We start from the raw sequence: 57,671 nt of genomic DNA, 5'->3' as shown, positions 1-57,671 counted from the left end.
AGATCCAGGAAATGAACAAAAACAGGCAGAGAATGACCAGAGCGACGGCGATAAAGAGATGGTCCCGTTTTTCCGAGAGCTGCTCGCTGCTCGTCTGGATCACGGAACGGTCGACCTGAAAAACCATAAAGCCTTTGTCCCGACTGTTTCCGATAAAGGCTACCGTCGTGAATGGATCGGCATCGTAGTGCTCCTTCATGAACTGAATCGTATAGGACGGTGTCCACTGATCGGGGATTCCCAAGTCCTTTGGAAGCGCAAGCCGCGTCTTTCCCTGCGCATCGACCCAGAACACGGAAGCCTGCTCGTATTTTTCCTTCAGCTCGGTCAGTCTCCGGCTGATCGCTTCGTCATCGGCACCGGCAAGCTGCCTGGCTTCCTGATGCCACATCTGCTCCAGCCAGACCCCGTTTCGATACATGTTCGGCTCGTCATCGCCCAAAAGCACCGTATTTAGCGCAATTGACAGCAGCGGAAACAGTATCGGCAGAAGCAGTATCGCCAGCAAAACAATCAGCAAGTATGTAAACAGCAGCGAATTGCGGAATTTCATAGCTTCACCCGGTAGCCGATGCCTCGAATCGTCTCGATCAGGACCGGAACGCTCGGATCGAGCTCGATTTTTTCGCGGAGGTGTCGGATGTGCACGTTCAGCGTTTTGTCTCCTTCGATGTACGGTTCGCCCCAGACCGCCTCATAGATTTGCTCCTTGGTCAAAATTCGGTTTGCATGCTTCAAAAGGTACATAAAAATCTGCAATTGCTTCCCGGTCAGTGCGATCTCCTCGCCCGAACGACTGTCAATGATGAGGTTCCCGCCGATATCGACCGTGATATGACCGAGCTGCAGAGCTTGCGAAGCCGCCGAACCGTAGCGCCGCAGCAGCACCTCGACTCGTGCTGCCAACTCGTCGGGGTGAAACGGCTTCGTCAAGTAATCGTCGGCGAACTGCAGCCCTTGCAGCTTGTCGTCTACCGCCGTACGAGCCGAAAGCATCAGGATCGGGAGGTGCGGCGCTGTCTTCTTCAGTCGCTGTCCGACGGTAAAGCCGTCCAGGCCGGGCAGCATCACGTCAAGAATAACCAGATCGGCAGCTTCGGCGTATTGCGCCGCACGGTCCCCCGACGTCAACCAGTTGACCGCATATCCCCTTCTGGACAAATCTTCTTTGACCCAGGCACCGATGTCGGCATCGTCTTCGATATATAAAATGCGTTTGTTCAGCATAGTAGCTTCCCCCGTCCTTTATCCGTTTGCGGTTTCTCATTTCATTTCCTTGAGGCATGTTATCTGACGACGTTAGGATCGCTCCTTTCGTTCGTCCTAAGATGCTGTTGCATTCTTTTAAAAAGTACCAAAAAAACAGACGGACGTCATATCTCTCGTACGCATGGTTGCGCCGTATACAAACCGTCCCTGCCTACCAGTCGGCGCTTCCTTCATGTACAGGCAGCGGGAGTTTTGCGAGATTGCCCAACTTCTATCATAGCAAGTACGGTTCAGCTAGTAGAAGGGGCAGGCCTGAAACACGGCAGCGATTTGCTTTCATACCGGAAAGCGGATTGTTTGACGCAAATTTGTTTCGGAATAGGGGGTGTAGCCTGTGAAAACGTCCAGGGGAGCGGATGAAATGCCGAGAACAAGGGGAAGGGCTTTGGAAGACAAAGAAGGCAGTTGCACAGCAAAGGACGAGTAGCAAGGAGAAGGCCGACGAGGATGGGTCCCGTCAGCCGTTTCCGTTTCTATCGGCAGTGCTGCCTCTAGATTTTCGTGAGCAGCAGTGCTAGCAGGGCGCTTCTTTGCGCAAGGTGGTCAATGACGACATGCTCGTACTCGGCGTGGGGGCCGTCACCGACCGCGCCCAATCCATCCAGTGTCGGAATGCCGAGAGCCGCAGTAAAATTGCCGTCGCTGCCTCCGCCTACGGAAGCTTCTGTCAGGGTGAAGCCAAGCTCATCTGCACATTGATTGGCAAGCGCGAACAAGCGGGCCGTTTGTACCGTCCGCTCCATCGGAGGACGGTTCAGTCCGCCGTCTGTTTCCAGCTTGATTCCCGGCAGTTTTGGCTTGGCCCCGTTGATGGCTGCCTGCACCCGCTCTGCCTCTGCCATGCTGGAAATGCGGACATCGATGTCCAGCCGCGCTTGTTCGGCGACGACGTTGGACCGGCTGCCCCCTGAGGCGATCCCGACATTGACGGTTGTGCCTTTGGCGTAGTCCGTAAGGGCGTGCAGGTTCAAAATCTGATGAGCCATTTCCTCAACCGCACTGATGCCGTCCTCGTGATGGTTTCCGGCGTGGGCGGCTTTGCCTGTAATCGTCATCGTAAACTGACCGACGCCTTTTCGCGCTGTCTTCAGTGCGCCCGAGACCGCGACGGCAGGCTCGGGCACAAGTGCCGCAGCGCTTCTTGCGGCTTCTTCCTCGATCAGCGAGCGGGAGGTGTCGCTGCCGGTCTCTTCGTCGCTGGTCAGCAGAAAGACGACCTTCTTGTTCAGGGCTATGCCCAGATCCTTGCAAGCCTTCAGGGCCCAGAGAGCTTGAATGATGCCGCCCTTCATGTCAAAGATGCCGGGGCCGTACGCCTTGTTGCCCTCCAGCCGGTACCTGAGCCTGCCGATGTCCCAGACCGTATCGATATGGCCCATGATGAGGATTTGCTCGCTCCCGTCGCCGTATTGATAACGTAAATGATTGCCGGTTTTCTCCATCGGGATGACCTCGGCGGACAGCCCCAGATGCTGGCGGAACAGCTCCTGGAAAACCTCGCCGCAGCGGTCTACCGCCGCTTTGTCGTGCGTGGGCGACTCTGCCCGGACGACTCGCTCCAGATCGGATAAAATCAAGTGTTCTCGCTCTTTCAGATAGGACTGGATGGATGGCATGACATTCTCCTCCTTTAGGTTTGTTTAGCTAGGCGCGATCAGCCGGTACACTTTTCGCGGCCGTCCGCGGCTGGCCGGCGCTTCTTCTCCGGTAAGCTCGGCGAGGCCGTTTTTCTCCAGATCGCTTAAAATGCGGCGGGCATTGCGCTGCGTCATCCCCAGCCATTCCGCCGCCTCAACGGCACTGATGCAATTCTGGCCCAAATTTTTTTGTACGGAGAGGAGCTTGTTGTAGGTCGTGATCGTGACGCCGGCCTTGCGCAGCAGCTGGTTCATTTCCTTGTTCTCCGTCCGGTATTGATAAGTGATGCTGTCCGGGGTGTAGAGGGGGCCTTCCATCACTCCCTCGTCATTGACGAGGATCGCGTTGGAGACACCTGTCTGTTTGGCGTGGAGCAGCGCGAGCTGGGCATTTTTTTCCGCGGCAAGAGCAGTGGCGCCGAAGCCGACACCGATGTGCGTAGGCAGATCGGCGATGAGCCAGATTCGCTCCATCAGGGCAGACGGGGGAAATGTCCGGTTGTCCTCAAACGAGCCCCGGGTAGAGAAGACCAGATGCTTTCCGTTCCCCAGAGGCACGACGGCACCCGCCTGCGCTTCGACGTAATTGAGAATGGTTTCCTGCAGCTTCAGCTCCAGGCGATGAACCTCGTAAATTCCTTTGTTCTCGCCGATCAGCTTGTCCAGGCCGTCGACCACCACCATTTGAACGGCGATTTGCGACTTTTTGAAGTGCAGCGCTTCTCCTTCCTGGCTGGCCATGTCCAGCATCGTGCGGATCGCCACCCGGTCGTGAGTGATCCGGTACACAGGGATTTCCCTTGCCTTTAATTCATCATAGACAGAGCTGATGCAGGTAGCGCAGGCGTCGACCTTTCCTTGGGAATAAAGTCCCGTATGAAAGGCGATCAGCTCCATGGAAGGCATGAAGCCGGAATAGGAGAGCAGATGCAACTGGTCACAGGGAAGGCCGAGATCGGCGCACATTTCCCGGAACGCCTCTGCTGAAATGGTATCAAAGCTGACGCGCTCCAGACGTCGATGGTCCCGGTACACCAGCTCAAGCAAGACTCTCGTCAGACTCGAGCCCTGGAGCTGGGGAAAGAACGCCTTTTGCTTGCGGATCTGCTCTTTGGCGATCGCGTAAGGGGCCTGGCCCGAAAACAGCCAAATATCGACCGAGTCAGCCGCAGCATGGACGATTCCGCTCGCTTCTGCGGCATTTTGATAGACATAAGGAATGAACTGCATGCGGTCCTTGTACTCTTCACCGACTTCGCAGATGAGTCGGACGGAATCCCGGGGGCCGACAACCCCGACTCGGCTCATCATGACTCATGGGCGCACAGGGCGCAAAGCGCAAGCGTTTTCACGGCGATGGGCAAAACCTTCTCGTCGATGTCGAAGCGCTCGTTGTGATGGCCGGCAGCCAGCGTCGTTCCGAATGCCAGATAGGAAGCGAGACCGCCTTTTGCCTGGACTCGTTCCATCATGTAGGTGGCGTCCTCCGAACCGGATGTCTGGAACTGATCTACTACAGATACAACCTCGGCTACTTTTTCGGCCTGGCTGCGGATAAACGGAAGCAGCTCCGGACTGGGGGCACATTGGTTTGCCTTCCCTACGATCCGGACATTCGACTCGACTCCGTACATCGCGGCGGCACCCTCGATGATCTCCATCGCGCGGGCGAGCGTATATTCATTCACCTCGCTCGTCTCTCCGCGCGTTTCCAGCTTGAAGAAGGCGTGATGGGGAATGATGTTGCGGCCGCTGCCGGCATGCAGGACGCCCACGTTGACACGTGAGTTGCCGCCGCTGTGCCTCGCGATCGAGTGAAGGTTCAGGACGGCAGAGGCGGCAGCGAGCAGGGCGTTTTTCCCGTCTTCGGGATGGCCTCCGGCATGCGATGCCACTCCGGTATAGGTGACATCAACCTTCGTCGTAGCCAGGTAGCCGCTGGTTCCGCAGGCTACCTCGCCGAGCGGCACACCGATGCCGATATGGCAGGCAAAAAAGCGGTCGACATCGTCGACAACGCCTGCATCCACCATCGATTTGGCTCCCCGGACGCCTTCTTCCGCCGGCTGGAAGATCAGCTTGATTTTGCCTCGAAGCTCATCCTTTAGCTGACTGAGAACATAGGCCAGCCCCAGCCCGATGGTCGTGTGGGCATCATGACCGCAGGCGTGCATCATGACAGGGTTGACCGAAGCGAAGCCTTCTGCCGCAGGAATGTGATCGGGCGCATCCGATTCCTGCAGGTCCAGCGCGTCCATATCGACGCGAAAAGCGACCGTGGGCCCGGGGCGGCCTGTGTCGAGAATGCCGACGACTCCGGTGAACCCCCCGGAAAAATGCGGAAGCCATTTGGCGATGGCTCCTTGCTCTCGGGCACGCTGCTCCTGCTGAGCCAGAAATGACTCGTCAGGCACGCCCATTCTTCCCTCTGGATGGATGACCTCCGGGCCGGCTTTTACTTCATAGCCCCAACCGGACAAGCGGTCGGCAACAATGCTGGCCGTGCGGAACTCCACCCAGCCCGATTCAGCGTACTTGTGAAAGTCGCGGCGCCAGCTCAAGAGTGTGGGAAATAACTCTTCTACCAGTCTGTTTACACCTTCAACCATATGCGTCTCCTTTTTGCGGCGTGCTATTTTAGGAATAATTTAGGAATTACTCCTTAATTCAAATGAATTTCTCTGCTGGAAATGAAAATCCTTCCAGTAAATTTTATTTTATTAGAACAATTTAGAATATTTTTAGTTGACACAAAGCTGAACCGACCCTATAGTTTTTAATTAAGGAATCTTAAAGGAATATTTCCAAAAAGAAGGAGGAGAGATAGGTGCAGGACGTCTTTTCCTACATCGAACAAAACCGGGAGACTTACATTGGCTGGCTGCAAGACATCTGCAAGCAACCGAGCGTGGCGGCGCAAAACCGCGGCATGAAGGAAACCGCTGATATGGTGGAACGTTTCGTCCGCGAGATCGGCGGAGAGGCGGAGCAATTGGAAACGTCCGGCTATCCGGTCGTCTTTGGACAATTCAAGGGCGAGAGCGAACGGATTTTGTCCTTTTACAACCATTACGATGTCCAGCCGGAAGATCCGCTCGATTTATGGCATTCACCGCCTTTTGGCGCGGAAATCCGGGATGGGTACATGTATGCGCGGGGAGTGGCGGACAACAAGGGCAATCTGATGGCCCGCCTGGCTGCCGTCCACGCTTGCCTCCAGGTACGGGGCAAGCTGCCTGTAGGAGTCAAGTTCATCGTCGAGGGCGAGGAAGAGATCGGCAGCGTGCATCTGGAGGAATTCGTGGAAAAGTACGCGGACCGGATCGGAGCCGACGGTTGCGTCTGGGAGTTTGGCTATAAAAACGCTGACGGACGGCCGCAGATCAGCCTCGGGGTAAAAGGGATGTGCTATGTGGAGCTGATTTGCCGGGGAGCCAACACCGACCTGCACTCCGCCAATGCGGCGATAATCGAAAACCCCGCCTGGCGCCTGCTCTGGGCCTTGAACACGCTGAAGGGACCGGATGAGCGTATCCGCATCGAAGGCTTTTATGACAAGGTTGCGAGTCTGAGCGATGACGACCAGCTCATGCTGGAGCAAATGATTTACAACGAGGAAGACACGCTGGAAAAGCTGGGGCTGAAGTCCTTCCTGCTGGACCTGAAAGGAATTCCGCTCAAGGAAAAGCTGATCTTCCAGCCTACTTGTACCGTTTGCGGCATCGTCTCCGGCTATATCGGCCAAGGCTCCAAGACGGTCCTGCCGGCAGAGGCGAGGGTAAAGCTCGATTTCCGGCTCGTACCCGATCAGGACCCGCACGAAATACTCGCACTTTTGCGCAAGCATTTGGATGAGCACGGATTTTCGGACATCGAGATCCAGTCGTTCACGCTGGAGCATCCGGCCCGTACGCCGCTGAACAATCCGCTGACCCGCGCTGTCGTGAATACCTCCAAGCAGATTTACGGAATGGAACCGACCATCATGCCGATGTCGCCGGGAACAGGCCCGATGTACATTCTCTGCCAGCATCTCGGCATTCCCGCCGTATCAGTCGGCGTCGGCCACTTCGCCTCCAACAACCACGCTCCAAACGAAAATATCAGCATCGATGACTACATACAGGGGATCAAGCATATCGCCGCGATTCTAGAAGAGTTTGCGAAGGAAGTGTAGCAAGGAACAAGGAACAAGGAGGTAGCGTGAAAGTAAATCGAAGTGCCGTATGTATCGGAAATACCGGAAATACCGGAAGTACCGGAAGTACCGGAAATACCACATATCCACAAGAGCAACAAGCGCAGCAGGAGGCGAAAACAACGCAGTAACGAAAAAGGAGGCGTTCGTCATATGGGCCAAACACCCGCTTTGTACCAAACCTCCGAGATTCTTGCCAAAGCAAGCGTCTTGAGAGAGCAAATCGTGGCGTGGCGGCGGGACTTTCATCAAAATCCCGAGCTCAGCTTTGAAGAGAAGCGCACCTCGGATATTGTCGCAAGCCACCTGGAGAAGCTGGGGCTGGAAGTAAAGCGAGGCCTTGGCAGGACAGGCGTTGTCGGAATTTTGCGAGGAAAGCAGCCGGGAGCGACGATTGGCCTGCGGGCTGATATGGACGCCTTGCCGATACACGATCAGAAAGACGTCGCGTACCGCTCCACGGTAGACGGCAAAATGCACGCCTGCGGCCATGACGCCCACACCAGCATGTTGATGGGAGCAGCGCAGTTCCTCAGTCAAGTGGAGCGGCCGGAAAAGGGAAATGTCGTCTTCGTGTTTCAGCCGGCCGAGGAGGGAGGCGGCGGCGCCCAGGTCATGATCGAGGACGGGTTGCTTCGGGAGACAGGCATTCAGGCGATGGCCGGACTGCACGTCTTTCCGGGGGTGCCTGTGGGCCGAGTGACGGCTGTCAGAGGCGTAGGCTGTGCCGCTGCAGACACGATTCACATCCGGGTCATCGGTCGTGGCGGCCACGCGGCGCATCCGCATCTGGCAGTCGACTCTGTCGCTGTCACTGCGGAGGTTATCTCGGCGCTGCAGCAGATTGCCAGCCGCCACGTGGATCCGCTCGATCCGATCGTGATTACAATCGGCAAAATTCAGGGAGGGACGGCGAGCAATGTGATCGCCCCGGAGGTAGAGCTTTTCGGAACAGTCCGTACGCTGAATCCGGCGCTTCGGGAACAGATGCCGGAGCGGATCGAGAAAGTGATCGCCGGCGTTACCCAAGCCTTCGGAGCGACCTATGCGTTTGATTACGAGTTCGGGTACCCGTCGATTTTAAATGACGACGGCATGGTGGATCTCTTGCTCAAAACGTCCGATGACGTTCTGGGACAGGGCAAGTATCAGCTCGTGAAGCCGTCCATGGGTGGAGAAGACTTTTCCTACTACACCCATCATGTGCCGGGCGTATTCTTCCGCCTGGGTGTGGGCAACGAAGACAAGCGCACTCAATATCCACTGCATCACCCGCTGTTCGACATCGATGAAGACGCGCTTCCGATCGGCGTCGCCATGCTGTCGGCGTTTGCCTTGAATTACTTGAGGCAATAGGCGGGAGCCACTTCAGAGTATCCATAAGGGGGAAACCAGACATGAAAAAACGGATTGCAGGCTTTGGTCTTGCAGCGATCCTTGCCCTGTCAGCGGCCCTGGTCGGCTGCAGCAGCCAATCTGGCGCGCCGGCTCAACCGTCCGGGAACAAGGAAACGGCACAGCCCGCTGGACAGAACGGAGAAAAAGTGCTGACGATTGCCAGCGGCAGCGACATCGTCACTTTTGATATTCACGATCACAACAACACGTCGACGGAAGCTGTGCACGTCAATATGTTCGATTATTTGGTGCGAAAGGACGCCCAGCAAAAGGTGCAGCCCGACCTTGCGACCGAGTGGGAGACGGTAAACGACACGACCTGGCGCTTCAAGCTGCGTCAAGGCGTAAAATTCCACAACGGCGACGAGTTCACCGCCGAGGACGTCAAGTTCACGCTGGAGCGTGTAGCCACGGACAACAAGCTGCTGGAGTACGGAAACTACAAGCAAATCAAAGAAGTGAAAGTAATCGACCCGCATACGATTGAAATCATCACCCACGCGCCGGAACCGGTCCTGCTGAACCGTCTGTCAAGGCTCGGCTCCGGCATCCTCCCATCCAAGTACATCAAGGAAAAGGGCTGGGACGAATTCCTGAAAAACCCGGTGGGAACAGGCCCGTACAAGCTGGAAAAATGGGTGCGTGACGATCGCCTGACGCTGGTGAAAAACGATGAGTACTTCGGCGAAAAGCCGAAATGGGACAAGGTCGTTTTCCGTTCCATCCCGGAAGATGCGACCCGTGTCGCGGAACTGCTGACAGGCGGCGTCGATATTGCCGTAAACATCCCGCCGAGCGATCTGCAGCGCATCAAGGACAACGACGGCACCGACACGAAGCAAGGACCGACCCAGCGCGTCATGCAGCTCACCCTGCGGCTGACGCCGGGAACGGTCACCGAGAATCCGAAGGTGCGTGAAGCTATTGATTTGGCTATCGACAAGCAGGCGATCGTCGACAACATCCTCGCCGGCGGAGGCGTGCCGACCCGCACCCGCGTGACTCCGGGCAACTTTGGCACCAATCTCGACCTGTACAACAAGACGCTCTACGATCCGGAAAAGGCGAAGCAGCTTTTGGCGGAAGCCGGCTATCCAAACGGTCTGGAGCTGACGCTGAATGCGACGAGCGGCCGTTACCTGAAAGACAAGGAAACGGCAGAGCTGATCCAGGCGATGCTGGCCGAGGTGGGAATCAACGCCAAGCTGGAGCTGCTGGAGTGGAGCAAGTTCAACGAAAAGTACAAAGCGAAAAAATTTGATGAAGTGTTCATGATCGCCTACGGAAACTCCATGTTTGACGCGTCTTTGGCGTTTGACCGTTTGACTACGGAGCGGTCCAAGGGCGAGTCGGATTACAGCAACCCGGAGCTGGACAAGCTTCTGGCGGACGGAGAGAAGAACATGAACATGGAAGAGCGTGAAAAGCAGTATAAACAAGCGCAGGAAATCATCGCGGAAGAACGCCCGCACATTTATTTGTACCAAATGAATGCCAACTACGGTGTGAGCGACCGCATCAACTTTGAACCGCGTTTGGACGAAATGCTGTTCGTCGATGAAATTACACTGAAATAAGAAAAAGGTGAAGCGAATGGGGTCTCCACTGGCGAGGCCCCTTCCTGTTCCATGACCGACAGCTTGATGAACCTGTTTAGCAACTCGCAAATGATTTCGGGAGGTGACACCGTGAGACAGTATTTGTTGAAGTCGATTCTGCAGATTGTTCCCGTGCTTTTTCTGATCTCGATCATCGTCTTCGTGCTGGTGTACGTTACCGGAGACCCGGTGTCTCTGATGCTGTCCGATACGGCGACGGACGAGGATCGGGAAATCCTGATCGCTGCGCTGGGGTTGGATCAGCCGATGCACATCCAGTATTTCCGCTTTCTCGGCAACATGCTGCAGGGGGACTTCGGCACATCTTTCCGCTATGACATGCCCGCCCTGCCGATTGTTTTGGAGCGTCTGCCGGCAACCTTTGAACTGGCGATTGCAGCCATGATCGTCGCCACGGTAATCTCGATTCCGCTGGGCATTCTGTCCGCGACCAAGCGAAATTCCTTTTTGGACATTTTCGTTTCAGGCGCTTCCGTATTGGGCAAGGCAATGCCGCATTTTTGGCTGGGAATCATGCTGATCCTGTTGTTCGCCGTCGAGTGGAAGACCTTGCCGGTATCGGGAAGGGGTTCATGGGACCATTTGATCCTGCCTGCCTTTACACTCGGGACGGGAATTGCTGCGGAGATGACCCGCCTGATTCGTTCCAGCATGCTGGAAATTTTGGGGCAGGACTACATTCGCACAGCGAGAAGCAAGGGGCTGATCGAAACCATTGTCGTGTACAAGCACGCCCTGCGAAATTCGCTTATCCCCGTAGTGACCATCATGGCTTTGCAAACCTCTACCCTGATCGGCGGCACGCTGATTACGGAGACGATCTTTTCCTGGCCGGGAATGGGACAGCTAATCATTCAGGCAGTGAATACCCGCGATATGGCCATCGTCCAGGCCGCTGTTTTTGTCGTCGCCTTTTTGGTCATCGTCAGCAACATCCTGGCAGACATTTTATACCGCGTGTTGGACCCGCGCATCAAGTACAACTAAACGGAGGTGAGCCGTATGTCTCTTCCCCTGGAATCGCAAACAGCACAAGCAGGCAGCGTCGGCCAGGCGGTCAAAAAGCCGGGGCAGCTCCGCCGTTTGGCCCGCATGCTGTTGAAAAGCAAAACAGGAACAATCGGACTTTTGATCGTCATCGTCGTCGTATTTATGGCCGTCTTCGCCAGTGCGATCGCTCCTCATGATCCGGCCAAAACCCAGGCAGCGCAGCGCCTCAAGCCTCCCATGTGGATGGAGGGAGGCTCGCCGGCAAATCCGCTCGGAACCGACAATCTGGGGCGCGATGTGCTCAGCCGCATCATCTACGGCTCGCAGGTTTCCCTGATGGTCGGGGTGTGTGCCGTCGCCGTAGCGGGCGCGATCGGGGTCGTACTGGGACTCGTCTCCGGCTACTTCGGCGGGATCGTGGATAATCTCATCATGCGGACGGTCGATTCGTTTCTCGCCATTCCGAATATTTTGTTCATGCTGGTGATTTTGACCGTCCTCGGGCCCAGTCTGACGACCCTGATCCTCGTCCTCGGCTTTACCAACTGGGTCAAGTACGCCCGCATCATCCGCGGTGAAGTGCTCAGCGTCAAGGAACGCGACTTCGTCAGAGCCGCCCGCACTGTCGGCGCAAGCGACGGGCGAATCATTTTTACACACATTTTGCCCAACGTTATCTCCTCCTTTATCGTCGTCTCTACGTTGAGCGTAGCCACGACGATCATCGCGGAGGCCTCGCTCAGCTTTCTCGGCTTGGGGATTCAGCCGCCGACTGTCTCCTGGGGCGGCATGCTGAGCGACGGCAGGCAGTACCTCGCTACGAGCTGGTGGGTGGCGACCTTCCCCGGTGTAGCGATTACGATCACGGTTTTGGGCATTATGTTTCTCGGAGACTGGCTGCGCGACATTCTGGACCCTCGCATGAAGGCTAGAGCGAAGTAAGGAGGGGAGACTCGATATGGAAGCAAACTTGCTGGAAGTGAAACATTTGCGGACGCATTTCAAAACTGAGGACGGCGTCGTTCCCTCCGTAAACGGCGTCTCGTTTTCCGTAGCCAAGGGCGAGACACTTGCCATCGTCGGCGAATCGGGCTGCGGCAAAAGCGTTACCTCCCTCTCGATCATGGGATTGGTCGCCCCGCCTGGCGAAGTGGTGGGCGGAGAAATCTGGCTGGAGGGCCAAAACCTGCTCGCTTTAAGCAAAAAAGAGCTTCGCAAGCTGCGCGGCAACAAGCTGTCGATGATCTTCCAGGAGCCGATGACCTCGCTCAATCCCGTGTTTACGATCGGGAACCAGCTCGGAGAGGTATTTCGCCAGCACAGACAGATGGACAAAAAGGAAGCCCGGGCACACAGCGTCGAAATGCTGGATCACGTCGGCATCCCCAATGCGGAAAAGATCGTCGATTCCTTTCCCCATCAGCTTTCAGGGGGTATGCGGCAGCGCGTCATGATCGCCATGGCGCTGGCCTGCAATCCGGCCCTGTTGATCGCGGACGAGCCGACGACCGCCTTGGACGTGACGATCCAGGCACAAATTCTCGAGCTGCTGAAAAAGCTGAACAAGGAGTTTCAAACCGGAGTCATTCTGATTACGCACGATCTCGGTGTCGTAGCCGAGATGGCGGATCGAGTCGTGGTGATGTACGCGGGAGAAGTGGTGGAGCAGGCTGACGTCTTTTCCCTTTTTGCGGAGCCGAAGCATCCGTATACAAAAGGGCTGCTCGGTTCGCTGCCGAAGCTGGACGAAAATCGGGAGGAGCTGGACTCGATCCCCGGCTCGGTACCGAATCCGCTCGACATGCCGGGCGGCTGTGCGTTTCACCCGCGCTGCCCTGCCGCCACAGAAGAGTGCAAGCAAAACAAGCCGCAGCTTCAAGAGGTGGCCCTGAACCATCTGGCACGCTGCTTCTACGCGTAAAGGAGGCACATAGCAATGGACCAGACGAAAGAACCGCTGTTGGTGGTTAAAGGGTTAAAAAAGCATTTTCCCTTCAAGAAAGGCATGTTTTCCAAAGAGACAGGCTACGTACGGGCCGTAGATGGCGTCGACTTTACCGTGTACCGCGGAGAAACGCTGGGAATCGTCGGAGAATCCGGCTGCGGCAAGTCGACCACCGGCCAGATGATTTTGCAGCTGCTGGAGCCGACCGAAGGGGAGATTTGGTTTGAGGGAAAAAATCTGTCCACTCTCGGCAAAGCCGAGGTCCGCACTTTGCGGCAGCACCTGCAAATGATTTTTCAGGACCCGTATTCCTCGCTCAATCCGCGGATGCGGGTGGAAGAAATCGTGGCCGAGCCGCTGCGCGTACACGGCACCCACAAAGGAAGCGAGCTGAAGGAAAAGGTTGTGGAGCTGCTGCGCCTTGTCGGGCTGGATGCCCACCATATGAGCCGCCACCCGCATGAATTCAGCGGCGGGCAGAGACAGCGGATCGGCATCGCGCGCGCCCTCGCCTTGAATCCGAGCCTGATCGTCTGCGACGAGCCGGTATCGGCGCTCGACGTGTCGATCCAGTCGCAGGTGCTGAACCTGCTCAAGAAGCTGCAAAAGGAGCTAAAGCTGACCTACATTTTCATCGCCCACGGCTTGCCTGCCGTCAAGCATATCAGCGACCGGATCGCGGTCATGTACCTGGGCAAAATCGTGGAGCTGGCAGAGCGCGACGAGCTGTTTGCAAACCCGCGCCACCCCTACACGGAAGCGCTTCTGTCGGCTGTCCCGATTCCTGATCCGACGCAGCGAAAGGAACGGATTGTCCTGCAGGGCGATCTGCCGAATCCGGCCAATCCTCCGTCCGGCTGCCATTTTCACACCAGATGTCCGTATGTGCAGGATGTGTGCAGACAGACTGCGCCGACACTGACAGAAGGTGCTGCAGGGCATTTTGTCTCCTGCCATTTCCCGCTTGCTCAAAGCCAGGAAGGCGTTATGGGATAAAACTGGCATTTGTTTCACGAAAAAAGGAGGTGCCCCGATGTCTTTGGCAGACAGAAGGGGCCTTTTTTCATCAAGTAGAGACTGAGTGGTCATCCGGAGATTTGACTTGATGATCGAGTTCATGCATAATAGCCATAAGCTTAATTTCCGATTTGCATAATCGGAAAGCGGGGGAACCACTTTTTCCGGGGCGAATCGGCAGCATATCTGCCGTAGGGAACCATCTTTCCCGAGTCCGTCAGCTAACCTCGTCAGCCTCAAGATGGGTCAAAACAAGCATTCCGTGTCAGATCATTCCGACGTGGAAAACAATTCGGTTTTTTGACCCTATGCTTTTGCAGGGTCTTTTTGTATTTTTACAGGTACAGACCCTGCATTGGGAGAGTCCTGCAAAATACCTCTGTTGAGGTTTGCGGATCGGGTAACGCACAGTATTTTTTTTTACAAAAAAGGACTTTAACGAAAAATGCAGTCCATTCTCCTTTAAGAGACGGGCTGCATTTTTTCTGCCAATTTTATCATCCGTTTTACATTTACGACGAAAGCCGTAAGTATTGCCTGTATTCGCATACGAAAGAGACCACGGTACTTGGCCTTGGTCATCCCATGATACCTTTTTAATTCAGCATTTTTGTGCTCAATAATCGGTCTGCGACGAATACGTTCTTTGAACGTATCGCTGTTTTCAAACTCGATTTGCGCCTTGTAGGGTTCCGCCACGATCCGGATGGAGTAGGTCTTGCTCTTTGCTCCTGGTTTGAAACAGCCTTCCCTAAGTGGGCATGTCTTACATTTCTCCGTATCGAAGTAAAAAACGAGAGAACGACTTTTGCCACTCTGCTTGCTGCCTTGGACAGCCTTTCGGATACTATGTTGTCCTGCCGGACAAATAACAAAGTCTGCATCCTTGTTGTACTCAAAGCCCTCTTGCTTCAGTCCCCCATTATGTACGACGGGGTTTAGCGGGACGACAGGTTTAATCCCCTTGGATTTCATCTCGGCCAAGTTATCTTTACCCGAATATGCGGTGTCAGCAATCACTTCTTGTACTTCTATTCCCACGTCAAGCGATTGGTTCAAAAGTTCTTTGAATTGTTTTCCGTCATCCGTACTTCCTCCGGTGACCTCCACAGCCGTAATGATTTCTTCATCCGTCATGGCAATATGCTCTTTGTAGCCAAAAAAGGATTTCGTATTGCTCTTCCATCCAAAGCGGGCATCTGGATCAATGGCCGACATAATGCCTTTATTGGCCAGCAGACGCTCATCTTCCACGATGGCCTTGGCGACCTTGATCTTCTCCGAGATGGAACCCTCATGATCGGGTAACAAAGTCTCGACTGTCTCTCCAAGTTCCGCCAAGTAGTGAAGCATGATCTTCTCGGCACCCTCTTGATCCTTCTTCAACTCCGGTAACCTCGGGAGTTTCTTTTCAAGTTTTGGATGCTTTTTCACCACAATACGGAATAAGCGCTTCGCCGCATCTCGCAGTACTTCAAGAGGCTTTTGTTTTGGCGAAGCTGCCAGTGTATAAGTGGAATCCACGATGATCGTCTTTGATTTCACAAGTCCTTTTTCGATGCACTGACGTACAACCGATTTGAGTACCTCGTCTACGGCTCCGGCTCCTAACCGATGATTACGAAAGCGGGATAACTGAGAGGGGTCAGGAAGGGTATCTTCTGGATTTAAACCTAAAAACCACTTATAAGCGAGGTTTACCTGCGTTTCCTGAATGATGCGTTCATCCGAAAGATTGTAGAGAACCTGTAAAAACAGCAAGCGAAACAGGAGCTCCGGCTCGTTAGCTGGTCTTCCGTAATGCTCACAATAAGAAGAACGAACCAATTCATGAATGAACGTGAAATCGACGATTTCATTGATTTTACATAATGGGTGATCCACGGGAATCAGTTTATATAATTCGGCATGGAAGGATGCCGTGATTTGTTTAGAGGGCTGTAGCAATGGTTCCAACTCTTTCGTTTTCTTTTTATTGTACATCAAAACCCGGTGTCGAAGCGGCACTGGGTTTCAGCCTGTTGAAAACCTACTGTTTCGGAGGAGAAGCATGTTTCCAGGCGGAGCGACTAGCGGAGTCCAGCCGAGCGGAACAGCGAAGCCCGGGGAGACAGAAGCGCAATCCATGAGTAACCTTCGGAGCTGCGCGCCGTTTTGCGCTTCCCCCGGGATCGCTGTGGAGCGGACAGTTTCACATCCTTGCAGGACGTAGACCGGAGCGCAGATCGGAAACATGCTTCTCCCCACTACAGCTACATTCTCGATAATTGAAACCCCAGTACCTAAGGGCACTAGGGTTACGGTTTACAGATATTAGGTGGACTTTTGCAGGGCTCTCCATTGGCGGGGTCTTTTTATTTTCAAAAATACAGCGAAAAGAGGGGATGCGAATGGCAAATGCGGTTGTCTTTGAACGCGTGCGCAAATCGTACGGCTCGACGACTGTGATCCCGAATCTCAATCTGGAGATTCCCGAGGGGAGCATCACAGTGCTGGTCGGGCCATCCGGCTGCGGCAAGACCACGACGATGAAGATGATCAACCGGTTGATTTCGCCAACATCGGGGACGATTACCGTCGGCGGAAGGAATTCGGCGGAGGTCGATCCGGTCGCGCTGAGGCGGAGCATCGGCTATGTGATTCAGCAGGTCGGCCTGTTTCCCCACCTGACAATCGCGGAAAATATTTCGCTGGTGCCACGGCTTCAGGGGGGAAAAGGGTCGATTGATCACAAAAAGGTCGATCGCCTGCTCCATATGGTCGGCCTGGCCCCCGACCGGTACCGGGACAGATACCCGTCCGAGCTCTCCGGAGGCCAGCAGCAGCGGGTAGGGGTAGCCCGGGCGCTGATGAGCGATCCGCCGATCATTCTGATGGATGAGCCTTTTTCGGCGCTCGATCCGGTTACCCGGGAGCAGCTGCAGGATGAGCTGATCCGGCTGAACCAGGAGCTGAACAAAACAGTCGTTTTTGTCACCCACGACATGGATGAAGCGTTGAAAATCGCCGACCAGATCGTGGTCATGCAAAACGGGAATGTGATCCAGCAGGGGACGCCCGATCACATTTTGCGCCATCCGGCCAATGATTTTGTCCGGGAGTTCATCGGGGAAAAACGGCTGCAGTCCCACCTCGGGCAGCTTGTCCAGGATGTCATGGTCACGCAGCCGGTTACCGTCTCCCCGGGCCGAGGGCTGGCGGAGGCCGTACAGATCATGCACCGCAAGCGGGTAACCGGGCTGATCGTTGTCGACAAGCATGGGAAGTACTTGGGCATGGCGGATACGGCGGATATTCACAAGCGGTACCCGGATGAATCGCTGGCCATCCGCGATGTGATGCGGACAGACACCATGACGCTTTCACCCGACACCCCGCTCGCGGATGCCATCGGCTTCGTGCAGGAAGCGCCGTACGGGTACGTGCCGGTCGTCCGCCAAGACGGGACGTTGGCAGGCTTGTTGACAAGGGCCAGTCTGGTCGATGTGCTTGCACGGCCATACTTGGATCAGGAGAGGAGCGTGGCGCAATGAGTGAAGTGATTTCCGTAATGGCAGACCGCTGGCCGGATATTGTGCAGGCGAGCTGGGAGCATATCGTTCTGTCTGTCGTCGCGTTGTTCTGGGCGATTGTAGTTGCGGTGCCGACAGGCATTCTGCTGACCCGGTACCGGAAGCTTGCCGGTCCGGTGCTGGCCGTGATCTCGGTCTTCCAGACGATTCCCAGTCTGGCGCTGCTCGGATTTATGATTCCGCTGTTTGGCATCGGACCGATCCCGGCTGTCATCGCGATGGTCATTTACGCGCTGCTGCCTATCGTCCGCAATACGTACACCGGCATTTTGGACGTCGATTCCTCGCTGCTGGAAGCAGGGCGCGGCATGGGGATGACCAAAGGCCAGATGCTGCGGATCGTAGAGCTTCCACTGGCCCGCCCCGTCATATTTGCCGGGATTCGCACGGCTACGGTCATGACGATCGGAGTGGCGACGCTCGCGGCGTTTATCGGGGCAGGCGGCTTGGGCGACCTGATCCTTCGCGGGATTGCCATGGTGGACACGGGCATCATCCTGGCAGGTGCGGTGCCGGCTGCGCTGCTGGCGGTCTTGTTTGACCTGATTCTGGCCTGGGTAGATTGGCGAGTGACGCCAAAAGGATTGCGCATTCGCCACTCGCGTTAGGCCGCTTTATCCAAATAGCTGATTTTTGAAGACTTGAACACATCAGGCTTTTTGGGGTTTTTCAAATAAACGGTTAATGATGAAAGGGGAGGATCTTGTGAGAGCAGGATGGCTGAGGAAAGTTGGAATGGGCGTGTTGGCATTGTCGATGATGGCTGTGACGGGCTGCTCGGTTCTGACCGGTACAAAAGCGTCTGATCAGGTGACTGTGGTGGGGAAAAATTTCACGGAACAAGATATATTGACGAATCTCGTAGGTATCATGCTGGAGAAAAATACGGACTTAAAAGTCGAGACAAAGCCGTTTTTAGGCGGGACCGATGTAGCTTTTAACGCCGTCAAAGGCGGCAGTGCAGACCTGTATGTAGAGTATACGGGAACGGGTCTGGTCAACATCATGGGACAGGAAGCGATGAAGGACCCTCAAGAGGTGTACGACAAGGTAAAGGCAGATTTTGCAGAGAAATACAAAATGGAATGGCTGGAGCCGATCGGGTTTAACAACACCTATGCCCTGGCGGTGACAAAAGAGACGGCCGATAAATATAAGCTGAAGACAATCTCTGATCTGATCCCGCATGCGCAACAGCTCACGTTCGGAACCGAACAGGAGTTTCTCGAGCGCTCGGACGGCTTGAAAGGCCTGGAAAAATCATACGGCCTGAAATTCAAAGGTACGAAATCAATGGACGCCGGTCTTAAATATAAAGCAATCAGCGAAGGGAACGTCGATATCATCGATGCCTTCTCGACAGACGGTCAGCTCGTGAAGCACGATTTGGTCATTTTGGAGGACGACAAGCATTTCTTCCCGCCGTACTTTGCCGCGCCGCTCGTCCGTCAGGAAACGCTGCAGAAGCATCCGCAGATCAAGGAAGTGCTGAGCAAGCTCGCCGGGAAGATTGACGACAAGCAAATGGCGGTGCTCAACGCGCAGGTGGATGTAGACAAGAAGAAGTCGCGGGATGTTGCGGAAGCTTGGCTGAAGGAGCAGGGGCTGATTCCTTAAAATGAGGAAGTCGGCATTGGCTAGATATAGTGTTGGTTAGAGATGGGTAGCCGGGAGCTGTTCTCCTGGCAGAATAAAATGAAGTAGACCCGGAGCAAAAAGGTTTTGAGTAAGCCGGTTTTCACCACATTGCGTGTGAAGCCGGCTATTTTTTTGTATGAGGCGAAAGCGCACTTCATTCGTAACCGTTTCAAAGGGGTTTTTCCAATAAACTGTATAGACTGTTATCGGGTTGAATAGACAGGATATTGCCCAAGCGATGGGATAAATGTCATTTTTTGTCCGCGATTATGGTATAATCAAAACCGGAACATACATTCTCAAAGAAGGAGGAATCGACTTGTTGATCTCTGTTGAATCGATCACTGTGATTCGAAGCGGCAAAGCTGCCATTTCTCGGCCATCCTCACACGGGCGAAGGCAGTTGTCATAGGAATACGCAGACGGCAGGGGCATTAGGCCGACATACGTCCAAACGCAAGGTTAGAGGAAGCTCATCTTTCGCTGGAGGGAGTGTTCATAGCTCTTTCGTAAATCGATTTTTTCGTTAGTCCGTAAATCCATATCGGGTGACTTGCAAGAAATCACACACGTCAGCTTCTGTTCAGCTCCGGAACGTTTCCATATACAATCCCCAACATAAACCCCACTCGATGTTTGCATAGGTAGAGTTGATCGTCTTCCCTGTTTCCTGATCGATGATAGGAACCTCTGATTTTGAAATAGTAGGGTACCAGCTTTACGGTATCAAAAGGAAAATGGATCGTTGCCCGGTTTCCCATATGCATAGGGAATGTATGTCTATGGCGGTGAAAGCCATTAGGCGTTTGGGTGCCAAAATACCTTGTTGAAATTTGGTGAATTGAAAAAAGTTATATTTTTGGTTAAATATGGTATACTGAAATGGTCTGATATGCTGATCTGCAATACACATTCTATCAATATTACTGTTTTTATTCTTCCAAAGAGTGATCTTCGTACGGCAGCACTATCAAAATTATGTAGGGAAAGGTTGGTTTATATGTGTGGAATTGTCGCAATGTTTTCGAAACAGGCTCCCATCACTGCGATTGCTGTCGAACGTGCTACTCGTCAACTCTCCCATCGCGGACCTGACCGGCAAAGTATCTGGCTGTCCGAAAGCAAGCGAGTCGGATTGGGTCACGCTCGCCTCAGCATTATTGACCTAGAGACTGGAGACCAGCCTATTGCGAATGAAGATGAACGGCTTCACGTTGTCGTAAACGGTGAATTCTACGATTACGAGCGAATTCAGAGAGAGTTAGTCAAACGGGGGCACCGGTTGCGAACACGCTCTGACAGTGAGATCGCGTTGCATCTGTACGAAGAGAATGGACTCGGATTTCTTGAATACCTGCGCGGTGAATTTGCCCTGGTGCTTTGGGATGAAACCGAGCAACGCCTGTTGGCTGTGCGAGACCGTTTTGGGATCAAGCCGCTTTTTTACACAGTACAAGATGGGGTTCTATACGTCGCGTCGGAGATGAAGGCGCTGTTTGCAGCAGGAGTACCCGCGAAGTGGGATCATGAATCCTACTACCAGCACTTGTTGTTTTACAAGCATCTGGACCGTACGTTATTCGAAGGTGTTAACCAGGTTCCACCCGGCCACTACCTGCTTGCTACGGCTGATGGAATACAAATCAAACAGTATTGGGATCATCACTATCCGCTGGCAGACGCGAATTCTCTGCCACGCAGCGAAGAAGAGTACATCAGTGAAGTAAGGCATGCACTGGACGAGAGCATCAAGACACGGATGCGGGCCGACGTACCCGTTGGATTTCATCTCAGCGGAGGCGTTGATTCTTCAACGGTACTTGGGATGGCTGCCAGGCATCGGACGGACCCGCTGCAAGCATTTACCGTTTCGTTTTCGGATCATGCCTATGATGAAAGTGAAGTAGCGCGTGAGACGGCGGCCCATGTAGGGGCGGATTTTCATCTGATTCCGCTTGATCATACCGATTTTGCCGATCACGTAATAAAGGCCGTTTGGCATGCGGAAACGATTGGGATCAACATGAACGGCGTTGCCCGCTATTTGAAAAGCAAGGTACTCCACGAGCGGGGGATTCGCGTCGTGTTGTCGGGGGACGGCGCTGATGAATTGTTTGCCGGATACATATTTTCCCGATTGGATTTGCTGCTCGCCGGACTGGAAGGCCTGAGCGAAGAGGAGAAGCTTCGCAAACTGGACGAATTTTTGCAACATAATCCCTCTTTTAACCACGTTTCGATTCGCAGCTATCTCAACCAGTCATTGGATTGTTTCAACCAGACACTTGGATACACACCCGCCTGGATCCAGGCTGTGCATGCAAGCCGCATGCCGTTAAAACAGCTGCTCTCGCCCGATTTCGGAGCGCGCTTTGCCGAGTACGATCCGTATCGTGAATTTGTGAAAAAGCTGGATGTAGAAGGACAGTTGGCAGGGCGAGATCGCGTCACTCAAGTTCTTTATACGTGGAACAAGTCGATTCTGCCTAACCAGATCCTGTTTGCCGACCGTCTGGATATGTCTCATGGAGTAGAAGTGCGAATGCCCCTGCTTGATCACAAATTGTTTGAAGTGGTACGAAACCTTCCTGTATCGATGCTGATAAATCGGTTCAAAGAAAAGTATGCTCTTCGTGAAGCGGCGAAGCCCTACCTCACCCAGACCGTCTACTCCCGCCCCAAACAGCCGTTTAATGCTCCTCCTTCCACATTGGAAACGGACAACAAGTTGTTTCAGTTGACTCAGGATATGTTGAGAAGCAAGGTCATGGACGATGTTCCTTTCTTTGAGAAAAAACTGATGATCAAGCTGCTCGACCAACTCCCGCACATGGATAAAAGCCAACGCGTAAATGCAGATACCGTTCTGCTTCTGGTGCTCACCACATGCATTCTCCAAGACCAATACGTAAATAGCAGCAGTGAATCTTTGTCAAGAAAATCATAGAAACAAGGAGACGCGAATGGGGAAACTACGAGAGTTTTACAAGTCTTTTCATCCAATTGTCCACACGTTGTTACTAGGGATCATCCTGGTATCTGTAGCAAGAGGCATGAGTATCCCCTTCCTAGCTATCTATCTCGCCAAAACGACTGATCTGGATCCGGCACAGATTGGATTGATCATAGGGGTCGGTGCGATCGCCGGTACCTTTGGCGGCTTTATCGGAGGCACACTTTCCGATTTTATCGGCCGTAAAAAAGTGTTGATCGGCACGCTCTATGTCTTTGCTCTGGTTTTCTTCGGGTTTGTTTTAACCACGAATGTCCTGTTGATTTTTGTTTTGAACATTTTGCTGAATCTATGCATTTCGTTTTTCGATCCTGTGTCCAAGGCATTGATGGGCGATGTCACTCCACCGGAAAAACGGCTGCGACTATTCTCGTTCCGTTATACTTCGGTGAACATCGGTTTTGCCATTGGTCCGCTTCTCGGTACCGCTTTGTCCACCATCGATGACCGGGTGCCGTTTTTTGTGGGGGCGATTCTTTACCTGCTATACGTCCTCATTCTGCAATTCAGCTTCAAATACTTTGCCTATGAAGATATTCAAACAAAAGCGGAAGAGAAGATAACCATTCGGAGTGCTGTTCATGTCATCCGCCACGATAAGGTGCTGGGATTTTTCATCCTGGGCAGCATCCTGACGATGGCGGTAATGGGCGAGATGTCTGTTACGCTCTCTCAATATTTGAAAAATAGCTTTATCGACGGGGTCCGGTTATTTGCGATCTTGATGAGTATCAATTCAGTAGTCGTTATTTTGTTCCAATATTCGCTGACAAAATGGGCGGAACGGTTTACGCCGTTGATCAACATCGTGATGGGAAGCATTCTTCTGGCCATTTCCGAGGCAGGCTTTGCGTATTCCGGCAGCTGGACGTTTTTTATCATATCCATGATCGTTTTCACGCTTGGAGAAATATTGATCGTCCCGTCTGAATACATTATCGTCGACCGCATTACGCCCGAAGGAATGCGTGGCACGTATTACGGAGCGCATACCTTTAACGGATTTGGCAACTTCATCGGCCCGTGGTTTGGCGGAATTCTGCTGGCAGAATACGGCGGCATTGCGATGTTCAACACGTTTGGACTGATTGCATTATTGAGTATTTTCTTCTTTTGGCGTGGACAAAAAATGTATGAAGTCAGAAGGGGCAATTCCGTCACTTCGATGTAAGGCCTGTTGAAAAGAAGCGCATTTCAAACGTCTTCAATAGGAGGTTGTTCCGCCATGCACGATCAAAATGTGGATGTGTCAGTCCACCTGCAATCGGTTGTCCGCCATGGTATTCCGAAAACATCCGGGGAGCTGAAAGTAGCAGCTTTGCACAAACCTGTTCACGTGTATCGGGACCACAGAGGCGTGCCTCATATTGAGGCCCGGACAGCAGCCGATCTGTATCTGGCACAAGGGTTTGTGACTGCTCAAGAACGCATGTGGCAGATGGATATGTCGCGCAGGCTAACAAGCGGGCGGTTGTCGGAAGTAATGGGCTCCTCGACGGTAAACTCGGATAAACTGTATCGCAAGCTTCAACTAAAAAGAGCCGCCGAGGATTCCCTGACCCAGTGTTCGCCAGCGACCAGAAAGATCCTGGACAGTTTTTCCCAGGGCGTGAACGCCTACCTGCGTCAAGCTGTTGAAGAAAACACGCTTCCGCTCGAATGCAATCTGCTGGGGTATCAGCCGGAGTTCTGGACGCCGATTGATACGCTGTTGATCGGCAAGCTGCTGGCAGCGAGCCTGAGCGAAAATATGAAAGCGGAAGTGTATCGCCATCTTTTGCGAAATCAAGTAGGCGATGAGTTGGCCAAACAACTTTGGCCTGTCTATCCAGCTGACGGCTTTATCACGATTTCCAGTCAACACACCGGGGGGAGCACTGTTTCCGAAAAGGAAGCTGATTTGCCCATAAACATTCAGATGGAATTGAGGAGTTTATTGCAATTTTTCACGGGATCAGGCGCCGTTGCCGGTTCGAACGGGTGGGTCGTTTCCGGAAAGCTGACGAAGAGCGGAAAGCCGCTCTTGGCGAACGATCCGCATCTCGGTATGGATACGCCGTCCATCTGGTTTCAAACTCATTTGCATCTGCTGGCTGAAGAAAAAACGTTGAATGTGATCGGGGTGACACTGCCCGGGGTACCCGGTGTCGTGTTGGGGCACAACGACTCCATCGCCTGGGGGGTAACGAATGCAATCGCGGATACACAGGATTTATACATAGAAAAGTTTAACAGCGACAATCCGCATCAAGTGTACCAGGAGGGCAAGTGGGAGGACGTTACCGTTGTTCGCGAAGTGATAGAGGTAAAAGGTGAGGCAAGCATACCCATGGAAGTGCGAATTACCCGTCACGGCCCTGTTTTGACAGACCACACTCCAGAAGTCTCAAAACGGGAAGAATACGGATTGTCTTTGCGATGGACGGCGTACTCTCCGGGCAGAGAGATCGAGGCGTTTTTGGAGATGAACAGAGCGGAGAACTGGGAGCAATTCAAACAAGGTCTGCAAAAAATCGTCTCTCCGGCACTAAATGTGTTGTTTGCCTCCAATGACGGCACGATCGCATTCAAAACCGTTGGAGCAATACCGATTCGTGCCAAAGGGGACGGACTGGTTCCCGTGCCCGGTTGGACGAATGAATTTGAGTGGAACGGGTTTATCCCTTTTGAGAAGTGTCCCGAAGTGGTAAATCCCGAGGAAGGATTTATCGTCGCGGCTAACAACAAAATCGTCAATGACTCCTATCCGTATCTGATCGCCCATTCATGGGATGCACCGTATCGGGCCAACCGGATTGCCAAGGTCCTTCGCGGCAGCAAAGAGTTTTCATCAGAAGATATGCGTCGTCTTCAAGCGGACCTTTTCAACGAACAAGCGACAACCTTGCTGCCTGCCTTGCTTGCATTGTTCAATCAGGTGCAGCTCACAGACGTGGAGCAGAAAGCGTTGCAATTATTGCAAGAATGGAATTATCAAGACGAGGCCGAGCAGGCAGCCCCCCTTATGTATCACTTGTGGTTCGATCTGTTGCGAAAACGATTGTACGAACCGAAATTGGGACCTGCGCTGTATCAACTCATGGCAGATGGCACCAATGTGACAGACGCCATGCTGCTCGAAGCGGCAGCGGGTCGCGAAAACGACTGGATCAAACAGGCGGGGGGAATCAAAGAACTTGCCATCAGTAGCTTTATCAGCGCTGTGCAGCAAGCGGTTGACTTGCAGGGCGAGAACCCTCAAGCGTGGAGGTGGGGCGAATACCATCGAATCCGCTACACCCACCCGTTGGCAGCTGTCATGAAATCTCTCGGGATTCCGGTAGAGGAACCGGATATTCCCATGGGCGGCAGCAGACAAACCGTGTGTCTGATGGGTTTTGACGGATCGGGAGTCGTGGGATACGGCGCTCCGTGGCGTCAGGTTGTCGATCTGTCCGATCTTGCCGGCAATTCCTTTGATATTGTCGCACCGGGGCAATCGGGCCATGTTTTTAGCTGCTGGTATTCCGATCAGGCAGTCCCCCATGCCGCTGGAGAACTGTGCAAGCAATGGTTCGCACCAGAAGAGTACCGAAAAGGAGACCTGCTGGTCCTTCATCCATAATCGTGAGGAGAGAAGGGCCAGGGTCTGGCTGTGCGATCAATTACCAAATTTTGCATAAAATTATAAAATTTGGAGGTCATCTGCAATGCGGCCATTCATGTCCGAAGAAACGCTTATGTATTCTACCATGGTAGAGATGCTGCAATCGAGAGCAAACGAGCGACCCAACCAGGAGGCTTACCGCTTTTTGCTCGATGGGGAATTGAACGAAGAGAGCATGACTTTCGCAGAATTGGACCGGCGGGCAAGAGTGATTGGAGCCAAGCTGCAGCACATGCAGGCGGGTGGGGAGCGCGTTCTGCTGCTATATCAACCGGGGCTTGAGTATATCGCTGCCTTTTTCGGTTGTCTCTATGCAGGAAGTATAGCTGTACCTGCATACCCCCCGACTTCTCCTCGGCTCATACCGAGGATTCACGCCATTGCTATGGATTGTCAGGCAAAAATCGCACTCACGACTTCAAAACTGGCAACGAATTTCAAAGAGAGCTTTGCCGCGCTCCCGGAAATGAACGGGGTAACGTGGCTGGCTACCGATCAAATAAGCGGAATCAGTGAAAATGATTGGAAGACCCCTGATCTGAACGGGGAATCTCTCGCATTCTTGCAGTATACCTCGGGTTCTACCTCTACTCCCAAAGGAGTGATGGTTCGTCACGGAAACCTGCTGCACAATTTATCTGCGATAAAGGAAAGTTTCGGAATTACCTCGGAGGACCGCGGCGTTATTTGGCTGCCGCCGTATCACGATATGGGACTGATTGGTGGAATTCTTGAGCCGTTATACGCAGGCTTCCACACAACGCTCATATCTCCGTTCGACATGATGCAGCGGCCTCTGCGCTGGCTGCAAGCCATTTCCCGTACGGCCGCTTCTGTAAGCGGCGGTCCCAATTTTGCTTACGAACTATGCGTCAAGAGGATTACAGATGAACAGAAAGCGGAGCTGGACTTGAGCAGTTGGGAAGTGGCCTTTAACGGCGCGGAACCGATTCGCGAAGAGACGATTGAGCGTTTTGCCGAGGCTTTCGCACCTTGCGGATTTAAAAAAGAGGCTTTTTACGCGTGCTACGGATTGGCTGAAGGTACGCTGTTCGTCTCCGGTGGAAAACGGTTAACACTTCCGGCCATCCAAAAGTTCGACAAGGAGGCGCTGACGGACAATCGGGTGCTTGAGCAGCCACCTTCATTTGACTCCGACACCAGTCAGGCACTGGTGGGATGCGGACAATCGGTTTCCGATCAAACGGTGTGCATTGTTCATCCGCAGACGCTCAGAAAGTGCGGGGCTGATGAAATCGGCGAGATATGGGTAGCCGGGCGAAGTGTTGCCGGCGGTTACTGGGGAAATGAAGAGCAGACTGCTGCTACGTTCAACGCATATCTGTCGGACAGCGGAGAAGGGCCTTTCCTCCGTACAGGCGACCTCGGCTTTTTGCAAAACGGCGAGCTGTTCGTAACCGGACGATTGAAGGATTTGATCATTATTCGCGGTCGCAACTACTATCCGCAGGACATCGAATTGTCAGCACAGAAGAGCCATTTTGCCTTGCGACCGGAATGCGCGGCATTTTCCGTCCAAGTAAACGGGGAAGAAAGGCTCGTCATTGTTTCCGAGATCGATCGTCATCACCGACAGGTTGACGTCGAAGAAGTAACCAGCTGCATCCGTCAGGCCGTCGCACAGGATCACGGGGTGCAGGTTTACGCGATCCAGCTTGTCCGTTATGGCAGCATTCCGAAAACATCAAGCGGAAAAATACAGCGCCGCTTATGCCGTGAAATTTACCTCCAAGACCGATTCCATGTCATCGGCAGCCACGTATTGGATGACGAACCATTCGAAGAAACGATAGACCCGACGGTGAATCGCGATGCTTTGTTGAGGATGGGACCGGAAGAACTCCAGACGGAACTGAAAGCGTATCTGGGCAATATCATACCGCGCGTCTTGCAAATCTCGTCCTCCCAATACGATGCCGGTCAGCATTTGAGCACGCTGGGAATGGACTCGGCGCGAGCGATGCAGCTCCAGTATACGATTGAAACAGATCTCGGGATCGTCCTGAATCCGACAGAATTGTTTGAGGTGGAAAGCTCGACCAAACTTTCAAAGCTGTTGGCGGAACGCTTGAATGGACATCACCAAGTGATCGCGAATGCGAGCAAGGGTGAAGAGGAGGAGTATTACGTGCCTCTCTCGCGCGGTCAGCAGGCACTTTGGTTTATGCATAAGCTGGCGCCGCACAGCAGTGCGTACAACATCAGCAAAGCGGTCCGCATAAAGGGGCAGATGAATGTTCCCGTACTGATCGAATCGTTCAACGAACTGGTGAGCCGGCATGACGTACTGCGAACAGCGTATCCCGCACTGGAGAACGGACTGCCGCTTGGATACGTGCGCAAAAACATCGAAGCGAACGTGAAAATTGAGGATGCATCCACTTGGGATACGATCACCCTGCATCAACGCATGGAAGAAGAGGCGCACCGACCGTTTGATCTGGAGAAAGGGCCGCTCATGCGCGTGCAGCTCTTTCAAACAGCTCTGGAGGATCACGTTTTGTTGTGGTCGTTCCATCATATTGTGATAGATCTGTGGTCATTTGACCTGTTGTTTTCAGAATGGAGCCAGTTGTATACGAAAAAAGCCGCAGGAGAAAAATCGTACCTCGAGCCGGTATCCGTACGGTTTGCCGATTATGTGCTCTGGCAAGAGAACATGCTTGCTGATCGCGAGGGAGCAGATCAATTCGCGTACTGGGAAAAAAGGCTGTCAGGAGAACTTCCGATCCTGAACATGCCAACCGATCATCCGCGGCCGCTTGTTCAGACGTACAATGGGGCTGCCAAAACCATTCGACTGAATGGGCAAACGACAGTTGCATTGAAGCAGCTCAGCAAAACGTACAAAACTACCTTGTATACGGCGCTGTTGGCCAGCTACGCTGTGCTGTTGCACCGTTACGCTGGTCAGGATGACTTGATCATCGGCTCCCCGATGGCAGCCAGATCCCGGTCGGAGCTGGTAAAACTGGTTGGCTATGTAACGAACCCTGTACCGATCAGAGTTGATTTGTCAGGAAATCCGGACTTTGTCACCTTGTTGAAAAAAGTGCGCGGGATCGTATTAGAGGCGTATGCGCACCAGGATTATCCGTTTGAAGTGCTGGTAGAAAAACTGCAGCAGGAACGGGACGCCAGCCGTTCACCGATCTTCCAGACCGCGTTTGTCATGCAAAATGTGGGCGGCAGTTACAGGAGACTGGCTCCATTGATCGCTGGCGGTCAAAAGGAAGGAATCGAGCTGGGCAACCTTCTTCTGGAACCAGTAGAGCTCAACGAACAGGCAGCTCCATTTGATCTGACGATGACGGTCGTCGAAGTAGGTGATGTTCTCTCGATTGAGCTGAAATACAATACCGACCTGTATGAGGAACCAACGATCGATCGTCTGTTAAACAGCTATGCGACGCTGTTGACCGAGATCGCAAATGATCCGACCCAGCAAGTCTCCACGCTTCCGATTCTGTCGGCGGAAGGAAAAACACATCTCCTGGAAATGCACCATCCAGCGGCTGCCTTTCCGAAAGAGCAGTGCATCCATCAATGGTTTGAACGCCAAGCAGCGCTTCATAAAGGAGAAACTGCGGTTGTTTGCGGAGACGAACGGATTACCTACGGTGAATTAAACAGCCGGGCAAACCAATTAGCCCATCATTTGCAACAGGAGGGGATCGGTCCGGATGATCTTGTCGGGATCTCCGTAGAGCGGTCCATCGAGATGATCGTGTGCATTCTCGGTGTGTTAAAAGCTGGCGGAGCATATGTGCCTCTTGATCCGGCCTATCCAAAAGAGCGCTTGGAGTTCATGCTGAAAGATTCGGCAGTCCGTATTTTGCTGACCCAGAAGCGACTGTTATCCGATTTGCCAAAGAGCGATGTAAAGACTTTGTGCGTAGATTCCGATTGGGACGCAATCGCTCAAAACAGCAGCGAAAATCCGGCAAGCGGCACAACACCCGATCACCTGGCCTACGTCATCTATACGTCCGGATCGACCGGGAAGCCAAAAGGCGTGCTGATTCCTCATTACCAAGTCATCCGCCTGTTCCAAGCAACAGAACCGTGGTATTCGTTTACGGAGCAGGACGTGTGGACGATGTTCCATTCCTATGCCTTTGATTTCTCCGTTTGGGAAATTTGGGGAGCATTGCTTTACGGCGGACGCCTGGTGATCGTTCCTTATTGGATCAGCCGCTCGCCAGAAGAATTCTATCGAGTGCTTGTCAAAGAAAGAGTGACGGTTCTGAACCAAACACCTTCGGCCTTCTCGCAATTGATGAAGGCGGAAGAGACGATCGGCATGTCAGACGATCTCGCTCTGCGCCTGGTGATCTTCGGCGGTGAGGCGCTTGACATTCCGTCGCTTGGTCCCTGGTTTGATCGTCACGGCGACAAACGTCCGCAGTTGGTGAATATGTACGGGATCACGGAAACAACCGTTCACGTCACGTATCGCCCGCTCTCGAAGGCGGACGTGGATAAACAGGCGAGCTTCATCGGGCAGCCGATCCCGGACCTGCGAATCTACATCCTTGATCAGCAGCTTCAGCCTGTGCCGATTGGGGTGGCAGGAGAGATGTTTGTAGGAGGGGCGGGTGTAGCACGGGGGTACCTGAATCGCCCGGAATTGACGAAATCAAGATTTATTGCGAATCCGCACAACGAATCGGAAATCCTGTATCGAACCGGTGATTTGGTTCGTTTCCATGCCAACGGAGACATCGAGTATTTGGGTCGCATCGATCACCAGGTAAAAATCAGGGGATTCCGAATCGAGCTGAATGAAATCGAAGCGGTGATTGCAAAGCATCCCGAGGTACGGGACAATATCGTATTTGCCCGAAATGATTTGCACGGGGAAAAGCATCTGGCAGCGTATGCAGTGGTCGCGCCAGGCAGCTCCCTCGGTTCAGCGGATTTGCGCCGTTTTCTCCAGGAGAGACTTCCCGCTTTTATGGTGCCGTCCTCTTTCTATCTGCTTGATGCACTGCCGATGACAGAGAACGGCAAGGTAGATCGCAAGGCACTGCTTGCTATTTCACCATCAAAACCGGAATCGGAAGCAGTCTATGTGCCGCCTGCCACCGCGGAAGAAGAGATTTTGGTTTCCGTATGGGAAAACATCCTTCACGTACAGAAAATCGGCATCGACGATAACTTCTTTAATCTGGGCGGCGACTCGATCCGCAGCATTGCCATCCTGTCTCAGGCGAGGGAACGCGGGTTGGATTTATCCATACAGGATCTCTTTCAGTATCAAACGATTCGTGAATTGGCTGCAGTTGCGAAACGGGTTCAACAACATGAAGAAAGTACAGGTGGAAAAGAGCCATTCGGACTGATTTCTGCGGAAGACCGCCTGTTGATTCCGCAACAGGTGGAGGACGCTTATCCGCTGAGCATGACACAAGCGGCATTCGTCTATCACAGCGAGATGTCGTCCGATTATCAGGTCTATCTTTCCAGTTATCGCGTACGCTGCCTATTCGACCAAGCCGCTTTGGAAGAGACCCTGCAGCAAATGGTTCAGCGCCATCACATCTTGCGCACGTCATTTGACATCAGCCATTTCAGTCAGCCGCTTCAATTGGTATACAGAGAAGCTGCCATATCTTTGCACGTAGAAGACCTGCGGCACTTGTCCCATGAGCAGCAGCAGGAACACTTGTCTGCCAGACTGGAGCAAGAGCGGAAAACACCGTTTGATTGGCAGAAACCGGGATTATGCCGTTTTTATGTCTGCCGTTATTCTGATGAAGAGTTCCAGTTGGTGCTGATTGAGCCGTTCCTGGACGGTTGGAGCGTCGTGTCCCTGATCACCGAGCTGCTCACCGATTACGCTGCATGGGTTACGAATGGACAGCGACCCGAGAAAGCGCCTTTGCAGAGCTCCTATCGCGATTTTGTGGAGCTGGAGCAGAAGACGCTGCAATCGGAAAAAGCGCGCCGTTTCTGGAACGAAAAGTTGAGTGACTGCGTAATCACACCTTTATACCGTTGGCCTAAATCTGAAGCCAAACAGGACAACAGCAAAGGCCGCATCTGGGTTCCGCTTTCTGCCAAAGTGAGCGAGGGATTAAGAAATCTGGCCAATACCACAGCCATCCCGTTGAAAAATATCTTTCTCGCCGGGCACCTCAAGGTGTTGAGCATGCTGACAGGACAGACGGACGTGATCTCCGGTTTGATCGCAAACGGGCGTCTGGAGCATACTGACGGCGATAAAGTGCTCGGAATTTTTCTAAACACACTGCCGCTTCGGGCGGAGCTGTCGCCAGGCACCTGGATCGATCTGGTGAAGACGGCGTTTGATTCTGAACGGGAAATACTGCCCTATCGGCGATATCCGCTTGTTCAGCTGCAAAAAGAACACAGCTCGGGTCAGCCGTTGTTTGATGTAGTGTTCAACTACACCCATTTCCATATCGCAGAGAGCTTGCACAGCGTGCCAAATGTTGAAATCATCAATGCCGCGCAGTCCGATTACACCTATGTTCCGCTGACAGCGCAATTTACGGTAGACATCAACACGTCACAGGTTTTGTTCGCGCTTGATTTTGAAACGGATGAATTAACCGAAGATCAGGTGGAAACAATCGGACGCTATTATCAAAACGTCCTGGAGGCAATGGCGGAGAATCCGTTAGGCCGTCACGAGATACAATCCTTCCTGACAAAAGAAGAGACGGATAAGCTGTTGGTCGAATGGAACAGCAGGCGTGCGGACTACCCGGTGGACCAACTCTTTCATGCGCTTTTTGCAAAACAGGCAGGAAAGACGCCAGAGAAGCCCGCTGTTGTTTTCGACGGCAAGGAATTGTCTTACGCGGAATTGGAGCGGAAATCCAATCAACTCGCTCGCTTTTTGCAAGCCCGCGGAGTCGAACGTGACGTCTTTGTTGGTTACTTTGGGGAACGCAACCTGGAGTGGGTGATCTCGATCATGGCAATATGGAAGGCCGGTGGCATTTATGTTCCGCTCGATCCTGCCTATCCGAAAGAACGCTTGACGCACATGATCGAAGATGCAGATTTGAAGGTACTGCTTACGTACGATCGCTTGCTTGGCGTGTTTCCAGAGAAGAACAACATTTCCCTATGCTTGGACAGAGACTGGGAGACAATCGCACAAGAGAGCAGCGAGCCGGTAAGCGCGAACGGGAAGCCGGAAGATGTCGCCTACGTCATTTACACATCAGGTTCTACCGGAAAACCAAAAGGCGCGATGGTAGAACACCGAGGAATGGTAAACCATCTCTATGCAAAAATCGATGACCTGGGCATGACAGAGGCGGATCGTGTAGCGCAAAACTCGTCCCAGTGCGTCGACATCTCCGTGTGGCAGTTGTTTGCCGTGATGTTGACCGGAGGCCGTGTTGTGATTTTGAAAGACGAAGTCGCCTTTGACCCGTCACGACAGCTCGATGCAATGGCACACCTCCAATTGACGATTGTGGAAACGGTCCCTTCATTGCTGCGGGCGATGCTGGAAGAGATCGCGTTGCGCGATTTTAAACAACCTGATTTGTCTTCGCTTCGCTGGATGATTCCAAACGGCGAGGTGTTGCCGCCTGAATTGTGCAAAAGATGGCTTGGTTACTACCCGAATGCCTATCTCATCAATGCATACGGACCTACGGAGTGTTCCGATGATGTGTTGCATCACTTTATCAAAGAACCTCCGGGAGAAGAGGTGGCGACAATTCCGATCGGCCGACCCATCGCCAATATGCAGATGTACGTCCTGGATAAAAATAGGCAGCCGGTACCAATTGGGGTAGCTGGAGAGCTGTACATCGGTGGAATTGGGGTGGGGAGGGGCTATCTGAATGCTCCCGAGAAAAACGCCCAGACGTTCCTGGAAAATCCGTTTACGCAGGACGACAACCCTCGACTGTATAAAACCGGTGACCTCGTTCGTTACCGTCCGGATCGTTCTTTGGAGTTTCTGGGACGGATCGACTATCAAGTGAAAATACGCGGTTTCCGTATTGAACTCGGAGAGATAGAGACACTGCTCGGCAAACATCCGGCAATCGAGCATGTAACCGTGGTTGCACGTGAAGACGAACGAGGCGAGAAGCAATTGGTTGCCTATTTCGTTGCCGCAGCGGGCATGAAACCGACGAAAGCGGAGCTGCGCGATTTCCTCTCGCAAGAAATTCCGGAATATATGATCCCGTCGTCGTTTATGCAGCTCGAAGAGTTCCCGCTGACGCTCAATGGAAAAATTGACCGGAAAGCGCTGCCGTCCCCTCTGACAGATGTCGAGGAAGAGCAATTTGTCGCACCGCGTTCAGAACTGGAACAACAGCTTGCTTCGATTTGGGGAGAGGTGCTGGGATATAAGCGAGTGGGTATCCGTGATCACTTCTTTGAGCACGGTGGCCATTCCTTGTTGGCCACACAGTTAATTTCCCGGATTCGCAAAGCGTTTCAGATTGAATTGCCACTCCGGGCATTGTTTGAAGCTCCGACTGTAGAGCAACTGGCCGAGCTGGTTCAACAGGCGCTGGCTCCTCAGAGCGTTCAAACCGAGCTGGCTGATTTGCTCGAGCAGATTGAAAATCTATCAGATGAAGAAGCAGAGGCTTTGTTGAGCCAGTTGAAAGAAAAGTAAATCCATTGCGTATGCGATGCCGGAGGTGCCAGGATGCGTTTGGAATCAAAAGGCAATGATCGCTTGGCTGAACTATCCCCAGCTAAACGAGCTCTACTCGAAAAAATGTTGGAAAGCAAACGACGTGAAAATTCTGCGGGCGAACGAATTCCTGTTCGCCCGCAGGAAAACGCCATTCCGCTATCATTTGCCCAGCAGCGGCTGTGGTTTCTGGATCAATATGAACCGGAAAGTCCAGTCTATAATCTTTGCTACGCGATCCGTCTGACAGGCAACCTTTGGATACCGATTCTGGAGCGATGCTTTCAGGAGATTCTTGATCGTCATGAGGTATTGCGGACGACTTATTCCGTTGTGGATGGAGAGCCGATACAGGTGATCAATCCGCCTGTTCCGGTGAAGATACCGGTGAAATCCCTTGGAGCCTTGTCCGAACAGGAAAAAGAAGCAGAAGTACAGCGGCTGGCTCGGGAGGAAGCGCAAAAGTGCTTTCACCTGACGGAAGATTCCATGCTGCGAACGACCCTTCTGCGCCTTCATGAGACGGAGCACATTCTGCTTGTTACCATTCATCATATCGCTGCAGACGGGTGGTCTCTGGGTGTTCTCGTTCATGAGATGATGCAGCTCTACACTGCCTTTTATCATGAGCAGGCTTCACCTTTAACACCTTTGCCGATTCAATATGCCGACTTCGCCCATTGGCAACGGGAGTGGGCAAACAGGCAGGAATTTCAAAGACAACTGGATTTCTGGAAACAAAAACTGTCGGGAAGCTTGCCCGTTTTGCAACTTCCGACAGACAGACCACGCCCGACCATACAGACGTTTCGAGGTGCTGTTGAACGCTTTTCCCTGTCGCACGAGCTTGCCCACTCTCTCCGGGATATAAGCGCGCAGTCGGGGACGACGTTGTTTATGACATTGCTCGCGGCGTTTAAGACTTTGTTATTCCGCTATACGCAACAGGACGACATCCTGGTCGGCACTCCGATCGCCAATCGAAACAGGAGTGACATCGAAGGATTGATCGGCTTTTTTGTAAACACGCTTGTCATGCGGAGTCAACCGTCCGGAACAGCAACCTTTCGCGAATACCTTGCCCAGATACGCGACGTCGCTCTGGAAGCGTATGCCCATCAGGACGTGCCGTTTGAGAAGCTGGTAGCGGACATTTTACCCAGCCGCCTTTTGAGTCATTCTCCCTTGTTTCAAGTGATGTTCATCTTGCAAAACGCGCCGATGTCCGAGATGAAGCTGCCCGAGCTTGACGTGGAACACTTCATTCTGGATAGCGGAACGACGAAGTTCGATTTGACTTTTTCCTTTACAGAAACAGCAAACGGATTGAACGGATCAGTTGAATACAATGTCGACTTGTTTGAAAAGAAGACCATTGAGCGAATGATCCGTCATTTTGAAACACTGCTGATGAGTATCGCAAGCAACCCGGAGCAAACGTTATCCCAGTTGGGCATCCTGCCGGATTCAGAGCGGCGAACAGTGCTGGAGGAGTGGAATCGGACAGAGAACCGAGAGCTACAAGATCCGGGGTGCACCCATGAAATGGTTGAGCGGCAGGCGGTGAAAACGCCAGATGCGATTGCCGTGGAGGACGAAACGAGACAGCTTACCTACGACGAGGTGAACCGGCGTGCCAATCAACTGGCCCATTACCTGCAAAAGTCGGGTGTTCGGCCGGATTCACTCGTAGGGATATGCTTGAATCGCTCAGTCGATACGGTTGTGGCCGTGCTTGCGGTGCTGAAGGCCGGGGGAGCCTATGTCCCGATCGACCCTGCCTATCCCGCTGACCGAATTGCCTACATGCTGGAAGACAGCCGGGTGTCTATCCTCATCTCGCAACACAGAATTGCCCATGAGCTGCCGGCCTATGACGGCCAATGCGTTCTCATCGATACGGACTGGGCAGCAATCGCACAACAGAGTGATTCCAATCCGCACTGCTTGGTGAAGCCTGAAAACCTAGCTTATGTGATTTACACATCGGGTTCGACCGGCAAGCCAAAAGGTGTGATGATGGCACATAAACCGCTCGTCAACCTGTTGTTGTGGCAGATGAAATCGTTCCAAGACCCGAAGCCGGCCAGAACGCTGCAGTTTGCTCCCCTCAGTTTTGACGTCTCTTTTCAGGAAATCTTCTCAACGTTATGCTCGGGCGGCACCCTTCTGATGTCGGAAGAAGTGCGGCAGGATCCGGTAAAGCTGTTGAAGTTTTTATCCGGGCAGAAAGTGGAGCGGCTGTTTCTTCCCTTTGTCGCACTGCAACAACTGGCAGAGTCGGCCAATGTCCGAGAGACGGTACCTGAGCGGCTCCGCGAAATCATCACCGCTGGCGAGCAATTGCAAATCACCCGGCATATTAGCGGCTGGCTTGGAAAAATGAAAGGGTGCCGTTTGTACAACCACTACGGACCATCGGAAAGCCATGTGGTAACCAGCTACACCTTGCAGGGAGAACCGGAGGAGTGGCCTGTCCTGCCGCCAATTGGACGGCCGATTGACAACGTACAAATTTACCTGCTCGACCAGCATCTGCAGCCTGTGCCGATTGGCGTGCAGGGAGAGCTGTATATCGGTGGCACGGCACTCGCCCGTGGCTATTTGAACAGACCCGATCTAACCCTTGAAAAATTTGTTCCACACCCGTTTTCTACCGATCAGACGGAGCGCTTGTATCGCACAGGCGATGTAGCCCGCTTTTTGCCGGATGGGACGATTGAGTATATCGGCCGGATCGATCACCAGGTAAAGGTGCGCGGCTTCCGAATTGAGCTGGGAGAAATTGAAGCAACGCTTGGACAGCATCCGCAGATCAGGGAGACAGCCGTGGTTGTACGAGAGGATGTTCCAGGCGACAGGCGTCTGGTCGCTTATGTCGTGACCGAAGCAGGTGCTTCCTATTCCACCAAGGAACTTCGCGGATTTCTGCAAAAGCGGCTGCCGGAATACATGATTCCCGGCACTTATGTGCAGTTGGAGGCTCTTCCACTGTCGCCAAACGGAAAGATCGACCGGCGTGCACTGCCTGTTCCTGATTACGCAAATAGGAGCATGGAGCGAGAGTACGTACCCCCTTCGACACCGGAAGAAGCATGCGTGGCCAAGATCTGGAGCGAAGTGCTGCGTACAGAGCCGATCGGTCTTGGCGATAACTTTTTTGAATTGGGCGGTCACTCGCTGCTCGCCACACAAGTGATCTCAAGACTAAACCATGCATTCCGGATGGAAATTCCGCTGAAGACATTGTTTGAAGCTCCTACCGTCCGCGCCTTGGCTGAGTCCATTGCCCACGCCCGGCAAAAACGGCAGGAAAATGATGCACCCCCGATCCAGCCGGCGCCGCGTGAACAGGAAATGCCGCTTTCGTTTGCCCAGGAGAGGCTATGGTTTTTTGAGCAGTTTGAGCCGGGGACGGCCACGTACAACATTCCGGGAGCAATTCGCTTGGTTGGTGTGCTCGATGTTCATGCATTGGAGCGCAGCTTTGCAGAAATCGTGCGCAGACATGAATCACTTCGTACCGTTTTTTCGGCATCAAATGGCAGACCGATTCAAACCGTCCTCCGGGAAATGAAAATTCCATTGGTGACAGTCGACTTGCAACAGCTTCCGGCCGACCGTCGGGAGAGTGCCTTGCGTGAGCTGATCAAAACAGAAGCGGCGCTGCCATTTGACATCACGCAGGGGCCACTGCTTCGTACCACTCTTGCAAAGCTGGGGGAGACCGAGCACGTTCTGCTGATCACCATGCATCACATCATTTCCGACGGGTGGTCGCTCGGTGTATTCATTCGTGAAATGGCGGTACTCTATGACGCGTTTTGCAATCAGGCCTCTTCACCGCTGCCAGACCTCGATCTGCACTACGCCGATTTTGCCTATTGGCAGCGGCAGTATCTGCAGGGAGAAGAATTGGAAAAACAACTTGCCTATTGGAAAGGAGTCTTCCAACAGGAGCCTCCCGTCCTGCAGCTTCCGACCGACCGGCCTCGCCCGGCATCGCAAACATTTAACGGAGACGCCCAGCGCTTCGTTTTGGGAAAACAACTGACCGATGCACTCAAGACACTGTCTGTCCAGTCCGGAGCGACCTTGTACATGACCCTTCTTGCCGGTTTTAAAACGTTGCTGCACCGCTACAGCGGGCAGGAAGACATTGCAGTGGGTTCTCCGATCGCAAACCGGAATCGGAGCGAGTTGGAAGGGATGATTGGTTTTTTTGTCAATACACTGGTGATTCGCAGTCAGCCGAACAGTGTGATGTCGTTCCGTGAATACCTGGACCAGGTGCGTGAGGCAGCCGTCGGTGCTTTCGCCCACCAGGACCTCCCGTTCGAGCGGTTGGTAGCGGAGCTCGTACCGCAACGAAACAGGAGTGCCTCCCCGCTGTTTCAGGTGCTGTTCGTATTGCAAAATACGCTTGCATCAGACTTGGCATTGCCGGGACTGACAATGGAGCAACTAGATGCTGAAAGCGGAACTGCAAAATTTGACCTGACCCTCTCCATGCGGGAATCAGGTGATGAACTGATCGGCTATCTCGAATACAACACTGACCTGTTCAACCCAGATACAATTGCTCGCTTGATTGGACATTTTGAAACGCTGCTCGGGTCTATTGTCCAAAATCCGGACTACAAGCTTCACGAGCTGCCGCTGCTTACAGACAAGGAACGCCACCAATTGTTAATGGAGTGGAATCAGACACAGACGGACTATCCATCTCTTAGTTCGATCCAGCAGGTATTTGCCGAGCAGGTTGCCAAGGCTCCTGACGCAATCGCACTTGTCTGTCAAACAGAACAAGTAACTTATGATGAGACAAACCGCCGTGCCAATCAACTCGCCCGCCACCTCGTGAAGCTGGGTGTCAGAAGGGGAGAGTTGGTCGCGGTCTGCATGGATCGTTCCACAGATCTGATCGTCGCATTTTTGGCTATTCTCAAAGCGGGAGCAGCTTTCTTGCCGCTAGACCCTACTTATCCGAAAGAACGTCTGGCCTACATGCTGGAGGACGCACGCGCATCCGTTTTGATCACGGGTGGGAAAAGGGAGGATGTTCTGCCTTGGCAGCATCTTCGCGTGATTGACCTTGATCGAGACAGGCAGCAGATTGCCAGCGAAAGAGAGGAAGACATCGATACCGGCACAACTGCTGACGATCTAGCCTACGTCATGTATACGTCGGGCTCTACGGGCAAACCGAAAGGAGTTTGCATCCCTCATCGCGGAGTCATTCGCTTGGTGAAGGGGAACGGCTATGCCTCTTTTTCGCCGGAAGAAGTCTTTCTGCAATTTTCTCCCGTTTCATTTGATGCGTCCACGTTTGAAATCTGGGGCAGTCTCTTGAACGGCGCCCGCCTGGTCCTGTACCCAGGCAGCAAAGCGTCTCTGGAGGAATTGGGAAAAACGCTGCGGGAGCATCGGGTTACGACCTTATGGCTGACGGCGGGGCTGTTTCACCAGATGGTTGACCAGCGTCTGGATGATCTCATCCATGTAAAACAACTGTTGGCCGGAGGAGACGTCTTGTCCGTCTCTCACGTGAAAAAGGTACTGGAACACCTGCCCGGCATTAAGCTGATCAATGGATATGGACCTACGGAAAACACGACGTTTACCTGCTGCTATCCAGTGACAGACGGGAGTTTGGTTCAAGGATCGGTTTCGATTGGAAGGCCGATCGCCAATACGCGCGTATACATTTTGGATTCGTATCTTCAGCCGGTTCCGGTGGGAGTAACAGGCGAGCTCTACATCGGCGGAGACGGCTTGGCCAAAGGGTACCTCAATCAACCGGAGCTTACCTCAGAGCGATTTGTTTCCCATTCGTTCGATGCAAATATGGATACCCGTTTATACAAAACGGGCGATCTTGCTTGCTATCGCCCGGACGGAAACATCGAATTTCTCGGGCGGGCAGACCAGCAAGTGAAAATTCGGGGGTTCCGAATTGAATTGGGAGAAATAGAAGCTGTCTTGGATCAACACCCCGCTGTGCAGGAGAGTGTCGTCCAGGTATGGCAGGGAGAGAATGCCGATAAGCGACTGGTGGCTTATTTGGCTATTCCGCAAGAACCAAAGCCGGGCGTTGGCGAACTGCGTGCCTATCTCCAGAGCAGAGTGCCTGAACATATGATTCCTTCCTTGTTTGTTCTACTGGACGCTTTTCCGCTAACGTCAAACGGCAAAGTGGACAGAAAATCACTGCCGGCCCCTGATGAATCACAATTCGCACGGGATCGGGAATGGGTTGGTCCGCGTACACCTGCCGAACAGTCCCTGGCGGAGATTTGGTCGGAAGTGCTGGGCGTCCAACGAATAGGGGTTCATGACAATTTCTTTGAAATCGGCGGCCACTCCCTTTTGGCGACGCAAGTCATTTCGCGGATATCCTCCCATTTTGGGGTTGAGGTCTCTCTGCGAACGTTTTTTGAACAACCCATCATCGAACATCTCGCTGCCCTTGTCGATAACCGTGATCGTTCAGATCGACGGATTCCAGTGAGGCCGCTGCACTCACCCGCAAGGGAACTGGCCCCGCTTTCCTTTACCCAGGAGAGGGTATGGTTTTTTGAACAGATGGAACCGGGAACCGGCGTTTATCACATTCCAGGGGCGATTCGGCTGAGTGGGCAGCTTGACATTTTTGCATTGCAACGGGCCTTTGGGGAAATTGTTCAACGTCATGAAGCGCTGCGGACGACATTTGTCGAGGCAGATGGTCACCCGATGCAGAAGATTCTTCCCACGATGAATATTTCTGTACCATTTTCCGATTTGCGAAACCTTCCGGAGGAGTTGCGAAATAGGGAAGTGGAGCGGCTGGCCAGTGAGGAAGCGGAACGTCCATTTGACCTGGCTGCCGGGCCGCTGGCACGGTTTCGACTGCTCCAGCTAGAGGATCGGGAATACGTGCTGTTGTTTGCCTTGCACCATATCATTTCCGACGGCTGGTCCATCGACATCCTTTTCCGTGAATTCGGTGCACTGTACGAATCTTGCGTAACGCGCAAAAAACATGCTCTTCCCGAGATGACGATGCAATACGCCGATTATTCCGAATGGCAGCGGGATTGGCTGCAAAGCGAAGAACGCAAACGGCAGCTCCACTACTGGAAAGGCAAGCTGGGCGGGCATCTTCCGGTCCTGCAGCTCCCGACAGATCGGCCGCGGCCGGCGGTGCAGACGTTCCGGGGGGCATCTGAATCATTTACATTGTCAAAAGAGTTCACGGATACACTCAGTGCGATCAGCCAACGGGAAGGTGCGACTCTGTTCATGACACTGTTGGCGGCATTCAAGACGCTGCTCTATCGTTACTCGGGCCAGCATGACATCCTGGTAGGGACGCCAATTGCCAACAGGATGAATCGCGATTGCGAGAGTGTTATCGGATTTTTTGCCAATACGCTTGTATTGCGATCGGATTTGTCCCATGAATTGTCCTTCACACAGTTGCTGGCCCAAGTCAAACAAACGTCCATCGATGCCTACGCCAATCAAGAATTGCCGTTTGAGAAACTGGTGGAGGAGCTCCAACCGGAGCGTACTTTGAGCCACTCGCCTCTGTTCCAGGTGATGTTTGTGCTGCAGAACACGCCGAAGACGGATGTCGTCCTGCCAAACCTTGCGTTTGTTCCTGTTCAGGCGGAGACGCGGGTCAGCAAGTTTGACATCACCTTGTTCATGGAACAGACGGATCAAGGGTTGACCGGCAGCTTCGAATACAATACCGATCTCTTTGACGCAAGCACGATTCAACGCATGATTGGCCACTACCAAACACTGTTGGAAGGCATTGCTATGGAACCTGGCTGCCAGATTTCCAAATTGCCGCTTTTGACCGCGACAGAGCGTCATCAGCTGTTGGTTGAGTGGAACGATACAAAGGCGGAGTATCCGGAAGACATGTGTTTTCACCAGCTGTTTGAAGAACAGGTGGAAAAGACGCCCGACGAGGTAGCAGTCGTCTGCGGAGATGTGCGGTGGACGTACAGGGAATTGAATCGGCGGGCCAATATGCTAGCCCGCTATTTGCAAAAAAACGGTGTTGGACCGGAGCAGCTCGTTGGGATCTGCCTGGAACGCTCCGCGGAGCTGGTTTTGGCCATCCTTGGCATTCACAAGGCGGGAGGCGCCTATGTACCGATTGATCCGGGGTATCCGAAGGAGAGAATCTCGTTTATCGTGAGCGATGCGAAACCGTCGCTGTTGTTGACACAAGAGCGGTTGTGCAGCGTTCTGGAGCCGGGAGAAACAACCGTGATCAATCTGGATGCGGATTGGGACATCGTGCAGCAAGAGAGCGACAGCAACCCGGTTTGCATCGCAACGCCGGAAAATCTGGCCTATGTAATTTATACTTCGGGTTCAACGGGAACGCCGAAGGGAGCCCTAATCATTCATCGGGGACTGGTCAATTATTTGCACTGGTGCAAAAAGGCATATCCGGCAGAAGAGGGCACGGGTGCTCCTGTTCACTCGTCCGTTGCCTTCGATTTGACCATCACGAGCATGTTTGTGCCACTGATCGCGGGAAGAACCGTGATGATGCTCCCCGAGACGGCGGGAGTTGAGGGATTAGGGAATCTCCTGAAGGAATCGGAAAACTTCAGTTTGGTGAAAATCACACCGGCTCATATTCAGCTCCTCAATCAACAGCTATCGCCTGACCATGTAAAAACATGCACCAGATCGCTCGTCATCGGGGGAGAGAACTTATTGGCAGAGACAGTTGCCTTGTGGCGCAGGCATGCCCCGGGGACCGCACTGTTTAACGAATACGGTCCGACAGAAACCGTAGTAGGTTGTATCGTTTATCAAATACCGGAGAATATGGCGGCTACCGAATCGGTTCCGATCGGTCGTCCGATCGACAACATGCGCGTGTATTTGTTGGATTCAAACATGCAGCCCGTACCCATTGGCGTTCCAGGAGAAATTTATATCGGTGGAGCGGGCGTGGCACGTGGGTACCTCAATCGCCCCGAGTTGACGGCTGAGCGATTCATCGAGGACCCGTTCTACCCAGAACAAGGTTCGCGTCTTTACAAGACAGGGGACTTGGCTCGCTATCTGCCGGATGGCACTCTGGAATATTTGGGGCGTACGGACCACCAGGTGAAAGTGCGCGGATATCGGATAGAACTCGGAGAAATTGAAGGGGTGCTGAGTCAGCATCCCGCTGTAAAAGACAACGTCATTGCCGTGATGGCTGACGGCAGCGGAGAGAAAAGCTTGGTTGCCTACGTGGTGATGAACCCGGACACCCGATCTGCCCATGTGGAACTGCGGGCGTATTTACAGGAAAAACTGCCTGTGTACATGGTTCCCTCCCATTTTGTCACGCTGGATGAATTGCCATTGACGAGCAACGGAAAAGTTGATCGGAATGCCTTGCCTTTACCGGAAAGAAGCGGGACGGAGCTGGAGAGCAGCTACATGGCTCCACGAAATCCGGTGGAAGCAAAACTGGTCACGATCTGGGAAGAGCTGCTGTCGGTAAGCCCGATTGGCGTGTACGACAACTTCTTCCGCCTGGGAGGCCATTCGTTATTGGCGGTCAGGTTGTTTGCGCGAATAAAGGAGGAGTTCCATCAGAACGTCCCGTTGTCCGTTCTTTTTAAAGATCCTACGATCGCCCACCTGGCGCAAATGATCAGCCAGTCAAAAACAGAAATAGGCCATTCTTCGCTTGTTACCATACAGCCCAACGGTTCGCATCTGCCTTTCTTCTGCGTCCATCCGATTGGCGGAGGTGTCTTCTGCTATCAGCGTTTATCCGGTTTGCTAGGCAGTGAACAGCCGTTTTACGGATTACAGTCCAGGGGCCTTGCAGATGATCAGGAGCCGTTAAGCGGTGTGGAAGAGATGGCGATCCATTATCTGGAACAGATTCGATCGGTTCAAAAAAGCGGGCCGTACGTTCTCGCAGGCTGGTCATTTGGAGGAATTGTTGCGTATGAGATGGCGTATCAACTGCGGGAGGCGGGAGAACAAATCGCTGCCTTGATCTTGATGGACAGCTTTGCCCAAGCATACCGCAAAGACGCTGTACATGATCAGGTTACCGTGCTTGCAATGTTTGTCCAAGATTTGCTGGGCATAACAGCAAAAGAGATCCCCGGCTGGTTCCAATCGTTGCGCGATATTCCGATAGAACAGGCGATCCATACGTTGATGAACACCCTGATTGAACAGGAACTGCTGGGACAAAGCACATCATTTGAAGAGTTCGCGAGACTTTTTCGAGTATTCCAAGCCAACTGGACGGCCTACCGCCACTACGTGCCGAAGTCTTCCGGGCAGCCTATCATTCTCTTTACATCAGGCGACCGGGATGAGGGAGTCACCGGTATTTACAGCAGCCCGTCGAACGGGTGGGAAGAGGTGACAAACGGTGAAATAGAGATTCACGAACTCCCCGGCAATCATTTCACCATCCTGCAATCGCCCGGCGTTGAACAGATTGCCCAATCCATTGCAACTACAATGCGGAGAATCCATGATCGGAACTGGCTGCCAATGAACAGGTGATCGCCGTTGTCCATTCTTTCCCTCGTCGGGAGGAGGTAAGTGCACGATGAAGCAAGATCTTTCAGAAGAGATGACGTCCACCGGAAGAATCGGATGGTTGGAACGAAAATTACGAATACAGTCCAGGTATAAACAGGTAGAAGCCTTGCTAATTTCGGTGGGGGGGTAAATCGTCCATATGAGTTTTTACACGCAAAGCAATCCAGTCAAACATTCACTGGAACCCAAGATGTTAGGGAGAGGCAGTTCATATGGTACGTTCGGCGAGTTATTGCAGGGCGTTTTGGAGGAAGACAATTCAGATTTTCTCGTTACCTTTCCGATCAATCGTTATGCCCATGCATTGTTTGTTCCCGAGCCGGAAAGCGACACCGTATCTGTTTATCCGTCACACAAGCAGAAATCACGCAGACTGGCAGAGATTATTCTGGACCATTTTTCATTGCCAAAGGGAGCCACATTAAAAATCTCCGGCAACATTCCCATCGGCAAAGGATTGGCCAGCTCTTCTGCTGATCTGGTGGCGACGGCCAGAGCGATAACCGACTGCTATTCCCTCCATCTGCCTGTGACACTCCTCGAAATGCTCATTCGGCAGATCGAACCCACCGACGGTGTGATGTATCCGGGAGTGGTTTCCTTTTACCACCGGAGGGTACAGCTTCGCGAGTCAATCGGTGAGCTTTCGCCGCTTACCATCGTCAGCATTGACGAGGGGGGCGAAGTGGATACCGTTGAGTTTAACAAGCTGCCAAAACCGTTTACAGCAGCAGAAAGACAGAAGTATCAAAGCCTTCTGGATACCATCACCATCGCCATTCGGCAAAATGATCTGGCTTCCGTGGGGAAAGTATCGACAGAAAGTGCGCTTCTTAACCAGAAACTTCGGCCCAAGAGGACGCTTGATGCCATGCTGAGCATCTGCGAAGAAATCGATGCGCTTGGCGTTTGTGTAGCGCATAGTGGTACCTGCCTCGGACTTCTGCTGTCACCTGAGAGCAGCCGCTATCAGGAGCAATTGACAGCGGCCGGCGCACTTCTGGAGAAAGTGGCCGGCGAAGTGATGATTTATCAGTCGTGGTCTTATAAGGAAGGATGGGACAATCATGCTGCGTTCAACGATTATTGATGCTATCGGACAAACGCCGTTAGTGAAACTTCGCCTGGACGAAAATGCGATAGGCCCGGTATACGCAAAGCTGGAAATGATGAACCTGTTCGGGATGAAGGACCGGGTGGCAAAAAAGATTATTTTGGAGGCAAAACGGGACGGAATTCTGCCTGACGGGGCTCCGATTATTGAAAGCTCCTCCGGAACAATGGCCTTGGGTGTCGCTCTCGTAGGAACGTATCTGGGACACCCCGTTCATATCGTGACCGATCCGCGAATCGATTTGATCACCCTTCGAAAACTGGAATCGCTCGGATGCCAGATTCATGTTGTGGAAAAGATGACCGGCCGGGGTTGGCAAAGTGCCCGCCTGGAACGGCTGCATGACCTGTTGGAACAATATCCGGGAGCCTTTTGGCCCCGCCAGTACGAAAATCCCAACAATCCGCTGGCGTACGCGGCATTGGCGAAGGAATTGCTTGATGACATTGGCAGAGTGGACATTCTCGTCGCCTCCGTTGGCAGCGGCGGTTCCTTGTGCGGAACTGCCCAAGAGCTGCTCAAGTACAATCCGGAACTGCGGGTAGTGGCCGTCGATTCCGTCGGCAGCGTCATTTTCTCAGCCGGATAATCCGAAGCGGCTGCAGAGCGGATTGGGCAACAGTCTGGTGGCGCCCAATGTTAATCACGAACTGGTTGACGAAGTTCACTGGCTCAGCGACGAGCAGGCCTTCACTGCGACGCTGGAGCTGGCCAAACACGAAAAGGTCTTTGCCGGAAACAGCTCTGGTTCCGTATATGCGGTGGCCCGCTGGCTGAGCAGCCAAGTATCGCCGGAAACAAACATCGTGGGGATATTCCCCGATCGGGGAGACCGTTACTTTCAAACCATATACGATGAACAATATCGTCGGGATAAGGACATCAACTCATCCGTACCGCTTTCTCAACCGGCCAAGGTATCGTATGAGAGCGTGGTGACCTCCTGGTCGTACGCAGCGGTCAAAAGGGGGAACAGACGTGAAAAAGCTCCTGCTCTTCGTTGAGTCAAATACGACAGGTACGGGCATGATTGCTCTGAAAAAGGCGCAAGAGCGGGGCTTTTCCCCCGTTTTTTTAACAAGCAAGCCGGAGAGGTATGCGGGTCTGGCGGAAACGGGATGCAGGGTTCTCGTATGTGACACCAATTCCTTGGACGCATTGCGAACCACGATTAAAAAAGAGCTACCCGCAGACCAGATAGCCGGGATTATGACGACAAGCGAATTTTACCTCGTCACGGTTGCGACGCTAGCAGAAGAGTACGGTTTGCCCGGCAATCCGCCGGAAGCCATGCTTGTTTGTCGCAACAAGGCGCAAACCCGGTTGCGATTGGCAAAAGCCAATGTGGCTCAGCCGCGATTTGCGATTATTCGTACAGCCAAGGAAATCCCTGAAACGGTGAAGGCGATCGGTCTGCCGTGTGTAGTAAAACCTACCGATGACAGCGGTTCAAACGATGTAAAGCTGTGCAGCGGTTTCCTGCTATCTGGCAAAGAAGGTACGTTGCAAAAAGTAGAAGGGGTTGAGGAGGTCCGCAGCATGCCAGGCATACGGAATGTGACGATTTCCGCAAGAGCGGGAGATCGGGTGTATATACCGCAAAATGCGTACCATCGCTTGGGATATGTAATAGCTTCCGGCGGTACATATGCGCAGACCGAGTATCGTTTACAAGAAGCGGTAGACAACATCGTGTTTACCGTGAAGGAACAGGTGGAAGCGAGTTGGAGATGATGATGAGAAAGGGAAAACTATTTATGCTTCCTTACGCAGGGGGAAGTGCATCTGTATATTTGAGCTGGAAAAAACACCTGCCTGCGGAAGTCGAACTCATTCCCATGGAGCTGCCAGGCCGAGGAAAACGCTATAAGGAGCCCCTTATTGATTCCGTGCAGAATATGATCCCAGTTTTACTGGAAGATATCACATCACATGAATTATCCACTTCATACGCCATTTTCGGACACAGCATGGGAAATCTACTCGCACTGGAGTTGGCCAGAGAGCTGGCGAAACAAGACCACCCCTTGCCTGCTGCATTATTTTTATCCGGCAGAAATCCCCCGCATGTGAGAGAGCCCTGCAAAAGTCCACCTAATATCTGTAAACCGTAACCCTAGTGCCCTTAGGTACTGGGGTTTCAATTATCGAGAATGTAGCTGTAGTGGGGAGAAGCATGTTTCCGATCTGCGCTCCGGTCTACGTCCTGCAAGGATGTGAAACTGTCCGCTCCACAGCGATCCCGGGGGAAGCGCAAAACGGCGCGCAGCTCCGAAGGTTACTCATGGATTGCGCTTCTGTCTCCCCGGGCTTCGCTGTTCCGCTCGGCTGGACTCCGCTAGTCGCTCCGCCTGGAAACATGCTTCTCCTCCGAAACAGTAGGTTTTCAACAGGCTGAAACCCAGTGCCGCTTCGACACCGGGTTTTGATGTACAATAAAAAGAAAACGAAAGAGTTGGAACCATTGCTACAGCCCTCTAAACAAATCACGGCATCCTTCCATGCCGAATTATATAAACTGATTCCCGTGGATCACCCATTATGTAAAATCAATGAAATCGTCGATTTCACGTTCATTCATGAATTGGTTCGTTCTTCTTATTGTGAGCATTACGGAAGACCAGCTAACGAGCCGGAGCTCCTGTTTCGCTTGCTGTTTTTACAGGTTCTCTACAATCTTTCGGATGAACGCATCATTCAGGAAACGCAGGTAAACCTCGCTTATAAGTGGTTTTTAGGTTTAAATCCAGAAGATACCCTTCCTGACCCCTCTCAGTTATCCCGCTTTCGTAATCATCGGTTAGGAGCCGGAGCCGTAGACGAGGTACTCAAATCGGTTGTACGTCAGTGCATCGAAAAAGGACTTGTGAAATCAAAGACGATCATCGTGGATTCCACTTATACACTGGCAGCTTCGCCAAAACAAAAGCCTCTTGAAGTACTGCGAGATGCGGCGAAGCGCTTATTCCGTATTGTGGTGAAAAAGCATCCAAAACTTGAAAAGAAACTCCCGAGGTTACCGGAGTTGAAGAAGGATCAAGAGGGTGCCGAGAAGATCATGCTTCACTACTTGGCGGAACTTGGAGAGACAGTCGAGACTTTGTTACCCGATCATGAGGGTTCCATCTCGGAGAAGATCAAGGTCGCCAAGGCCATCGTGGAAGATGAGCGTCTGCTGGCCAATAAAGGCATTATGTCGGCCATTGATCCAGATGCCCGCTTTGGATGGAAGAGCAATACGAAATCCTTTTTTGGCTACAAAGAGCATATTGCCATGACGGATGAAGAAATCATTACGGCTGTGGAGGTCACCGGAGGAAGTACGGATGACGGAAAACAATTCAAAGAACTTTTGAACCAATCGCTTGACGTGGGAATAGAAGTACAAGAAGTGATTGCTGACACCGCATATTCGGGTAAAGATAACTTGGCCGAGATGAAATCCAAGGGGATTAAACCTGTCGTCCCGCTAAACCCCGTCGTACATAATGGGGGACTGAAGCAAGAGGGCTTTGAGTACAACAAGGATGCAGACTTTGTTATTTGTCCGGCAGGACAACATAGTATCCGAAAGGCTGTCCAAGGCAGCAAGCAGAGTGGCAAAAGTCGTTCTCTCGTTTTTTACTTCGATACGGAGAAATGTAAGACATGCCCACTTAGGGAAGGCTGTTTCAAACCAGGAGCAAAGAGCAAGACCTACTCCATCCGGATCGTGGCGGAACCCTACAAGGCGCAAATCGAGTTTGAAAACAGCGATACGTTCAAAGAACGTATTCGTCGCAGACCGATTATTGAGCACAAAAATGCTGAATTAAAAAGGTATCATGGGATGACCAAGGCCAAGTACCGTGGTCTCTTTCGTATGCGAATACAGGCAATACTTACGGCTTTCGTCGTAAATGTAAAACGGATGATAAAATTGGCAGAAAAAATGCAGCCCGTCTCTTAAAGGAGAATGGACTGCATTTTTCGTTAAAGTCCTTTTTTGTAAAAAAAAATACTGTGCGTTACCCGATCCGCAAACCTCAACAGAGGTATTTTGCAGGACTCTCATGTGAAGAGCAATTTTTTACGACATGTTTTGTCTGAGCAAGAGCTGGTGCAAGAGATCCTAAAATTGGGGGGGACTCCGCCAGAATTAATGGAAAACCGCGAATGGCTTGAACTGTTTTTGCCGATTATCCGCTCCGATTATAAGCTAGTAGAGACCTACCAATTCAAATGGGATGCACCTCTCGATTGTCCTTTCATGATCTTCAACGGAAAACAGGACCTGCTTATTGATGCGGGGCAAATCGAAGAATGGAGCCGATTTACATCGAGGGAGTATTCTGCTGCTTGGTTTGAGGGAGATCATTTTTATATCCATGACCAGGCGGAGGAAATATGTCGGCAAATGGTGCGGCATCTCGGTGCCCCCACATCTCCTCTGCACTGACAATCGAATGGAAAATGGGCCAATTTGGTGGCCCCAGGCTGTCGAGAGAGTCTCGGCAGCTTTTTTTATGCCCGTGATGCAATCAGGTGTGAAAACAAAAAGTGACGAGATAAGTGTGCAAAGAGACGGGACAGTTATGCCCGCTTCTAGTTTGAAAAAGCTATGCAAACATACAAAACTCATATGCAAATGTGCATAAACGCAAGTGCATCCTGTTGTGATGCGATTTTTGTTCGTCGCTTGAAAAGAGGTGACGCGTTCGGATTATGCGTTTTTACATAAAAAGCAAGACCGCCTTGTCATATTGAAACAGCAGAAGTCTGAATATTCTTATCCATTTCCGGCGAAACGCTGCCCCGAGCCTATCGTTGGCACACTCCTTGCGTTATGAGCTTCGCATGAAATGATTTTTGATAGCGCTTACAAGTCATCGGGAAAGGGGGCGGGAGGTCGTTCATGAGAGCGGCTGCAGGGTACGGCATGCCTCATCAAATAACTTTGAAAGGAAGAGGTGTATGAACGCTATCGTAAAAAAAGCCTGGGGATACCGGCATATCGTCTTGGTCGTGCTATGGCTGCTGTACATTATCAACTACTTTGACCGGCTTGCGGTACTTACCTTTTTGCCCTTCATTCAAAAGGACTTGAATCTCACACCTGTTGAGCTGGGGCAGCTCGCATCCGTCTTTTTCTTTGCGTATTCGCTGGCACAGGTGACCGCAGGATTTTTGGCGGACAAATTCGGTCCGAAAAGAATCATGAATATCGCCATCATCGTCTTCACGCTTGTGACCGCACTGACTGGCGCCGTGAAGTCTTTTGGTCAGTTTCTGGCATTGCGGATCGGACTTGGACTGGGAGAAGGGCATCATTTTGCCCCGGCGTGCCGGACGATCAACAACTGGTTTCCGATTGCGGAGCGCGGGCGTTCCGTCTCCTTTTTTGCCACCTCCTGGGCTGTCGCTCCCGCTATCGTACCGGTTTTGATCACAAGCATCTCGTTCTACTTTTTTGACGGCTCCTGGCGCCCTGTCTTTTATCTGCTTGCGATACCCGGTCTGATCGGCATATGGGCCTTGTGGTACTTTATCACCAACACGCCAAAGGAGATGCTGGAAAAGGGGAGACTCAGCCAGGAGGAGTACGCCCATATCATGGATGCAAATTCAGCCAGTTCCGTGGAAGAGCAAGCTTCCGCTGAGAAAAAGGCGGATAAAAAAAGCAACCGGATTTTTCTCCAGGATGGATATTTCTATGTTTACACAGTCTTGTTGTTTTGCCAATGCGCCGTTTATTGGGGCACGACTACCTGGCTCACGACCTTCCTTGTTCAACAGCATGGCCTGAATCTGAAAGAGATGGGCTTCTTTGCTTCGGCCCCTTATATCGTCGCCTTTTTTGCGATGATGCTGGGGGGCTGGCTGATGGACAAGGTCATGCATCGGATGAAGCCTGTCGCGCTGATCGCCTACATCGGCTGCATTCCGGTCCTGTACCTTCTGGGGAGCGTAGAAAAGGGACAGACCGGCTTGCTTTTGCTGATGCTGCTGCTGGCTGGCTTTTTCGTCAACCTGAACTTTGGCACGATCTATGCCTACATCCAAAAACGCTACCCGACCGAGGTGGTCGGCGGAGCGACCGGCCTTGCCAACGGCATCGGACAAATGGGCTCATTCGTCTCGCCGCTTGTCGCCGGCTATCTGGTGGTTGTTCAGGCTGACGGGTCGCAGGATTTCAGCCGGGTATTCCTCTTCTTTTCGCTGACGGCCGCTGTCGCTGCTGTATGCGCTATGATCCTGAAAGAATCCAAGGTGAAAGCGGCAGAGACCGGAGTGAGGAAAGAAGCGGAGCAGGCGGTTTGAGTGTACAGGCGGCTTGCGGAAGCAGGCAGTTTTGCAGAACAAGCCATAGAACAAGCCATATGGAAGAAACAAATGAACTGGAATAGTAGATTTGGCAGTAATAGCGGTTTGAGGCGACAGGAGCGGCTTGCAAGGCCCAGAGAGAAAAAGACCGGAGAGGATGGGAAGCAATGGAAAGAGGGAATGAAAGAGAGAACACCGTAAGCGGGAGCGGGTTGGAACAGGCATTTTCCTTGATCGACGAAGCGGATGCCGTCGCTTTCTTGCAGCAATTGATTGCGATCAACAGTGTAAATCCGCCGGGGAACGAAACGGCTGTAGCCGAAGCGATCAGGCGCAGGCTGACAGCCGCCGGCATACAGGCAGAGCTGGATGAAGTTGAACCGCAGCGGGCCAATCTGCTGGCTGTCTTGAATAAAGCGGATGCATCCCTGTCAAAAAAGGTGCTCGTCCTCAGCGGTCACCTCGATACGGTTCCGACCGGGAGTATCGAGTGGGAGCATGAGCCGTTCGGGGGAGTGCGGGTTGGAAACAGACTGTACGGACGAGGCAGCACGGACATGAAGGGCGGCGTCGCGGCCATGGTGCTTGCGATGGAGTATTTGCATCGTGCCGGAATTCGGCTCGGAGGAACCTTGCGCTTTGCGGGGACAGTGGGAGAAGAGGTCGACTGCCTCGGGGCAAAGGCAGTTGCAAGTCGGGGGCAGATCGATGATGCGACAGCGATGGTGATCTCCGAGCCGAGTAACAATCAACCGTTCATCGCGCACAAGGGAGCGCTTTGGCTGGAAGTAGCGACGTACGGCAAGACAGCTCACGGCTCCATGCCTGATCAGGGGGTCAATGCGATCATGGCCATGGCGAGATTCATCCATAAGCTAAACAGCTATCGTTTCAGCTATCAGCCTCATCCGCTGCTGGGCGGACCGACGATGAATATCGGAGTGATCCAGGGAGGCGTAAAAACAAATGTCGTGCCAGATCAGTGCACCATGATGCTGGATATCCGCACCGTTCCTGGACAAAGCCATCCGGAGATCATCGATGGACTCAACTTGCTCTTGGAACAGGTATGCGAACCGGCCAATGCCCGTTTCGCCATCCGTGCGGTGAACGATCTGCCGGCAGTGACAACCGCTGCGGAGGATGCGTTTATCAAGCTTTCATTGGATACAGCCAAGCAGTATTTGGGCCGGGAGTCGACTGTCAGAGGCGTCAATTACTACACCGATGCATCTGTCTACGGACCCCGTCTGGACATTCCGATCCTGATTTACGGCCCCGGAGAACCGACGATGGCCCATCAGCCGGACGAATGGATAGAGGTAGACAAATACATGGAGGCGATCCGCTTTTACATGGGACTTGCGGTCGCATACCTGGGCATTTCCAAAGATCAATAAGGCAGGAATGAAAATTGTAAAAATTTATTCTATTCTGTATAATGGTGGGACAGAAGCGATGTGCCTCCTCCCGCAACGGTCCGAAGTGTGATCGTTGGGGGAGGTATTATGTATTCCTGCGCTGTTTCTCGATCCCGGAGAGGAGGGGAAGCGTGACGCTGCAGCAAGCATGGAATACCTCTTTTGCCGCAAGCCCGCAGTCCGCATGGAGAGATGCTGTCCGAGGCATGCAGGAAGATGTGCTGTTTATTCTCGCAGAAGATGGCGCTACTGTATCGGGAGCCGTTTGGAAAACGAATCCGGGTCGGGTCGTTTCTGTCGGATCGTCGCAGGCCGAGGAGATTGAAGCGCGTGAAGCCGAGTGGAACGTGCACGAGATCTGGGTATTTGTCGATTCAGCCGGCACGATTCAGGGATGGATGAAAACAATTGACCTGTATCGCCATTTTTATCAGGTGTATAAGGAAAGGCAGGCGTACTATTCACTCGAGCTGGAAACCGTGTTCAACACCAGCTACGATATGTTTTACATCTCGGACGGTCAAGGAATCACGCAGCGCGTAAGTCCATCTGCCGAAAGAATTTACGGGTACAAACCGGAAGATTTGGTCGGGAAAAGCATTTATGAGCTGGAGCGGACAGGCGTATTTCGACCGTCTATTACCCGATTGGTGCTGGAGAGGAAGGAAAAGGTGCAGGTCGTGCAGACGACAGGACTTGGCGGCCGGCTGATGGTCGTCGGTACGCCGATCAAGGACGAGCAGGGAAACATCATCCGCGTCGTCAACTTTTGCCGGGACATCTCCGAGGAAAGGCGGCTGCAGGCCGAGTTGGAGGACGCCCGGGAGCTGCTTGAGGGCTACAAGCAGGAATTGCGCAAGCTGAGTGAAATGACCGCAAAGGAAGCGGGACTGATCTACAAGAGCGAAGCGATGAAACAGGTAATAACGCTTGCCGGAAAAATGGCCGAGGTGGACTCCACCGTGCTGATTCTGGGCGAATCGGGAGTAGGCAAGGAAGTGGTCGCCTCTTATATTCATCAAAACAGCCACCGGCGGGACAAGCCGTACATCAAGCTCAACTGTTCGGCGATCCCGGAGCATTTGCTGGAATCGGAGCTGTTTGGCTATGAAAAGGGCGCGTTTACCGGAGCGACAAAAGAAGGAAAGCCCGGCTTGTTTGAACTGGCCAACGAGGGGACGCTGTTTCTCGACGAGATCGGCGAGCTGCCCCTTTCGCTCCAGGTAAAGCTGCTCCGCGTGCTCCAGGAGCATGAGCTGGTTCGTATCGGCGGCACCAAGCCAATCAAGATCGACGTCCGCATCATCGCCGCCACCAATCGCAATTTGCAGGAAGAAACGCGGCAGGGGCGCTTTCGCGAGGATTTGTACTACCGCCTGAATGTCGTTCCGGTCCATATTCCCCCTTTGCGGGAGCGTACCGACGATATCCTTCCACTGGTCATCTTTTTTCGGGACCGCTTTACCAAGAAGTACAAAAAAGAGAAAACCTTCTCGCAGGAAGTGCTGGATTGCCTGCATCTATACCGTTGGCCAGGCAATGTGCGGGAGCTTCAGAACATCGTGGAGCGTCTGATCGTCATCACTGATCAGGATGTGATCGAAGCGCATCATCTGCCGGAGATGCTTCACTACGTCCAGCCTTCTGCGACAAAGGTAAGCGTAACAGATATTCTTCCGTTGAAATCGGCTGTAGAGCTCCTGGAAAGACAGCTTCTGGGGATGGCGAAAGAGAAGTACGGCACGACGACCAAAATGGCAGAGGCGTTAGGAGTCGATCAATCGACCATCAGCCGGAAGCTCGGAAGATGGAAGCTTTGAAATGAAAATCGAACCTTTAGATGGAGGGCCGTGGACTCAATGCACCGGCTTTTCTGCTCCGTAGCCAGCATAAGATGGCTGAAGAAAAGGATAGAAGGAAATTCCGGAAAGTAAAGAGAAGTTAAAAATTTGGAACACCGCAGTAGAGAGAGGAGAAACGAAATGACAGCACATACGGCAGGAAAGATGATCGGGTTTGTGGGTATCGGGGTGATGGGCAAAAGCATGGCCGCCCATCTCATGAAAGCAGGGTATGAGGTGCTCGTGTACAACCGCACCAAGCAAAAAGCGGAGGAGCTGTTGGCGCAGGGAGCCGTATGGAAGGATCAGATTTCGGAGCTGGCTGCCGAAGCGGATGTCATTATCACGATGGTAGGATACCCCAAAGACGTAGAGGAAGTCTATCTCGGAGAAAAAGGAATTGTCGCCCATGCAAAGCCGGGCAGCTACCTGATCGATATGACCACCTCCAAGCCGTCTCTGGCGCAAAAAATCTATGAAGAAGCCAAAAAACGCTCTCTGCATTCCCTGGATGCGCCTGTATCCGGCGGAGACGTGGGGGCCAGAGAGGCCCGCCTCACGATCATGGTAGGCGGTGACTCGGAAGCGTTTGCGGCGATGGAACCGATTTTCAAACTGATGGGAACCAACGTCATCCTGCAAGGGGGCCCCGGAGCCGGTCAGCACACGAAGATGTCCAACCAGATCGCGATCGCTTCCAATATGATCGGGGTCTGCGAGGCCATCGCGTATGCCAAAAAAGCAGGGCTCGATCCGGTAAACGTATTGAAGAGCATCGAGGCGGGAGCGGCAGGAAGCTGGTCTTTGAGCAATCTGGCTCCACGCATGATCGCAGGCAACTTTGCCCCCGGATTTTATATCAAGCATATCATCAAAGATATTTCGATTGCGCTGGAAGCGGCAAAAGAGATGGGGCTTGCGACGCCCGGCTTGGAGCTGTCCCTCTCGCTGTACCAAGAGCTCGCGGAACAAGGTTTGGAAGACAACGGCACCCAGGCGCTGATCAAATGGTACGACAAGCATTTTGGTGAGAATGGGTAAGTCTCGCTGTGAATAAATAGACAAATGAAAGAGGGCCCGAGTCGTGCAGACGAAGGGCTCTTTTTCTTTTGGTAAGACACTTTTTGAACAAGGCAGAGTAAAGGCGGGGGTAACGGTGAAGCAACAAACATTCCTTCCGCACGTGCAACATTTTTCCTCCGCCAGCGTCAAAGATAGACCAACATTTTGCTGACACGTCAGGAGGAAAACAGATGTGAAAAAACGCATTGTTGCACTTTGCGCGGCTGCTGCACTTAGCTGGAATGCATGGGCTGTTCCGGGGCAAGCAGCCAGCTTCGCTTCCATTCAGCCTTACATCACCGACTATAAAATCGGATTTACAAACGGACAAGCGCTGGTCACCAAGGCCGTCTATGACGAGTTTTCCAAAGTCGGCTTCTATTACACCGTAGTGAAAAACGGGAAGAGGGGAATCCTCGATGCCCGTACCGGAAAGGAGCTGACTCCGCCAATCTGGGACGATGTGGAGATTCCTGAACAAAAGCAGATTGCAGTGGTTCGCAATGGCGGATGGTTTCAATACATCGATCTAGCCAAAAAAAGCGTCTCGAAAAGCAAGTACGCGGGAGCACATACCTTCTTTTTGTCTCAGGCCTATCCGAGCATTATTTTGATGCAGGGCCAGACCTCGATGCTGCTCGATCCATCCGGCCGGACCCTGATTGCTCCGTTCGCGGGAAAAATCGAGTTTGCCGATTTGTCCAAGCCGGGAAAGAACGGCGAGGAAGAGACGACACGGTAC

At 52.8% G+C, this 57,671-nt stretch carries 31 protein-coding genes, 1 pseudogene and 1 riboswitch (2 of these 33 cut by a window edge); of the genes and pseudogenes, 26 read left to right on the top strand and 6 right to left on the bottom strand.

The genetic code is table 11. From position 1 onward, the window contains the following. The 5 genes from NSQ24_RS20370 to NSQ24_RS20350 all read right to left on the bottom strand — a co-directional run. A protein-coding gene (locus tag NSQ24_RS20370; RefSeq protein WP_339166474.1) for a HAMP domain-containing sensor histidine kinase crosses the window boundary here: on the bottom strand, nucleotides 1-553 show its start. 812 nt of this gene lie to the left of the window's left edge; the window shows 553 of its 1,365 coding nt (coding positions 1-553); its start codon is at nucleotides 551-553; the stop codon falls past the left edge of the window. Continuing rightward, complete coding sequence (locus NSQ24_RS20365) at nucleotides 550-1,224, bottom strand: response regulator transcription factor (protein WP_024983415.1); 675 nt, start codon at nucleotides 1,222-1,224, stop codon at nucleotides 550-552. The genes NSQ24_RS20370 and NSQ24_RS20365 overlap by 4 nt, the downstream gene beginning before the upstream one ends. A gap of 536 nt (nucleotides 1,225-1,760) precedes the next feature. After that, nucleotides 1,761-2,885: a M20 family metallopeptidase gene (locus NSQ24_RS20360; protein ID WP_003389572.1), complete on the bottom strand. Its 1,125-nt coding sequence runs from the start codon at nucleotides 2,883-2,885 to the stop codon at nucleotides 1,761-1,763. Nucleotides 2,886-2,909: 24 nt separating this feature from the next. Then, complete coding sequence (locus tag NSQ24_RS20355) at nucleotides 2,910-4,214, bottom strand: hypothetical protein (RefSeq protein ID WP_279041855.1); 1,305 nt, start codon at nucleotides 4,212-4,214, stop codon at nucleotides 2,910-2,912. Continuing rightward, nucleotides 4,214-5,515 carry an amidohydrolase gene (locus NSQ24_RS20350; RefSeq protein ID WP_172920565.1) on the bottom strand — a complete coding sequence of 434 codons (1,302 nt, stop codon included), beginning with the start codon at nucleotides 5,513-5,515 and terminating at the stop codon, nucleotides 4,214-4,216. Before NSQ24_RS20350 ends, NSQ24_RS20355 begins: the two co-directional genes overlap by 1 nt. A 218-nt stretch (nucleotides 5,516-5,733) precedes the next feature. Here NSQ24_RS20350 and NSQ24_RS20345 point away from each other — a divergent pair, with 218 nt between their 5' ends. The 7 genes from NSQ24_RS20345 (at nucleotide 5,734) to NSQ24_RS20315 (ending at nucleotide 14,052) form a co-directional block, all read left to right on the top strand. Then, the gene (locus NSQ24_RS20345) at nucleotides 5,734-7,083 is read left to right on the top strand and encodes a M20/M25/M40 family metallo-hydrolase (RefSeq protein ID WP_003389568.1); all 1,350 of its coding nucleotides are present in this window, start codon (nucleotides 5,734-5,736) and stop codon (nucleotides 7,081-7,083) included. A 174-nt stretch (nucleotides 7,084-7,257) separates the two neighbouring features. Continuing rightward, nucleotides 7,258-8,460, top strand: a complete 1,203-nt coding sequence (locus NSQ24_RS20340) for an amidohydrolase (protein WP_031931907.1) — start codon at nucleotides 7,258-7,260, stop codon at nucleotides 8,458-8,460. A 41-nt stretch (nucleotides 8,461-8,501) separates the two neighbouring features. Further along, the gene (locus NSQ24_RS20335) at nucleotides 8,502-10,079 is read left to right on the top strand and encodes an ABC transporter substrate-binding protein (RefSeq protein WP_339166471.1); all 1,578 of its coding nucleotides are present in this window, start codon (nucleotides 8,502-8,504) and stop codon (nucleotides 10,077-10,079) included. Nucleotides 10,080-10,190: 111 nt separating this feature from the next. Next, nucleotides 10,191-11,108 (top strand): ABC transporter permease, encoded by a 918-nt coding sequence (locus NSQ24_RS20330; protein WP_003389564.1) that lies wholly within the window; start codon nucleotides 10,191-10,193, stop codon nucleotides 11,106-11,108. 15 nt (nucleotides 11,109-11,123) lie between these two features. Continuing rightward, nucleotides 11,124-12,053 carry an ABC transporter permease gene (locus NSQ24_RS20325; protein WP_003389563.1) on the top strand — a complete coding sequence of 310 codons (930 nt, stop codon included), beginning with the start codon at nucleotides 11,124-11,126 and terminating at the stop codon, nucleotides 12,051-12,053. A gap of 16 nt (nucleotides 12,054-12,069) precedes the next feature. Then, nucleotides 12,070-13,032: an ABC transporter ATP-binding protein gene (locus NSQ24_RS20320; RefSeq protein WP_243013867.1), complete on the top strand. Its 963-nt coding sequence runs from the start codon at nucleotides 12,070-12,072 to the stop codon at nucleotides 13,030-13,032. Nucleotides 13,033-13,047: 15 nt separating this feature from the next. Beyond that, nucleotides 13,048-14,052 (top strand): dipeptide ABC transporter ATP-binding protein, encoded by a 1,005-nt coding sequence (locus NSQ24_RS20315; protein ID WP_024983408.1) that lies wholly within the window; start codon nucleotides 13,048-13,050, stop codon nucleotides 14,050-14,052. 127 nt (nucleotides 14,053-14,179) lie between these two features. Then, a riboswitch (cyclic di-AMP (ydaO/yuaA leader) is annotated at nucleotides 14,180-14,323 on the top strand. A 212-nt stretch (nucleotides 14,324-14,535) separates the two neighbouring features. Here the strand turns inward: NSQ24_RS20315 and NSQ24_RS20310 are convergent. Further along, nucleotides 14,536-15,999 carry an IS1182 family transposase gene (locus NSQ24_RS20310; RefSeq protein ID WP_172920214.1) on the bottom strand — a complete coding sequence of 488 codons (1,464 nt, stop codon included), beginning with the start codon at nucleotides 15,997-15,999 and terminating at the stop codon, nucleotides 14,536-14,538. A 464-nt stretch (nucleotides 16,000-16,463) separates the two neighbouring features. Here NSQ24_RS20310 and NSQ24_RS20305 point away from each other — a divergent pair, with 464 nt between their 5' ends. The 19 genes and pseudogenes from NSQ24_RS20305 to NSQ24_RS20215 all read left to right on the top strand — a co-directional run. Then, nucleotides 16,464-17,606: a betaine/proline/choline family ABC transporter ATP-binding protein gene (locus tag NSQ24_RS20305; protein WP_039070521.1), complete on the top strand. Its 1,143-nt coding sequence runs from the start codon at nucleotides 16,464-16,466 to the stop codon at nucleotides 17,604-17,606. Further along, the gene (locus tag NSQ24_RS20300) at nucleotides 17,603-18,253 is read left to right on the top strand and encodes an ABC transporter permease (protein ID WP_003389558.1); all 651 of its coding nucleotides are present in this window, start codon (nucleotides 17,603-17,605) and stop codon (nucleotides 18,251-18,253) included. Before NSQ24_RS20305 ends, NSQ24_RS20300 begins: the two co-directional genes overlap by 4 nt. A 97-nt stretch (nucleotides 18,254-18,350) precedes the next feature. Beyond that, on the top strand, nucleotides 18,351-19,262 hold the full coding sequence (locus NSQ24_RS20295; RefSeq protein ID WP_197029772.1) for a glycine betaine ABC transporter substrate-binding protein: 912 nt from the start codon (nucleotides 18,351-18,353) through the stop codon (nucleotides 19,260-19,262). A 1,021-nt stretch (nucleotides 19,263-20,283) separates the two neighbouring features. Then, nucleotides 20,284-22,230, top strand: coding sequence for an asparagine synthase (glutamine-hydrolyzing) (gene asnB / locus NSQ24_RS20290; protein ID WP_024983405.1), 1,947 nt, complete (start codon nucleotides 20,284-20,286; stop codon nucleotides 22,228-22,230). A 16-nt stretch (nucleotides 22,231-22,246) separates the two neighbouring features. Then, the gene (locus NSQ24_RS20285) at nucleotides 22,247-23,467 is read left to right on the top strand and encodes an MFS transporter (protein ID WP_024983404.1); all 1,221 of its coding nucleotides are present in this window, start codon (nucleotides 22,247-22,249) and stop codon (nucleotides 23,465-23,467) included. A 54-nt stretch (nucleotides 23,468-23,521) separates the two neighbouring features. After that, nucleotides 23,522-25,900, top strand: coding sequence for a penicillin acylase family protein (locus tag NSQ24_RS20280; RefSeq protein ID WP_251255113.1), 2,379 nt, complete (start codon nucleotides 23,522-23,524; stop codon nucleotides 25,898-25,900). 85 nt (nucleotides 25,901-25,985) lie between these two features. Next, nucleotides 25,986-34,586: an amino acid adenylation domain-containing protein gene (locus tag NSQ24_RS20275; RefSeq protein ID WP_339166468.1), complete on the top strand. Its 8,601-nt coding sequence runs from the start codon at nucleotides 25,986-25,988 to the stop codon at nucleotides 34,584-34,586. 33 nt (nucleotides 34,587-34,619) lie between these two features. Then, nucleotides 34,620-45,149 (top strand): amino acid adenylation domain-containing protein, encoded by a 10,530-nt coding sequence (locus NSQ24_RS20270; protein ID WP_339166467.1) that lies wholly within the window; start codon nucleotides 34,620-34,622, stop codon nucleotides 45,147-45,149. A gap of 178 nt (nucleotides 45,150-45,327) precedes the next feature. Further along, nucleotides 45,328-46,278, top strand: a complete 951-nt coding sequence (locus tag NSQ24_RS20265; protein WP_327969909.1) for a kinase — start codon at nucleotides 45,328-45,330, stop codon at nucleotides 46,276-46,278. Further along, nucleotides 46,256-47,306 (top strand): annotated as a pseudogene (locus NSQ24_RS20260) (cysteine synthase family protein). The gene NSQ24_RS20265 and the pseudogene NSQ24_RS20260 overlap by 23 nt, the downstream one beginning before the upstream one ends. Then, entirely contained in the window at nucleotides 47,281-48,036 is a 756-nt protein-coding gene (locus NSQ24_RS20255) for a hypothetical protein (protein ID WP_327925986.1), read from the top strand. Before NSQ24_RS20260 ends, NSQ24_RS20255 begins: the two are co-directional and overlap by 26 nt. Further along, complete coding sequence (locus NSQ24_RS20250) at nucleotides 48,033-48,416, top strand: thioesterase domain-containing protein (protein WP_339168066.1); 384 nt, start codon at nucleotides 48,033-48,035, stop codon at nucleotides 48,414-48,416. Before NSQ24_RS20255 ends, NSQ24_RS20250 begins: the two co-directional genes overlap by 4 nt. A gap of 371 nt (nucleotides 48,417-48,787) precedes the next feature. Then, entirely contained in the window at nucleotides 48,788-50,251 is a 1,464-nt protein-coding gene (locus tag NSQ24_RS20245; RefSeq protein WP_172920214.1) for an IS1182 family transposase, read from the top strand. Nucleotides 50,252-50,356: 105 nt separating this feature from the next. Further along, the gene (locus NSQ24_RS20240; protein WP_339166465.1) at nucleotides 50,357-50,740 is read left to right on the top strand and encodes a thioesterase domain-containing protein; all 384 of its coding nucleotides are present in this window, start codon (nucleotides 50,357-50,359) and stop codon (nucleotides 50,738-50,740) included. A gap of 515 nt (nucleotides 50,741-51,255) precedes the next feature. Beyond that, a complete protein-coding gene (locus NSQ24_RS20235) occupies nucleotides 51,256-52,602 on the top strand; it encodes an MFS transporter (protein ID WP_122958505.1) in 1,347 nt (448 codons plus the stop codon). Between the two features lie 170 nt (nucleotides 52,603-52,772). Then, on the top strand, nucleotides 52,773-54,005 hold the full coding sequence (locus NSQ24_RS20230; RefSeq protein ID WP_003389545.1) for a M20 family metallopeptidase: 1,233 nt from the start codon (nucleotides 52,773-52,775) through the stop codon (nucleotides 54,003-54,005). Between the two features lie 152 nt (nucleotides 54,006-54,157). Next, nucleotides 54,158-55,846 carry a sigma 54-interacting transcriptional regulator gene (locus tag NSQ24_RS20225; RefSeq protein ID WP_024983395.1) on the top strand — a complete coding sequence of 563 codons (1,689 nt, stop codon included), beginning with the start codon at nucleotides 54,158-54,160 and terminating at the stop codon, nucleotides 55,844-55,846. 129 nt (nucleotides 55,847-55,975) lie between these two features. After that, a complete protein-coding gene (locus NSQ24_RS20220) occupies nucleotides 55,976-56,908 on the top strand; it encodes an NAD(P)-dependent oxidoreductase (protein ID WP_227277884.1) in 933 nt (310 codons plus the stop codon). 214 nt (nucleotides 56,909-57,122) lie between these two features. Next, a protein-coding gene (locus NSQ24_RS20215; protein ID WP_339166463.1) for a WG repeat-containing protein crosses the window boundary here: on the top strand, nucleotides 57,123-57,671 show its 5' end (the start). The gene runs 2,349 nt beyond the window's last position; 549 of the gene's 2,898 nt are visible here — the first part of the coding sequence; the start codon lies at nucleotides 57,123-57,125; the stop codon falls past the right edge of the window.

The organism is Brevibacillus sp. FSL L8-0520 (genome assembly GCF_037963895.1).
Taxonomy (GTDB): domain Bacteria; phylum Bacillota; class Bacilli; order Brevibacillales; family Brevibacillaceae; genus Brevibacillus; species Brevibacillus borstelensis.
This window is presented reverse-complemented; position numbering and strand designations above follow the sequence as displayed.

Bases quoted from the DNA above. Each gene is read 5' to 3' on its own strand.
- NSQ24_RS20235 (WP_122958505.1), top strand. From the start codon at position 51,256: ATGAACGCTATCGTAAAAAAAGCCTGGGGATACCGGCATATCGTCTTG.
- NSQ24_RS20325 (WP_003389563.1), top strand. From the start codon at position 11,124: ATGTCTCTTCCCCTGGAATCGCAAACAGCACAAGCAGGCAGCGTCGGC.
- NSQ24_RS20275 (WP_339166468.1), top strand. From the start codon at position 25,986: ATGCGGCCATTCATGTCCGAAGAAACGCTTATGTATTCTACCATGGTA.
- NSQ24_RS20265 (WP_327969909.1), top strand. From the start codon at position 45,328: ATGAGTTTTTACACGCAAAGCAATCCAGTCAAACATTCACTGGAACCC.
- NSQ24_RS20250 (WP_339168066.1), top strand. From the start codon at position 48,033: ATGATGATGAGAAAGGGAAAACTATTTATGCTTCCTTACGCAGGGGGA.
- NSQ24_RS20335 (WP_339166471.1), top strand. From the start codon at position 8,502: ATGAAAAAACGGATTGCAGGCTTTGGTCTTGCAGCGATCCTTGCCCTG.
- NSQ24_RS20305 (WP_039070521.1), top strand. From the start codon at position 16,464: ATGGCAAATGCGGTTGTCTTTGAACGCGTGCGCAAATCGTACGGCTCG.
- NSQ24_RS20285 (WP_024983404.1), top strand. From the start codon at position 22,247: ATGGGGAAACTACGAGAGTTTTACAAGTCTTTTCATCCAATTGTCCAC.
- NSQ24_RS20230 (WP_003389545.1), top strand. From the start codon at position 52,773: ATGGAAAGAGGGAATGAAAGAGAGAACACCGTAAGCGGGAGCGGGTTG.
- NSQ24_RS20350 (WP_172920565.1), bottom strand. From the start codon at position 5,515: ATGGTTGAAGGTGTAAACAGACTGGTAGAAGAGTTATTTCCCACACTC.
- NSQ24_RS20320 (WP_243013867.1), top strand. From the start codon at position 12,070: ATGGAAGCAAACTTGCTGGAAGTGAAACATTTGCGGACGCATTTCAAA.
- NSQ24_RS20340 (WP_031931907.1), top strand. From the start codon at position 7,258: ATGGGCCAAACACCCGCTTTGTACCAAACCTCCGAGATTCTTGCCAAA.
- NSQ24_RS20270 (WP_339166467.1), top strand. From the start codon at position 34,620: ATGCGTTTGGAATCAAAAGGCAATGATCGCTTGGCTGAACTATCCCCA.
- NSQ24_RS20360 (WP_003389572.1), bottom strand. From the start codon at position 2,885: ATGCCATCCATCCAGTCCTATCTGAAAGAGCGAGAACACTTGATTTTA.
- NSQ24_RS20280 (WP_251255113.1), top strand. From the start codon at position 23,522: ATGCACGATCAAAATGTGGATGTGTCAGTCCACCTGCAATCGGTTGTC.
- NSQ24_RS20300 (WP_003389558.1), top strand. From the start codon at position 17,603: ATGAGTGAAGTGATTTCCGTAATGGCAGACCGCTGGCCGGATATTGTG.
- NSQ24_RS20355 (WP_279041855.1), bottom strand. From the start codon at position 4,214: ATGAGCCGAGTCGGGGTTGTCGGCCCCCGGGATTCCGTCCGACTCATC.
- asnB (WP_024983405.1), top strand. From the start codon at position 20,284: ATGTGTGGAATTGTCGCAATGTTTTCGAAACAGGCTCCCATCACTGCG.
- NSQ24_RS20315 (WP_024983408.1), top strand. From the start codon at position 13,048: ATGGACCAGACGAAAGAACCGCTGTTGGTGGTTAAAGGGTTAAAAAAG.